General features: G+C 72.1%; 49 protein-coding genes (1 of these 49 cut by a window edge). 38 read left to right on the top strand and 11 right to left on the bottom strand.

The genetic code is table 11. The features are described 5' to 3' along the window. On the top strand, positions 1-200 hold a 200-nt coding region (locus F0U47_RS15615), incomplete at its 5' end, for a hypothetical protein (RefSeq protein WP_188111383.1). A gap of 28 nt (positions 201-228) precedes the next feature. Here F0U47_RS15615 and cofC read toward each other — a convergent pair. Further along, on the bottom strand, positions 229-894 hold the full coding sequence (gene cofC / locus F0U47_RS15610; RefSeq protein ID WP_149751398.1) for a 2-phospho-L-lactate guanylyltransferase: 666 nt from the start codon (positions 892-894) through the stop codon (positions 229-231). 74 nt (positions 895-968) lie between these two features. Between cofC and F0U47_RS15605 the strand changes: the two genes are divergently transcribed. Together F0U47_RS15605 and F0U47_RS15600 are read left to right on the top strand one after the other, a co-directional pair. Then, positions 969-1,724, top strand: coding sequence for a lysophospholipid acyltransferase family protein (locus tag F0U47_RS15605; protein WP_149751397.1), 756 nt, complete (start codon positions 969-971; stop codon positions 1,722-1,724). Then, positions 1,721-2,722 carry an NAD(P)H-dependent glycerol-3-phosphate dehydrogenase gene (locus F0U47_RS15600; RefSeq protein WP_149751396.1) on the top strand — a complete coding sequence of 334 codons (1,002 nt, stop codon included), beginning with the start codon at positions 1,721-1,723 and terminating at the stop codon, positions 2,720-2,722. Before F0U47_RS15605 ends, F0U47_RS15600 begins: the two co-directional genes overlap by 4 nt. Positions 2,723-2,731: 9 nt before the next feature. Here the strand turns inward: F0U47_RS15600 and F0U47_RS15595 are convergent, their stop codons facing one another. Continuing rightward, entirely contained in the window at positions 2,732-3,823 is a 1,092-nt protein-coding gene (locus F0U47_RS15595) for a trans-sulfuration enzyme family protein (RefSeq protein ID WP_149751395.1), read from the bottom strand. A 24-nt stretch (positions 3,824-3,847) separates the two neighbouring features. On the opposite strand from F0U47_RS15595, the gene F0U47_RS15590 reads away from it, so the two are divergent. Further along, entirely contained in the window at positions 3,848-4,972 is a 1,125-nt protein-coding gene (locus F0U47_RS15590) for a D-alanine--D-alanine ligase family protein (RefSeq protein WP_149751394.1), read from the top strand. A gap of 4 nt (positions 4,973-4,976) precedes the next feature. On the opposite strand, the gene F0U47_RS15585 is transcribed toward F0U47_RS15590, so the two are convergent. Next, a complete protein-coding gene (locus tag F0U47_RS15585) occupies positions 4,977-5,453 on the bottom strand; it encodes a DUF3515 family protein (RefSeq protein ID WP_149751393.1) in 477 nt (158 codons plus the stop codon). Between the two features lies 1 nt (position 5,454). Continuing rightward, the gene (locus F0U47_RS15580; RefSeq protein ID WP_118923769.1) at positions 5,455-5,691 is read right to left on the bottom strand and encodes an Lrp/AsnC family transcriptional regulator; all 237 of its coding nucleotides are present in this window, start codon (positions 5,689-5,691) and stop codon (positions 5,455-5,457) included. Positions 5,692-5,828: 137 nt separating this feature from the next. On the opposite strand from F0U47_RS15580, the gene F0U47_RS15575 reads away from it, so the two are divergent. After that, the gene (locus tag F0U47_RS15575; protein WP_149751413.1) at positions 5,829-6,776 is read left to right on the top strand and encodes a thiamine-phosphate kinase; all 948 of its coding nucleotides are present in this window, start codon (positions 5,829-5,831) and stop codon (positions 6,774-6,776) included. 77 nt (positions 6,777-6,853) lie between these two features. On the opposite strand, the gene rpmB is transcribed toward F0U47_RS15575, so the two are convergent. Further along, entirely contained in the window at positions 6,854-7,039 is a 186-nt protein-coding gene (gene rpmB / locus F0U47_RS15570; protein WP_149751392.1) for a 50S ribosomal protein L28, read from the bottom strand. Between the two features lie 124 nt (positions 7,040-7,163). Here rpmB and F0U47_RS15565 point away from each other — a divergent pair, with 124 nt between their 5' ends. From F0U47_RS15565 to F0U47_RS15510, 12 genes are all read left to right on the top strand, one after another. Then, positions 7,164-8,819: a DAK2 domain-containing protein gene (locus tag F0U47_RS15565; protein ID WP_149751391.1), complete on the top strand. Its 1,656-nt coding sequence runs from the start codon at positions 7,164-7,166 to the stop codon at positions 8,817-8,819. Between the two features lie 40 nt (positions 8,820-8,859). Continuing rightward, positions 8,860-11,100, top strand: a complete 2,241-nt coding sequence (locus F0U47_RS15560) for an ATP-dependent DNA helicase RecG (protein ID WP_149751390.1) — start codon at positions 8,860-8,862, stop codon at positions 11,098-11,100. Further along, entirely contained in the window at positions 11,097-11,681 is a 585-nt protein-coding gene (rsmD, locus tag F0U47_RS15555; protein ID WP_149751389.1) for a 16S rRNA (guanine(966)-N(2))-methyltransferase RsmD, read from the top strand. Before F0U47_RS15560 ends, rsmD begins: the two co-directional genes overlap by 4 nt. Positions 11,682-11,697: 16 nt before the next feature. After that, entirely contained in the window at positions 11,698-12,201 is a 504-nt protein-coding gene (gene coaD / locus F0U47_RS15550; protein ID WP_149751388.1) for a pantetheine-phosphate adenylyltransferase, read from the top strand. 87 nt (positions 12,202-12,288) lie between these two features. Beyond that, positions 12,289-12,849, top strand: coding sequence for a YceD family protein (locus F0U47_RS15545; RefSeq protein WP_149751387.1), 561 nt, complete (start codon positions 12,289-12,291; stop codon positions 12,847-12,849). A gap of 69 nt (positions 12,850-12,918) precedes the next feature. Continuing rightward, entirely contained in the window at positions 12,919-13,104 is a 186-nt protein-coding gene (gene rpmF, locus F0U47_RS15540) for a 50S ribosomal protein L32 (protein WP_149751386.1), read from the top strand. A gap of 23 nt (positions 13,105-13,127) precedes the next feature. Further along, entirely contained in the window at positions 13,128-13,844 is a 717-nt protein-coding gene (gene rnc / locus F0U47_RS15535; RefSeq protein ID WP_149751385.1) for a ribonuclease III, read from the top strand. A 10-nt stretch (positions 13,845-13,854) separates the two neighbouring features. Beyond that, on the top strand, positions 13,855-14,805 hold the full coding sequence (gene mutM / locus F0U47_RS15530) for a bifunctional DNA-formamidopyrimidine glycosylase/DNA-(apurinic or apyrimidinic site) lyase (protein WP_149751384.1): 951 nt from the start codon (positions 13,855-13,857) through the stop codon (positions 14,803-14,805). A 78-nt stretch (positions 14,806-14,883) separates the two neighbouring features. Next, complete coding sequence (locus tag F0U47_RS15525; protein WP_149751383.1) at positions 14,884-15,084, top strand: hypothetical protein; 201 nt, start codon at positions 14,884-14,886, stop codon at positions 15,082-15,084. Between the two features lie 77 nt (positions 15,085-15,161). Beyond that, the gene (locus tag F0U47_RS15520; RefSeq protein ID WP_149751382.1) at positions 15,162-16,415 is read left to right on the top strand and encodes an MFS transporter; all 1,254 of its coding nucleotides are present in this window, start codon (positions 15,162-15,164) and stop codon (positions 16,413-16,415) included. A gap of 101 nt (positions 16,416-16,516) precedes the next feature. Beyond that, complete coding sequence (smc, locus tag F0U47_RS15515; protein ID WP_149751381.1) at positions 16,517-20,086, top strand: chromosome segregation protein SMC; 3,570 nt, start codon at positions 16,517-16,519, stop codon at positions 20,084-20,086. Next, on the top strand, positions 20,086-20,556 hold the full coding sequence (locus F0U47_RS15510; RefSeq protein WP_149751380.1) for an acyl-CoA thioesterase: 471 nt from the start codon (positions 20,086-20,088) through the stop codon (positions 20,554-20,556). The genes smc and F0U47_RS15510 overlap by 1 nt, the downstream gene beginning before the upstream one ends. Here the strand turns inward: F0U47_RS15510 and F0U47_RS15505 are convergent. Then, positions 20,504-21,634 (bottom strand): hypothetical protein, encoded by a 1,131-nt coding sequence (locus tag F0U47_RS15505; RefSeq protein ID WP_149751379.1) that lies wholly within the window; start codon positions 21,632-21,634, stop codon positions 20,504-20,506. The genes F0U47_RS15510 and F0U47_RS15505 overlap by 53 nt on opposite strands. 197 nt (positions 21,635-21,831) lie before the next feature. Between F0U47_RS15505 and F0U47_RS15500 the strand changes: the two genes are divergently transcribed. Then, positions 21,832-23,475, top strand: a complete 1,644-nt coding sequence (locus F0U47_RS15500) for a TopoII/MutL transducer domain-containing protein (RefSeq protein WP_149751378.1) — start codon at positions 21,832-21,834, stop codon at positions 23,473-23,475. Here the strand turns inward: F0U47_RS15500 and F0U47_RS15495 are convergent. Together F0U47_RS15495 and F0U47_RS15490 are read right to left on the bottom strand one after the other, a co-directional pair. Continuing rightward, positions 23,454-24,542, bottom strand: a complete 1,089-nt coding sequence (locus F0U47_RS15495; protein ID WP_149751377.1) for a hypothetical protein — start codon at positions 24,540-24,542, stop codon at positions 23,454-23,456. The two genes, F0U47_RS15500 and F0U47_RS15495, sit on opposite strands and share 22 nt — an antisense overlap. Beyond that, entirely contained in the window at positions 24,539-25,627 is a 1,089-nt protein-coding gene (locus F0U47_RS15490) for a hypothetical protein (protein ID WP_149751376.1), read from the bottom strand. The genes F0U47_RS15495 and F0U47_RS15490 overlap by 4 nt, the downstream gene beginning before the upstream one ends. 193 nt (positions 25,628-25,820) lie before the next feature. Between F0U47_RS15490 and F0U47_RS15485 the strand changes: the two genes are divergently transcribed. Continuing rightward, positions 25,821-27,455 carry a DUF4185 domain-containing protein gene (locus tag F0U47_RS15485; RefSeq protein WP_149751375.1) on the top strand — a complete coding sequence of 545 codons (1,635 nt, stop codon included), beginning with the start codon at positions 25,821-25,823 and terminating at the stop codon, positions 27,453-27,455. A 12-nt stretch (positions 27,456-27,467) separates the two neighbouring features. Here F0U47_RS15485 and F0U47_RS15480 read toward each other — a convergent pair whose 3' ends face one another. Continuing rightward, positions 27,468-28,184 (bottom strand): sulfotransferase family protein, encoded by a 717-nt coding sequence (locus F0U47_RS15480; RefSeq protein WP_149751374.1) that lies wholly within the window; start codon positions 28,182-28,184, stop codon positions 27,468-27,470. A gap of 233 nt (positions 28,185-28,417) precedes the next feature. Here F0U47_RS15480 and F0U47_RS15475 point away from each other — a divergent pair, with 233 nt between their 5' ends. From F0U47_RS15475 to F0U47_RS15455, 5 genes are read left to right on the top strand one after another with little or no spacing between them, the layout of a single operon-like run. Continuing rightward, positions 28,418-29,356 carry an NAD-dependent epimerase/dehydratase family protein gene (locus tag F0U47_RS15475; protein ID WP_149751373.1) on the top strand — a complete coding sequence of 313 codons (939 nt, stop codon included), beginning with the start codon at positions 28,418-28,420 and terminating at the stop codon, positions 29,354-29,356. Further along, positions 29,356-30,678: a hypothetical protein gene (locus tag F0U47_RS15470; protein ID WP_149751372.1), complete on the top strand. Its 1,323-nt coding sequence runs from the start codon at positions 29,356-29,358 to the stop codon at positions 30,676-30,678. Before F0U47_RS15475 ends, F0U47_RS15470 begins: the two co-directional genes overlap by 1 nt. Next, positions 30,665-31,432: a glycosyltransferase family 2 protein gene (locus F0U47_RS15465; protein ID WP_149751371.1), complete on the top strand. Its 768-nt coding sequence runs from the start codon at positions 30,665-30,667 to the stop codon at positions 31,430-31,432. Before F0U47_RS15470 ends, F0U47_RS15465 begins: the two co-directional genes overlap by 14 nt. A gap of 26 nt (positions 31,433-31,458) precedes the next feature. Next, entirely contained in the window at positions 31,459-33,360 is a 1,902-nt protein-coding gene (locus F0U47_RS15460; RefSeq protein ID WP_149751370.1) for a glycosyltransferase family 4 protein, read from the top strand. After that, positions 33,357-34,013 carry a glycosyltransferase gene (locus F0U47_RS15455; RefSeq protein WP_149751369.1) on the top strand — a complete coding sequence of 219 codons (657 nt, stop codon included), beginning with the start codon at positions 33,357-33,359 and terminating at the stop codon, positions 34,011-34,013. Before F0U47_RS15460 ends, F0U47_RS15455 begins: the two co-directional genes overlap by 4 nt. A 30-nt stretch (positions 34,014-34,043) precedes the next feature. On the opposite strand, the gene F0U47_RS15450 is transcribed toward F0U47_RS15455, so the two are convergent. Continuing rightward, positions 34,044-36,065, bottom strand: a complete 2,022-nt coding sequence (locus F0U47_RS15450; protein ID WP_149751368.1) for a phosphoadenylyl-sulfate reductase — start codon at positions 36,063-36,065, stop codon at positions 34,044-34,046. A 113-nt stretch (positions 36,066-36,178) separates the two neighbouring features. Here F0U47_RS15450 and F0U47_RS15445 point away from each other — a divergent pair, with 113 nt between their 5' ends. The 7 genes from F0U47_RS15445 (at position 36,179) to F0U47_RS15415 (ending at position 43,893) form a co-directional block, all read left to right on the top strand. Then, the gene (locus F0U47_RS15445; RefSeq protein ID WP_149751367.1) at positions 36,179-37,603 is read left to right on the top strand and encodes a hypothetical protein; all 1,425 of its coding nucleotides are present in this window, start codon (positions 36,179-36,181) and stop codon (positions 37,601-37,603) included. Then, positions 37,596-38,336: a glycosyltransferase family A protein gene (locus tag F0U47_RS15440; RefSeq protein WP_149751366.1), complete on the top strand. Its 741-nt coding sequence runs from the start codon at positions 37,596-37,598 to the stop codon at positions 38,334-38,336. The genes F0U47_RS15445 and F0U47_RS15440 overlap by 8 nt, the downstream gene beginning before the upstream one ends. A 69-nt stretch (positions 38,337-38,405) precedes the next feature. Next, positions 38,406-38,663, top strand: coding sequence for a hypothetical protein (locus tag F0U47_RS15435; RefSeq protein WP_149751365.1), 258 nt, complete (start codon positions 38,406-38,408; stop codon positions 38,661-38,663). Between the two features lie 12 nt (positions 38,664-38,675). Further along, entirely contained in the window at positions 38,676-39,824 is a 1,149-nt protein-coding gene (ftsY, locus tag F0U47_RS15430) for a signal recognition particle-docking protein FtsY (RefSeq protein WP_223162796.1), read from the top strand. Between the two features lie 134 nt (positions 39,825-39,958). Beyond that, on the top strand, positions 39,959-41,293 hold the full coding sequence (locus F0U47_RS15425) for an ammonium transporter (protein WP_246159652.1): 1,335 nt from the start codon (positions 39,959-39,961) through the stop codon (positions 41,291-41,293). Beyond that, a complete protein-coding gene (locus F0U47_RS15420) occupies positions 41,290-41,628 on the top strand; it encodes a P-II family nitrogen regulator (protein ID WP_149751363.1) in 339 nt (112 codons plus the stop codon). The genes F0U47_RS15425 and F0U47_RS15420 overlap by 4 nt, the downstream gene beginning before the upstream one ends. A gap of 15 nt (positions 41,629-41,643) precedes the next feature. Further along, positions 41,644-43,893: a [protein-PII] uridylyltransferase gene (locus F0U47_RS15415; RefSeq protein ID WP_149751362.1), complete on the top strand. Its 2,250-nt coding sequence runs from the start codon at positions 41,644-41,646 to the stop codon at positions 43,891-43,893. Here the strand turns inward: F0U47_RS15415 and F0U47_RS15410 are convergent. Continuing rightward, a complete protein-coding gene (locus F0U47_RS15410) occupies positions 43,853-44,155 on the bottom strand; it encodes a hypothetical protein (protein ID WP_149751361.1) in 303 nt (100 codons plus the stop codon). The genes F0U47_RS15415 and F0U47_RS15410 overlap by 41 nt on opposite strands. Before the next feature lie 102 nt (positions 44,156-44,257). Here F0U47_RS15410 and ffh point away from each other — a divergent pair, with 102 nt between their 5' ends. The 7 genes from ffh to trmD all read left to right on the top strand — a co-directional run. Next, positions 44,258-45,856: a signal recognition particle protein gene (gene ffh, locus F0U47_RS15405; protein ID WP_149751360.1), complete on the top strand. Its 1,599-nt coding sequence runs from the start codon at positions 44,258-44,260 to the stop codon at positions 45,854-45,856. Positions 45,857-45,863: 7 nt separating this feature from the next. Then, positions 45,864-46,232, top strand: coding sequence for a hypothetical protein (locus F0U47_RS15400; protein WP_149751359.1), 369 nt, complete (start codon positions 45,864-45,866; stop codon positions 46,230-46,232). Between the two features lie 24 nt (positions 46,233-46,256). Continuing rightward, positions 46,257-47,336 (top strand): amidohydrolase family protein, encoded by a 1,080-nt coding sequence (locus F0U47_RS15395; protein WP_188111382.1) that lies wholly within the window; start codon positions 46,257-46,259, stop codon positions 47,334-47,336. A 187-nt stretch (positions 47,337-47,523) separates the two neighbouring features. Further along, positions 47,524-48,066 carry a 30S ribosomal protein S16 gene (gene rpsP / locus F0U47_RS15390; RefSeq protein WP_149751358.1) on the top strand — a complete coding sequence of 181 codons (543 nt, stop codon included), beginning with the start codon at positions 47,524-47,526 and terminating at the stop codon, positions 48,064-48,066. Between the two features lie 4 nt (positions 48,067-48,070). Then, entirely contained in the window at positions 48,071-48,319 is a 249-nt protein-coding gene (locus F0U47_RS15385; protein WP_149751357.1) for an RNA-binding protein, read from the top strand. Positions 48,320-48,392: 73 nt separating this feature from the next. Beyond that, the gene (gene rimM, locus F0U47_RS15380) at positions 48,393-48,959 is read left to right on the top strand and encodes a ribosome maturation factor RimM (RefSeq protein WP_246159651.1); all 567 of its coding nucleotides are present in this window, start codon (positions 48,393-48,395) and stop codon (positions 48,957-48,959) included. Then, a protein-coding gene (trmD, locus tag F0U47_RS15375) for a tRNA (guanosine(37)-N1)-methyltransferase TrmD (RefSeq protein ID WP_149751356.1) crosses the window boundary here: on the top strand, positions 48,956-49,816 show its 5' portion. Its footprint extends 318 nt past the window's final position; only the first 861 of its 1,179 coding nucleotides appear in the window; its start codon is at positions 48,956-48,958; its stop codon lies beyond the right edge, outside the window. The genes rimM and trmD overlap by 4 nt, the downstream gene beginning before the upstream one ends.

Here is a 49,816-nt window from a genome sequence, read left to right as displayed (position 1 = left end):
CGGCCAAGAAGACCAGCACCGCGAAGAAGGCGCCGGCCAAGAAGACCAGCACGGCCAAGAAGGCGCCGGCCAAGAAGACCAGCACGGCCAAGAAGGCGCCGGCCAAGAAGACCAGCACGGCCAAGAAGGCGCCGGCCAAGAAGACCAGTACCGCGAAGAAGTCGCCGGCCAAGAAGACCAGCACGGCCAAGAAGTCCTGACCTTCAGATCAGCCGCGACGGGCCGCCCTCACGACGAGGGCGGCCCTTCGCTGTCCCGGGCCTCGGCGACGGGCAGGGCCCCGAGCGCTGCTCGCGTGGCCGGCCCGACCCCGAGCGCGATCGCCGCCCGCAGGCTGGCGAGGTCGTCGACGTCCTGCCGCAGTCCGGGCAGGTCGCCCGGGACGGCAGCCGCGCCAGCGGCGGCGTGTGCCGCCGCGGAGTCGGCGCCGAAGCGCGGGTCGAAGTCGTCGTACGACGACGCGTAGAGGGTGGTCCCGGTGCCCGCGGCATCAGCGACGTACGACGTCCGGCCGGCCGCGATCGTCAGTGCTGCCGCGAGGTCCTCCGGGCGGAGGGCGGGGAGGTCGGCGCAGAGCGCCACGGGTCGGAGTCCGGGCCAGCGCCGTCGCGCCTCGGCGACTGCCTGCACGAGGGCGGGGTTGAGGCCGTGGCTGCCGTCGGGGCAGCAGTCGGCGCCCAGGCTGCTCAGCGTCGTGGCGAACCGGGCGTCGTCGGTGGTGACGAGCACGCGGGCGACTCCCGGCGTCGCGAGGCAGGCGGCGACGGTGTCGGTGGCGAAGGCGGTGGCCAGCGAGACCCGCTGGCCGGCCGGCACCCCGACCAGTCGCGTCTTGCCGATGCCGGGCGGCTTCACGGGGACGACGACCACGTGCTGCGTCCGGTACGTGCCCACGGGTCGATCCTGTCAGGTGGGCGTGCCGGTGTCCTACCGGGTGGCGGACGTCACGGGCCGGTAGCCTGCGTCCCGTGAGGGTGCGCAAGGTGCAGGAGAAGCGCAATTGGGCCATCGGGTTGGCAGTCGTGATCATCAAGCCGACGCTGATCGCGACGACCAAGCGCGAGTGGATGGGCGGGGAGACGAACCTTCCTGCCGACCAGGGCTGCGTCGTCGTGCTCAACCACGTCTCCCACATCGACCCGATCACTGCCGCGCTGCTCGTCTACGACCACGGGCGGATCCCGCGCTACCTCGCGAAGGACGGGCTCTTCCGCAACAAGGCGCTCGGGTTCTTCCTGCGCCAGGCGGGTCAGATCCCGGTCCACCGGGAGACCCCCGGTGCCGTCGGTGCCTACGAGTCCGCGGTGGCCGCCGTCCGCCGGGGAGCGGCCGTGATCATCTACCCGGAGGCGACGATCACCCGCGACCCCGACATGTGGCCGATGCGCGGGAAGTCCGGGGCCGCCAGGATCGCCCTGGAGACGGGATGTCCGGTGATCCCGGTCGGCCAGTGGGGCGCGCAGGACATCCTGCCGCCGTACACGAAGAAGCCGCACCTCTTCCCGCGCAAGAAGATCACCGCCCGCATCGGTGAGCCCGTGGACCTGGCCGACCTCGCCGCCCAGCAACCCCGCACCGCGGCTGTGATCAACGAGGCGACCGACCGGATCATGGCGGCGATCACCCACCAGCTCGAGCTGGTCCGCGGCGAGAAGGCGCCGGCGGAGCGCTACGACATGCGGATCCACGGTGACCGCTTCAAGGACCGGAAGAAGGCTTCATGAGCAAGGTGGCGGTACTCGGAGCGGGCTCGTGGGGCACCGCGTTCTCGATGGTGCTGGCCGACGGCGGCAACGACGTCGCGATCTGGGCGCGTCGCGAGGAGGTCGCCGCGTCGATCAACGAGCGGCGCGAGAACAGCGACTACCTGCCGGGGCTGGAGCTGCCGCGGTCGGTCTCCGCGACGCACGACCCCGAGCGGGCGCTGGCGGGCGCGGACGTCGTCGTGCTGGCGGTCCCGTCGCAGTCGCTGCGGACCAACCTGCCGATGTTCCTGCCCTACCTCGAGCCCGACGCCGTGCTGGTGTCGCTGATGAAGGGCATCGAGCTCGGCACGCTGGAGCGGATGAGCGAGGTCATCCGGGAGGTCGCCGACGTCGACCCCGGCCGGATCGCCGTCGTCAGCGGACCCAACCTCGCCAAGGAGATCGCCCGCCGCGAGCCCGCGGCGTCCGTCGTCGCGTGCGAGGACGAGAGCGTCGCCACGATGCTGCAGAAGCGGTGTCACTCCCCGGCGTTCCGCCCCTACACGAGCGTCGACGTGCTGGGCTGCGAGCTGGGCGGCGCCTACAAGAACGTCGTCGCGCTCTGCGTCGGGATGGCCGTCGGGCTGGGCTTCGGCGACAACACCACCGCGTCGCTGATCACCCGCGGGCTCGCCGAGACCGCGCGCCTCGCGATGCGGCTCGGCGCCAACCCGCTCACCCTCATGGGTCTCGCCGGGCTCGGCGACCTGGTCGCCACCTGCTCGTCCCCGCTGTCGCGCAACCGGACCTTCGGCGAGAAGCTGGGTCACGGGATGACGGTCGAGGAGGTCTACGCCTCCACCCGCCAGGTGGCGGAGGGCGCGAAGTCCTGCTCGTCGATCCGTGCCCTCGCCGAGAAGGCCGGCATCGACGCCCCCATCGCCGAGCACGTCGACGAGGTCGTCGCCGGCCGGATGACGACCGCCGAGATGATGGAGGCCTTCATCTCGCGTGACCCCAAGGCCGAGATCGAGTGAGAGGCCGCGTCACGCCGGCGGCGTGATGCCCTCCAGCGCCTGGGCCAGGTCGTCCCACAGGTCCTCGACGTCCTCGATGCCGACCGACAGGCGCACCAGGCCCTCCGGGATCGTCGCCGCCTCTGCCTTCCAGCGCCGACGCCGCTCCAGGGTGGACTCGACGCTGCCGAGCGAGGTGGCGTGGACCCAGAGCCGGACGTCGTGGGCGAGCACGTCCGCGGCGTCGGCGCCGCCCGCGACGACCGCGGCGACGATCGCGCCGAAGCCCGGGTAGCGGACCTCCTCGATCGCCGGGTGCTCCCCGAGCCGTCGAACGAGCTCGGCGGCGTTGGCCTGCGCCCGATCGAGACGGACGTGCAGGGTGCGGAGACCACGGAGCGCGAGCCAGGTCTCGAACGGCCCGGGGATCGCGCCTACCAGGTCGCGCCGGCCCTTCAGCGCCGCGTACACCTCGTCGTCCGCAGTGACGAGCGCGCCGAGCTGCACGTCGCTGTGGCCGGCGAGGTACTTCGTCGCCGAGTGCAGGACGATGTCGGCGCCGACCGACAGCGGCTGCTGGAGCAGGGGGGTGGCGAACGTGTTGTCGACGACGACCCGAACCCCGAGCTCGTGGGCAGCCGCCACCAGGGCGGGGATGTCGGCGACCTCGAGCGCCGGGTTGGTCGGCGACTCGATCCACAGCAGCGCGCAGTCCTCGTCGGCGTTCATCGCGGCCACGACGGCGTCCGTGTCGGCGATGTCGACCAGGGTGCCGTGCAGCCGCTCCCGTGACTCGAGGTCGGCGAGCGCCATGACCGTGCCGCTGTAGGCATGGCGGGGCGCGACCACCCCGCCACCCAGGCCGACCAGGTCGAGCACGGTCGTCGCGGCGGCCATCCCGGACGCGAACGCCAGTGCCCGACCGCCCTCGAGATTCCCGAGCACGTCCTCGAACGCCGACCACGTCGGGTTGCCGTAGCGCCCGTACTCCAGGTCGCCGGTCGCGACGTACGTCGACGCCATCGTGATCGGCGTGTTGAGCGGCGCATCGGGTTCGCGGGCGGGCCGTCCCGCCGTCACCGTGATCGTCGCCGGGCGGAGGTCCTGAGCAGGTTCGGACATGGGACAACGGTAGGGTCGGGTGCGATGAACGAGCCCACCGGTCGCCGTATCCGACTCGCCGTCGTCTTCGGCGGCCGCTCCTCGGAGCACGCCATCTCCTGCGTCACCGCGGGCAGCGTGCTCAAGGCGCTCGATCGCGATCGGTACGACGTGATCCCCATCGGCATCGCGCCCGACGGCCGTTGGGTCCTCGAGACCGACGACCCCGACCGGCACGCGATCACCGGCCCCGACCACCTCCCCGGCGTCGACGCCGGCCGCGCCCCGGTGACGCTGACCCGTACCGGCAGCGGAGCGGGCCTCGTGGTGAGCGACCCCGCGTCGCCGCCGCAGGAGCTCGGTGACGTCGACGTGGTCTTCCCGCTGCTCCACGGTCCGTGGGGCGAGGACGGCACCATCCAGGGGATGCTCGAGATGGCCGGGGTGAGGTACGTCGGCGCCGGCGTGCTCGCGTCCGCCGTCAGCATGGACAAGGCCTACATGAAGGTGGTGCTCGCCGCCGCCGGGCTGCCGGTGCTGCCGTGGACCACGGTCACGGCCCGGGAGTGGGCGAAGGACGCCGCGGCCGTGCGGGCGCGGGTCGCGGAGCTCGGCTACCCCGCCTTCGTGAAGCCCGCCCGCGGAGGGTCGAGCATCGGCATCGCCAAGGCGCACGACGAGGGCGAGCTGGACGCCGCGATCGACGGCGCGCTCCTGCACGACCCGAAGGTCCTCATCGAGGTGTCGGCCGAGGGCGCACGCGAGGTCGAGTGCGGCGTCCTCGAGGCGCTCGACGGCGGCGTCGAGACGACCGTCCCGGCCGAGATCCGGATCACCGGGGACCACGAGTTCTACGACTTCGAGGCGAAGTACCTCCCCGACGAGGCCACCGAGCTCGACGTCCCCGCCGACATCCCGGAGGAGGCCGCTCGCGAGCTGCGCTCACTGGCCGCCCGGGCGTTCGTGGCGGTCGGGTGCGAGGGGCTCGCGCGGGTCGACTTCTTCCTGATGCCGGACGGGTCGCTCATCCTCAACGAGCTCAACACCATGCCCGGCTTCACGCCGCTCTCGATGTTCCCCCGGATGTGGGCCGCGACGGGGCTCGACTATCCCGCGCTCGTCGACCGGCTGATCGCGCTCGCGATGCAGCGCGACACCGGCCTGCGCTGACGACCTAGAGGTCGCAGGTCGCGGTCTCGCGGAGGTGCTCCTTCACGAGGTCCGCCAGCACGGCCATGATTCCGCCCTCGTTGCCGCGGTAGTCGGCGGGCATCTGCACCTGCACGCGGGGGCGGTGCCAGGCGGCCGTGATGACCAGGTCGAGGCTCAGGTCGTCGTACTGCTCGGGCGGGATGTACCACGGCACGTCGTTGGCCACCTCGCACTGGGCGCCCGGGCCGAATCCGCCGGGCGCGCCGGCGCCGCAGGTGACCACGATCGGCGGGTCGCCGTAGGCCGCTGCCGGGGCGTCCTCCGGCTCGACCTCGACCTGCTCCTCGTCCGCGAGGGTGGTGGGGAGGTCGTCGATGAAGGCGCTGCAGGCTGATGCGTCATCGGCCGACAGGTCGGGCACGTCGACTTCGACCGGTCCGCAGGCGACCAGCAGGGGCGCTGCGGCCAGCCAGACGGCGTACGTCGCCCGAGGGGTCAACTCAGATGTGGACGACCGGGCAGGTCAGCGTGCGGGTGATGCCGTCGAGGTTCTGCACCTTGGAGACGACCAGCTTCCCGAGCTCGTCGACGTTGCGGGCCTCGGCGCGCACGATCACGTCGTACGGGCCGGTGACGTCCTCGGCGAGGGTGACGCCCTTGACCTCGGCGATCGCCTTGGCGACCTCGGCGGCCTTGCCGACGTCGGTCTGGATCAGGATGTAGGCCTGCACCACCATTGGTTGCACTCCTAGGGGCTTGAGGTCGACGGACGGCCCAACCTACCGCGAGGACGCGGCTACCGTCTCTTCGGCGAGGCACGCGATCTGATGGGATGGGGTCCGTGCCCGACGCCCTCCCCGCCCCTGATGCCACGATGGCCGACCTCGGCGAGTTCGGCCTCATCGACCACGTCGCCCGGATCGTGCAGCAGGTGGCGCCGGGGGAGGACGTGCTCGTCGGGCCGGGCGACGACGCCGCGGTGCTGCGGGTCCGCAAGGGCCACGTCGTGGTCTCGACCGACCTGATGGTCGAGGGACGGCACTTCCGGAAGGACTGGGCCGACCCGGTCGACGTCGGCCACCGCGCGGCGGCGCAGAACCTCTCCGACATCAACGCCATGGGCGGACGCGCGACCTGGCTGACGGTCGGGTTCGCCGCGCCGCCGACGCTGCCCGCCCGCTGGGCGACCGACTTCGTCCGGGGGTTCGCGGAGGAGTGCGCGTCGGTCGGCGCCGGGGTCGTCGGCGGCGACGTGACGAGCGCCGACAAGATCACGATCGCGGTCACCGTGCTGGGACGCTGCACGGTGTCGCCGGTCCTGCGGTCGGGGGCGCAGCCCGGTGACGTCGTCGCGCTGTGCGGGCGGCAGGGCTGGGCCGCCGGCGGGCTCGCCGTGCTGGGGCGCGGGTTCCGATCGCCGCGGGTGCTGGTCGACGCCTACCGGCGGCCGCAGCCGCCGTACGACGCGGGCCAGGTCGCCGCCGAGGCCGGGGCGACCTCGATGATCGACGTCTCCGACGGGCTGCTCGCCGACGCGGCCCATGTCGCCGACGCCAGCGGTGTCGCCATCGACATCGCGTCGGCGACGCTGGAGGTCCCCGAGCCGCTCGTCGCGGTCGGCAGCGCCACCGGCGCCGACCCGCTGACGTTCGTGCTCGGGGGAGGGGACGACCACTCGCTGCTCGCGACCTTCCCCGCGGGTGCCGCCCTCCCCGAGGGCTGGGTGCGGATCGGCGTCGTCACCGACCCCGGGCCCGACGGCCCTGCGGTGACGGTCGACGGCACGTCGTACGACGGCCCCACCGGCTGGACCCATTTCTGAGCTGGATGGCGCGAGCGTCGTCCAAAAAAGAGAACGGCCGCCACGTCAGGTGGCGGCCGATCCGGAGGAGCGGGAGGTCAGCGGGTGACCTTGCCCGCCTTCAGGCAGCCGGTGCAGACGTTGAGCCGCTTCGGGGTGCCGTTGACCTTGGCACGCACGCGCTGGATGTTCGGGTTGAAACGGCGCTTGGTGATCTTGCGCGACCACGGCCGGTTGTTGCCGAAGGCCGGCTTCTTCGCGCAGATGTCGCAGACGGCAGCCACGGTTGACTCCTACGGATCGGATTGACTCAAGTTCGGGGGTGGCCCCCTGAGAGGGCAACCGGATCAGATTAGCCGACGGTGGGCATGAGCCAGAAATCCTGGGACCCACACTAGATTGACCCCCATGGCTGGCGGCATCGAGCTCGACACCGTGCTGCGGTTCGTCGACATCGCCGTCGACGCGTTGTCGGAGGCGCGCGAGGAGATCGACGCGCTGAACGTGTACCCCGTCCCCGACGGCGACACCGGCACGAACATGTACCTCACGATCGCCGCCGCGCGGGACGCGATCCGCGAGGTCCCGGGCGCCCCGAAGCGGGCCGCGCTTTCCGCGTTCTCCCGGGGCGCGCTGCTCGGTGCCCGCGGCAACTCCGGAGTGATCCTCAGCGAGATGATGGGGGCGATCGCACGCCGGATCTCCTCGGCGAGCAAAGACGAGCGCAACGCCGAGGTGATGGCGCAGGCGCTGCGGCAGGCGACCGAGGCGAGCTACGCCGCCGTGGGGGAGCCGGTCGAGGGCACGATGCTGACCGTCGCCCGCGCCGCGGCCGACGCCGCCGCCGAGGCGGTCAAGGACCCGGCCGCGCGCACCCACGACGTCCTCAAGGCAGCGGCCGCTGCTGCGCGGGTCGCGCTCGGCCACACGCCCGAGCAGCTCGACGTGCTCGCGCGGGCGGGCGTCGTCGACGCCGGCGGCCGGGGGATCTGCGTCATCCTCGACGCGGCCGAGACCGTCCTCACCGGCAAGCGCCCGGTCCCCGTGACCCAGCCCCTCGGGCAGCACGTCATCCCGGTGCCCCAGCTGGCCCCAGCCGGTGCCGGCGACCTCAGCAGCGACGGCCCGGCCTACGAGGTGATGTACCTCCTCGACACCCAGGACGGCGAGATCCCGCCGCTTCGCGCGCGGCTCGGCGAGCTCGGCGACTCGGTGGTGGTCGTCGGCGGCGACGGGCTCTGGAACGTGCACGCCCACGTCGACGACGTCGGGGCGGCGATCGAGGCCGGGCTCGCGATCGGGCGGCCGCACCGGATCCGCGTCACGCACTTCGCGGAGCAGATCGCCGCGGCCGCCGGCGAGCCGGTCGCCGCACCGCGTGCCCACGCTCCCGTCGGCCGCACCGTGATCGCCGTCGCCGCCGGCCCCGGCCTCGCCCAGCTCTTCTCCGACGCCGGCGCGCTCGTGGTCGAGGGCGGCCCGGGCCGCCGGCCGTCGACGGGCCAGCTGCTCGACGCGATCGCCGGCAGCGGCGCCCAGGAGATCGTCGTCCTCCCCAACGACCCCGACTCGGTGCGTGCGGCCCGCGTCGCCGCGAGCACGGCGGAGTCCGACGGGGTCGGGCAGGGACTGCGGATCTCGGTGATCCCGACCGAGGCGCAGGTCCAGGGCCTGGCGGCGATCGCGGTCCACGAGCCCGGGCGGACCTTCGACCAGGACGTCACCGAGATGACCGCCACCGCGCGCCACGTGAAGCATGGCGCCGTCACGGTCGCCGTGAAGGAGGCGATGACCTCGGCCGGTCCGTGCACCCCCGGCGACGTCCTCGGCGTCATCCACGGCGACTTCGTCGAGATCGGCGACGACCTCGGTGAGGTCGCGATCGCCGTGCTCGACCGGCTGCTGGCGGCTGGCGGTGAGCTGGTCACCCTCGTCCGCGGCGCCGAGTCCCCGGAGGTGGCTGACCGCGCGGTGGCGTGGGTCGAGGAGCACCACCCCCATGTCGACACCGTGGTGTACGACGGTGGCCAGGAGCGCTACCCGCTCCTGATGTCCGTCGAGTGACCGTGTGTTCCAAGAGGTTCGAAGAGAAGGGCGCCCGGGCTTGACCACCCTCGACTCACCGATCGCCGCGGTGCTCGGCAAGGTGACGCCCGCGAAGCGCAAGAAGCTCGAGGAGACGCTCGGCCTGCGCACGGTGGGCGACCTGCTGCGCCACTTCCCCCGGCGCTACCTCGAGACCGGCACCCTCACGAAGGTGCACGACCTCAAGATCGGGCAGCTCCTCTGCGTCGTCGGCGAGATCGTGGAGTGCAAGGAGCACACCTACAAGGACCGCCGCACGGGACGCCCTGCCTACCGCGTCGAGGCCGTGCTCAGCACCGACGGCCCGCAGCTGCGGATGACGTTCTTCGCCAAGAACAAGGGGACGGCCGAGTGGCACGCCCGGAGGGTGGCGGTCGGACGGCGCGGCGTGTTCCTCGGCCGGGCCGACCGGTTCCGCAACGACTGGCAGCTGGTGAACCCGGCGATGACGATCTTCGGCGTCGCCGACCCTGATGACGGCGACGAGAGCATCGTCGACCAGATCGGCGGGCTCTACCCGATCTACCCGCTCACCAAGGGCATCGAGACGTGGGACATCAGCCGCGCCGTCCGCGCCGCGCGCGGCCAGGTCGCCGACATCCCGGAGCTCCTCCCGGACGCGGTCCGGGAGGAGTACGACGTGCTCGACGTGCTCACGGCGTACGACTGGATCCACACTCCCGACCGCCGCGACCAGGTCGACCGCGCGCAGCACCGGTTCCGGTTCGAGGAGGCACTCGTCACCCAGCTCGTCCTGGCCCGGCGGCGGCGCGCGTTCCGGGAGCTCGGCGCGACCGCCCGCACCGGCGGCGACGGCGCGCTCCAGGTGGCGTTCGACGACCGGCTGCCCTTCACGCTGACCGAGGGCCAGCGGGAGGTGGGGGAGCAGATCGCGGACGACCTCGCGCAGCCCCATCCGATGAACCGCCTGCTCCAGGGCGAGGTCGGCTCCGGCAAGACGCTCGTCGCCCTGCGGGCGATGCTCCGGGTGGTCGACTCCGGCGGCCAGGCCGCGCTGCTGGCGCCGACCGAGGTGCTCGCCCAGCAGCACCACCGCTCGATCGTCACGATGCTCGGCGACCTCGCCCAGGGCGGCACGATCTTCGGCGCCGCCGAGGGCACCCGGGTCGAGCTGCTGACCGGCTCGATGACCAAGACCCAGCGCGCGGAGCCGCTGCTGCGGGCGGCCAGCGGCGAGTCCGGGATCGTCATCGGCACCCACGCCCTGCTGCAGGAGCACGTGCAGTTCGCCGACCTCGGGCTGGTGGTGGTCGACGAGCAGCACCGGTTCGGCGTCGAGCAGCGGGCGGCGCTGGTCGGCAAGGCCCAGGTGCCTCCCCACCTGTTGGTGATGACGGCGACCCCGATCCCGCGCACGGTCGCGATGACGGTGTTCGGTGACCTCGAGGTGTCGACTCTCCGCGAGCTCCCCGCCGGCCGCGCCCCGATCCAGACCAACGTGGTGCCGCTCGCCGAGCAGCCCACGTGGATCCAACGGGTCTGGGCGCGGGTGCGCGAGGAGGTCGAGAAGGGCCACCAGGTCTACGTCGTCTGCCCGCGGATCGCCGGCGACGATGCCGAGGCGGACCAGCCCGAGGTGCGCGACGTCGACGACGAGGGCGACCCCCTCCCGACCGAGACCCGGTCGCTGGCGGCGGTCGACGACGTCGTTGAGATGCTCGCCTCCGGCCCGCTCGCCGGGCTGCGGGTGGCACGCCTCCACGGCAAGCTGCCGGCTGACGAGAAGGACGCGACCATGCGGGCGTTCGCCGGCCACGAGATCGACGTGCTGGTGTCGACGACCGTCATCGAGGTCGGCGTCGACGTGGCCAACGCGACGACCATGGTGATCCTCGACGCCGACCGGTTCGGGGTCTCCCAGCTCCACCAGCTCCGCGGCCGGGTCGGACGCGGTGGCCTGCCGGGGCTGTGCCTGCTGGTCACCAACGTCGAGGACCCGTTGACCCCGGCCCGCGAGCGGCTCGACGCCGTCGCGAGCACGACCGACGGGTTCGTCCTGAGCCGGGTGGACCTCGAGCAGCGGCGCGAGGGTGACGTCCTCGGCGCGTCCCAGGCCGGTCGCCGCTCCAGCCTCGAGAACCTCCGCGTCCTGCGCGACGAGGACACCATCGTGGCGGCGCGCGAGGCGGCCGAGAGGCTGCTCGAGCGCGACCCGGCGCTGGCCGACTCCCCGTTGCTCGCCGACGCCGTGGCCGACCTCGAGCGCTCCCAGCAGGGCGACTTCGTGGACAAGTCATGACGCGCATCATCGGCGGGGACTTCGGCGGTCGCCGGATCGAGACCCCGAAGGGCGACGGCACCCGCCCGACCAGCGACCGGGTGCGAGAGGCACTGTTCTCGACCCTCGAGGCGCACTTCGGCGTCCTGGACCGGATCGGCGTCCTCGACCTGTACGCCGGCTCCGGCGCGATCGGCCTCGAGGCGTCGTCGCGCGGGGCGTCGTACGTCATCGCGGTGGAGGCCGACCGGTCCACGGCGCAGCTGATCGAGCGCAACGCCACGACCCTGGGGTCCATCGTCGAGGTGGTCGCCCAGCCCGTGGCGACGTTCCTCGCGCAGCCGGCGTGGGCCGAGGTCGACCTGGTGTTCCTCGACCCGCCGTACCCGCTGAGCGAGCCCGACCTGGCGGAGGCGCTGGGTCTGCTCGTCGTCCACCGCTGGCTGGCCGAGGACGCGCTGGTGGTCGTGGAACGCGGCTCCCGGAGCCCGGCCCCGACCTGGCCGGAGGGCGTGGTGCCGCTTCCCGGGAAGAAGGCGAGGAAGAAATACGGAGAGACCACGCTCTGGTACGCGGCGGCTGGCGAGCGCCCCCTCTCGTAGCCACTACGGTGGCGGCATGCGTCGTGCTGTCTGCCCCGGCTCGTTCGACCCGGTGACCAACGGTCACCTCGACATCTTCGGCCGTGCGTCGGCCCTCTTCGACGAGGTCGTCGTGGCCGTCGGGGTCAACAAGTCGAAGGCCAAGTCGTCCAGCCGGCTGTTCAGCTCCGACGAACGGCTCGACATGATCGCCGACGCCGTCTCCCCGTGGCCGAACGTCCGGGTCCAGGGGTTCACCGGCCTGGTCACCGACTTCTGCCGTGAGATCGACGCCCAGGCGATCGTGAAGGGCCTGCGCGGCTCCGGCGACTACGACTACGAGCTGCAGATGGCGCAGATGAACGCCCACCTCACCGACGTGGAGACGGTGTTCCTGATGACCGACCCGAGCATGTCGTTCGTCTCCTCCAGCCTGGTCAAGGAGGTCGCGTCGTTCGGCGGTGACGTCTCGGGGCTGGTGCCCGAGGCCGTCTTCGAGCGGCTCACCGCGCGGCTCGCCGAGCGGCAGGCGGGTGCCTGAGGGTCGCGCCCGCCGTCAGATTTGGTCGGGCTCCGTGCCGACCGTTACGCTTCTCGCTGATCTGTTGTGTCCGGACCGGGAGTGCCCATGACCAGCCTGGACCCGAGAGCGCCGCTCGTGCTCGATACTCGCGAGCTCGGCCGCCGCCCGGGGTCCCAGCGGGAAATGACGCTCACGGCCCCGGCCCCGGCAGATCTGGGCATCGAAGTCCTCTCTGTCCCCGAAGGTTCGCCGGTCGAGCTCGACCTGCGGATCGAGGCGGTCATGGAGGGAGTCCTGGTCACCGGCACGGCGAAGGCCGTGGTCGAGGGCGAGTGCGCGCGGTGCCTGGAGCCGATCCACGAGGACATCGAGGTGACGTTCCAGGAGCTGTTCGTGTACGACGACACTCGGCACGGTGAGCGGGGTGACTCCGAGGAGGACGACGAGACCAGCAGACTCGAGGACGACCTGGTCGACCTCGAGCCGCTCCTGCGGGACGCGGTGGTGCTCGCACTGCCGTTCCAGCCGCTGTGCCAGCCGGATTGTCCCGGGTTGTGCCCCGAGTGCGGGGCCCGCCTGGCCGATGACCCGGACCACACACACGACGCGGCCGTGGATCCCCGCTGGTCGGCGCTGGCCGAGCTCAAGAACGACGACCTGAACTAAGCCCACAAGACACGGCGAACCGTCCGGCCTCCACAAGGGGGCCGGTCGGACACACACGAGGAGAAGACAGTGGCTGTTCCGAAGCGGAAGATGTCGCGCAGCAACACGCGGCACCGTCGCTCGCAGTGGAAGGCTGTCGCCCCCACGCTGGTGACCTGCGCCAACCCGGCCTGCGGTGCGAAGCACCTCCCGCACCGTGCGTGCGGCACGTGCGGCCAGTACGGCGCCAAGGCCGACCGCCGCCAGGTCCTCTGATCCAGCTCGCCTGACCCAGGCACCTGGCCATCAGCGCCTACGACGACCTCCGTCGTGCGCTCGGGGATCCTGAGCTCGACCCCGAGCTGCTCGACCGCGCCCTGACGCACCGGTCGTACGCCTACGAGAACGGCGGCCTGCCGACCAACGAGCGCCTGGAGTTCCTGGGCGACTCGGTGCTCGGCGTCGTCGTCACCGAGACGCTCTACCGAGCCCACCCGGACCTCTCCGAGGGCCGGCTGGCCAAGCTCCGGGCGGCTGTCGTCAACGCCCGCGCGCTGGCCGAGGTGGCCCGCAAGATCGGCCTCGGGCAGTACATCAAGCTCGGCCGCGGTGAGGAGACCACCGGCGGCCGCGAGAAGGCCTCGATCCTGTCCGACACGGTCGAGGCCGTGATCGGCGCTGTGCACCTCAGCGCCGGCATGGAGACCTCCGCGCAGGTCGTCCACCTGCTCTTCGACCCGCTCCTCGAGGCCGCCTCCGCCATGGGCGCCGGGCTCGACTGGAAGACGTCGCTCCAGGAGCTCGCGGCCGAGCACAGCCTCGGCGTGCCTGAGTACGTCATCCAGGACGACGGCCCCGACCACGCCAAGACGTTCACCGCCCAGGTCCGGGTCGCCGACAAGCTCTACGGCAACGGCACCGGCCGCTCCAAGAAGGAAGCCGAGCAGGGCGCCGCCGAGACCGCCTACGGCGAGATCTTCACCGCGGTGTCCACGCCCGCCGACGCCACCGACTGACGGGCGCCGCGTGCCCGAGCTGCCCGAGGTCGAGGTCGTCCGCGCCGGCCTGGAGCGCCACGTTCTGGGCGCCCGGATCGACGCGGTCGAGGTGCTCCACCCGCGCCCCGTCCGGCGCGACCCCCGCGGCCCCGCGGGGTTCGCCGCCGTGCTGACCGGCCGCCGGGTCGGGGCCGCCCGCCGCCGCGGCAAGTACTTCTGGCTCCCGCTCGACAGCGGCGACGCCCTCCTCGGCCACCTCGGGATGAGCGGCCAGATGCTGGTGCAGCGGGCCGGCGCGCCCGACGAGCGGCACCTGCGGGTGCGGTTCGTGCTTGAGGGGGGAGGGTTGTCCGCTGTTTCCGCGGGTTGTCCGCCTCTGCAACAGCCGACAACCCGTGGAATACCCGGTCGACCGGGTATTCCACGCCCCGCCGAGCTCCGCTTCGTCGACCAGCGCATGTTCGGCGGCCTCCTGGTGTCGGCCGGGGGAGCCGAGCTCCCGCCGGAGATCGCTCACATCGCCCGTGACCCGCTCGACCCGGAGTTCGACGACGAGACGTTCGTCGTACGGGTCCGGAGGCGGGAGGCCGGCATCAAGCGGCTGCTCCTCGACCAGGGGCTGGTCTCCGGTGTCGGCAACATCTACGCCGACGAGGCGCTGTGGCGGGCGCGGCTCCACGGCGACCGACCCGGCCACCGGCTGCGGCGCGGCCAGGTCGTCGAGCTCCTGGGGCACGTCCGCGACGTGCTGACCGAGGCCCTCGGACAGGGCGGCACGTCCTTCGACGCGCTCTACGTCAACGTCAACGGCGAGTCCGGCTACTTCGACCGCAGCCTGTCGGCATACGGCCAGGAGGGCGTGCCCTGCGGGCGCTGCGGTACGCCGATCCGCCGGGTCGCTTTCATGAACCGGTCCTCCTTCTTCTGCCCCCGCTGCCAGCCCGTTCCGCGGCTCCCGAAGACGGTCCGCCGGGTTTGACCCGAGCGCCCGGAAGTGGGACTCTTGGAGACGGCCCGGGAACCGGGTCCACGCGTTTCCCACCGGAAGGCTCACTTCATGGCCAAGGCGCTGATCGGGCACCTGAACAGCGACCTCCGCGACCCCCGACTCGCCGTCGAGAATGCTCGGCTGCGCAACCGGGTGGCCGAGCTGGAGTCCCTCGTCCTCCGTCTCAGCGAGGAGAACGACAAGTTGATGTCGGCCCGGGCGGCCGAGATCCTCACCGGCGACACGGCGCAGGAGATGCAGCCGGCCTGAGTCCGGCTCGTTCTCTCTCCGCCGTCGGCGGAAATCGATGGCGCCCTGACACCGCCACGGACTAGCGTCCCCGTCTCGTGGGACGCATCCTCGACGCAGTCGTCCCGGCTCGGCTCGGTCCGAGGTTCCGGTGGATGCTGGCGTCCAGCTGGATGTCGAACCTCGGCGACGGCATCGCCGTCGCAGCCGGCCCGCTCCTCGTCGCCTCGCTGACCGACGACCCGCGGCTGATCGCGATGGCGGCGGTCGCGCAGTGGACCCCGCCCTTCCTCTTCGGGCTGCTCGCCGGGGCGCTGGCCGACCGGCTCGACCGCCGCCTGATGGTGCTGACCGGCGACATCGGGCGCGCGGTGGTGCTCGTCGGGCTGGTCGCTCTCATCGCCACCGACCGCGTCGACATCGGGGTCCTGCTGGCGGCGCTGTTCGTCATCGCCACCCTGGAGACCTTCGCCGACGGCGCGCACACGACGGTGCTGCCGATGATCGTGCCGCGGTCCGATCTCGGCGTCGCCAACGCGCGGTTCCAGTTCGGCTTCATGGGCATCAACCGTCTCGCCGGGCCGCCCATCGGCGCGGCGCTCTTCACCGCCGGCGTCGTGTGGCCGTTCGTCGCCCAGCTGGTGTGCATGGCGTTCGGCGCGCTGCTCTTCGCCCGGATCCTGTTGCCGCCGGTCGAGCGGTCCCGCGAGGGCACCCACGTCCTCCAGGACATCGTCGAGGGCTTCCGGTGGTCGATGCGGCACCCGGCGATGCGCGCCCTCAACCTCCAGATCGTCACCTTCAACGTGACGTACGGCGCCGCGTTCGCGGTCCTCGTCTACTACGCGCAGGAGCGGCTCGGGCTCGGGCCCGGAGGCTACGGCGCGCTGCTGACCGCGACCGCGGTCGGCGGCGTGATCGGCGCGGCGTCGTACGGCTGGCTGGAGCGCCATGTGGCGATCCGCAACATCATGCGGTGGGGTCTCCTGCTCGAGACGCTCACCCATCTCACCCTGGCCTGGACGTCGTCCGCGGTCGTCGCCGGCGGCATCCTGCTGCTCTTCGGCATCCACGAGTCGTACTGGGGCGCCACCGCGAGCAGCGTCCGCCAGCGGGCGGTGCCCGACGAGCTGCAGGGGCGGGTGGCGAGCGTCTACGTGATCTTCATGATGGGCGGCGTCGTGGCCGGGTCCGCGCTCGGCGGTCTCATCGCGAAGCAGTGGGGCGTCACGGCGCCGTACTGGTTCGGCTTCGTCGGCTCCGGGCTGATCCTGGCCTGCCTGTGGGGGGAGCTCGGCCGGATCGCCCACGCCGACGAGGAGATCCGCAGGTCGGCGGAGGCGGACCGGTAGGCTGAGGACCGCCGAGCTTCCCCCGCGACGGCGCGCACCGGGTCACCTGACAGGATCCGATGCGCCGCGTTGGCCGTGACCGTCCGATCAAGGGAGCCTGGGTGTACCTGAAGAGCCTGACCCTCAAGGGGTTCAAGTCCTTCGCATCGGCGACCACGCTGCGGTTGGAGCCGGGCATCACCTGCATCGTCGGGCCCAACGGCTCCGGCAAGTCCAACGTCGTCGACGCCCTCGCCTGGGTGATGGGCGAGCAAGGCGCCAAGAGCCTGCGCGGCGGCAAGATGGAGGACGTCATCTTCGCCGGTACGTCGGGCCGCCCGCCCCTCGGCCGCGCCGAGGTGATGCTGACGATCGACAACTCCGACGGCGCGCTCCCGATCGACTACTCCGAGGTGACGATCAGCCGGACGATGTTCCGGACCGGCGGCTCGGAGTACGCCATCAACGGGACCCCCTGCCGGCTGCTCGACGTGCAGGAGCTGCTGAGCGACTCCGGCATCGGCCGCGAGATGCACGTCATCGTCGGCCAGGGCCAGCTCGACACGATCCTGCACGCCACCCCGGAGGACCGGCGCGGGTTCATCGAGGAGGCCGCCGGCGTCCTCAAGCACCGCAAGCGCAAGGAGAAGGCGCTCCGCAAGCTCGACTCGACCGACGGCAACCTGACCCGCCTCAACGACCTGCTGAGCGAGATCCGCCGGCAGCTCAAGCCGCTGGGCCGGCAGGCCGAGGTCGCCCGCCGGGCCGCCAGCGTGCAGGCCGACGTCCGCGACGCCAAGGCGCGGATCCTCGCCGACGACCTGGTCGCAGCCCGCACCGCCCTCGAGCAGGAGCTGGCCGACGAGAGCGTCCTGGTCGCCCGCCGCGAGGAGGTCGAGCAGGAGACCGCCATCACCCGCGAGCGCGAGGCCGCCCTGGAGGAGGCCCTGCGGGAGGACCTGCCGGCGCTCTCGGCGGCGCAGGAGACGCTCTCCTCCCTCGGCGCGCTCCGGGAGCGGCTCCGCGGCACCCAGAGCCTGGCCGTCGAGCGGGTCCGCAACGCCGCCGGCGTGCAGGAGGCCGAGACCGAGCAGGGGAGGGACCCCGACGAGCTCGACGCCGAGGCGGACCGGCTGGCCGAGCAGGAGGCCGAGATCCTCGCCCTGGTGGCCGAGCAGCAGGCAGCCCTCGAGCAGGCGGTGGACGCTCGCAAGGCCGCCGAGGACGCCGCCGCCCACGAGGAGCGCCGGGTCGCCGGCCTGCTCCGCGCTGCCGCGGACCGTCGCGAGGGTCTTGCGCGCCTCCACGGCCAGGTCAACGCGCTGCGCTCCCGCGCGACCGCGGCCGAGGAGGAGATGGGCCGCCTCCAGGCCGCCCGCGCGGACGCCCTCACCCGCGCCGAGCGCGCCCACCACGACTTCACCGCCCTCGAGACGAGGGTCGCCGGCCTCGACGCCGGTGAGGAGGGCCTGGACGCCGAGCACGAGGCCGCGGTCGCGGCGCTCGAGGACATCGACGAGCGGCTCGCCAAGACCCGCGAGGAGGCCCAGCAGGCCGATCGCGACAAGTCCGCGCTCGGTGCCCGCAAGGAGGCGCTCGAGCTCGGCCTGGCCCGCAAGGACGGCGCGGGCGCCCTGCTCGCCGCCTCCGACACGCTGTCCGGGCTGCTCGGCTCGGTCGCCGCGCTGGTGAGCGTGCGGTCCGGCTACGAGGCCGCCGTCGCCAGTGCCCTCGGCGCTGCCGCCGACGCGGTCGCGGTGACCGACGCCGACGCCGCTGTGGCCGCCATCAGCCACCTCAAGTCCGAAGACCTCGGCCGCGCCGGCCTGCTGCTCGGCGGAGGCGCGGTCGACCGGGACGGCTGGCCGGCACTGCCCGGCGGCACGTCGTACGCCGTCGACGTCGTCGACTGCCCGACCGAGGTCCGCGGAGCGTTGACCCGTCTGCTCCACAAGACGGTCGTCGTCGACGACCTCGCCGCGGCCCGCAGCCTGGTCGCCGACCTCCCGGACCTGGTCGCGGTCACCCGCGACGGCGACCTGCTCGGCTCCCACTTCGCTGCCGGCGGCTCCCACGAGCAGCAGAGCCTGATCGAGATCCAGGCTGCCGTCGACGAGGCGACCGCGTCCCTCGCCGAGGCGGTCGCCGCCAGCGAGCGGCTCGGGTTCGACCTGGCGCGGCTCGAGGCCGAGCGCGAGGAGGCGAAGCGGCGCGCCGACGTCGCCCTGGCCAAGCTGCACGAGTCCGATGCCACCCTGGCCGCGGTGGCCGAGGAGCTGGGCCAGCACGGCTCGGCCGCCCGGTCGGCGCGGGCGGAGGCGGAGCGGCTCGCCGAGGCGATCGCCCAGGCCGAGGCTGCCCGCACGCAGGCAGCGGCGGGCATCGCGGAGCTGGAGGAGCGGCTGGCGTCGGCCGAGGACACCGGCGACGAGGAGCCCGACACCGCCGAGCAGGAGCGGCTCGTCCAGGCGGCACGCGGCGCCCGCCAGACCGAGATGGAGGCGCGGCTCGCGCTGCGCACCTCCGAGGAGCGCGGGCGCGCGCTCCACGGGCGGGTCGACCAGATCCGCAGGGCCGCCGAGGCGGAGCGCCAGGCACGGGCCCGCGCGGCCGAGCGACGCGAGCGGCTGCTGCGGGAGGGCCGGGCCGGACGGGCCGTCGCCACGGCGGTGTCCTACGTGCTCGGCCGGCTCGAGGTCTCCATCGACCGGGGGATGCGCGCGCGCCAGGAGGTCGAGGAGTCCCGTCGCGGCCGCGAGCAGGAGCTGATGGCCGTGCGCGGCCGGTTGCGCGAGCTCGGCCGCGAGCACGACGAGCTGGTCAGCTCGGTCCACCGCGACGAGATGGCCCGCGCGCAGCAGCGGATGCGGATCGACCAGATCGAGGCGAAGGCGCTCGACGAGCTCGGCATCGAGGCCGACGTACTGGTCGCCGAGTACGGCCCCGACCAGCCCGTGCCGGTGTGGGAGGTCCCCGCCGAGGGGGAGACCCTCGAGGAGGCCGCCGAGGCCGCGCAGCGCACCGTGCCCTTCGTGCGGGACGAGCAGGTGAAGCGGCTGCGCTCGGCCGAGCGGGCGCTGACCATGCTCGGCAAGGTCAACCCGCTGGCGCTCGAGGAGTTCACCGCGATGGAGGAGCGCCACAAGTTCCTCACCGAGCAGCTCGAGGACCTCAAGGCCACGCGCAAGGACCTCCTCGACATCGTCAAGGACGTCGACGCCCGGGTCGAGCAGGTCTTCACCCAGGCCTACGCCGACGTCAGCAAGGCGTTCGACCAGACCTTCTCGCGCCTCTTCCCGGGCGGCGAGGGCCGGCTGGTGCTCACCGACCCGTCGAACATGCTGACGACCGGCGTCGAGGTCGAGGCCCGGCCTCCGGGCAAGAAGGTCAAGCGGCTGTCGCTGCTGTCCGGCGGCGAGCGGTCGCTGGTCGCGGTCGCGTTCCTCGTCGCCCTGTTCAAGGCACGCCCCTCGCCCTTCTACATCCTCGACGAGGTCGAGGCAGCTCTCGATGACGTCAACCTCGGGCGGCTGCTGGAGATCTACGAGGAGCTGCGCGAGAACTCCCAGCTCCTGGTGATCACCCACCAGAAGCGCACGATGGAGGTCGGCGACGCGCTCTACGGCGTCACGATGCGCGGCGACGGCGTCTCGACCGTCATCAGCCAGCGGCTCCGCCAAGAGTCCGCCTGATGGCCTCGACAGGCTCGACCAGCAACAAGGAGCGGCCGCCGCGGTCGTCGTACGTCGCCTGGGACAGCGCCACCCTGCGCTGGGCCGACATCGACGTCTACGGCCACATGAACAACGCCCGCTACTTCGAGCTCATCGACACGGTCGTCAACGACCAGCTGGCGGCCGCCGTCGGCACCGACATCCGGGAGCTGCCGGCCATCGGTGTGGTCGCCGAGGTGTCCTGCCGCTACTTCAGCGAGGTCACCTACCCGGGCTCGCTCGACCTCGGCATCTACGTCGAGCGGCTGGGCTCCTCGTCGATCGTCTACCGGGTCGGCATCTTCCAGGGCGACGCGGACGGCGACGGTGCGCTCGCCGCGGCCGAGGGCCGCTTCGTCCACGTGTACGTCGACAACACCGATCCCGCACGACCGGTCACCGCTCTGCCCGCCGTCGTGCGAAGTGCCGTCGAGCCGCTCGTTCGCTGACCTTCCGCCTGCGGCGCGCCTCCCGCTTCGCGATCCGCCGGATGGCGGCGTGCTGGGCCTCCGGGATGTCCAGCAGCTCGAAGTAGTGGTCCAGGCGCGCAGGGTCGAGGCGCTGCTCCGTGGTGGTGTCGCCCGACTTCCGGTCGGCCCGGAACAGCTCACCGGTCTCGCCGAAGAACTCGCGAGCGACCCTCCGGTTGGGCTCGGCCCAGGTGGCCATGAACCGGTCCAGCTCCGGCCCCGGCAGCGTCAGCACGGGTCCGGTGGGCACTTCGCGCAGCTTGACGACGTGGTGGTGGTTGCCGAAGAGGCCGGGTCGCTCGCCCTCGTGCTCGACCCGGTAGATGTTGAGGATCCGCAGCATCTCGATGGCCTCGGCACCGAGGCTCTCGTTGCGCACCTCGGTGTGTGACAGCGCCGACTCGTCGGCCGCGATGCCCGCCGCGTCGAGGAAGTCGCACACCAGCGAGCCGTCGACCATCCGGTCGCGCTCGAAGCGGCGCACGACGAAGTCGTCGGGAGCGAGGTCCTGCCAGCTCGTGAGACGCAGGTGGTAGTCGTAGGTGCCGACCCAGTCCTGCTTCATCCAGGTCGTGAGCGGCGTGGTCTCGCCCATCTTGACCACCTGCTGGTAGCGGCTGACCAGGTGGTCGTCCTGCCGGCGGAGGTAGACCACGAGTCGCACCCGTCCGCCGAGGCGGTCGGCGAACCGCCGCATCCGGCGGATCGTCCGGTCACCGGCGCTGAACAGGCCCTCGTCGGAGAAGACGACCCCGGACGCGCCGGCTCCGGCGATCTCGCGGTCGAGGCGCCGGCGGAACTCCCGCCGGAACGCGGCGGGGTCCTCGTAGTCGCCGGTGAGCCAGTCCGCGTGGCGCACCAGCTCGTCGTCCGGCCGCACGTACAGCCCGAGGCGGGTGTGCCGGACCTTGCCCGGCGTCCGCGGGTAGAGCAGGCCGGCGCCGCGGAGCACCTCGGGGTTGCGTCGCAGGACGCGCTGGATGGTGCTGGTCCCGGTCTTCCCGGACCCGATGTGGAGGACCATGTCGACCGGTTCGGCTCGCTCGGGCTCGCCCAATAGCTCCTCCTCGTCACGGTGCCGCGACAGGCTAACGCAGGGCGCCCCGCGATCGACGACCCGCCGAGCTGCTGAGGAGGCGCCGCCGGTCCTCCCGTCGCCTGCGAACGTGCGCGAACCGGTGGAACGGTTGCACCTCGGCTCGTAGGATCGATCTCTCGCACGCATGTTCTTCCAGCCGGGAAGGCTCCCACCGAATGTTGTCGCACCCTGTCCTTCGTCGTGCCCAGGGCGCCGGGCGGCGCTGGATCGCGTTCGCCACGCTGACGGCGTGCGTGGTCACCACCTGGGCGGTGGTGGGGGCCACCCCGTCCGACGCAGGGCGCCGCTCCGCGACGGCTGCCGGGGCGACCTCACCGCTGGTCGGGTTCACGGTGCAGGTCGGGCCGGAGGAGCGGGTCTTCGGGCCCACCGGGCTGACCGACTTCCCGTACTTCTCCGAGCGCGGCCCGTCCGGCAGGCTGTTCGGCTTCATCAGCAACAACGACTCCTACCGAGTCTCGACCCGCAACAACCGGAGGATCCGCGATCCCAAGATGATCCTCGAGCGCGGCCGGCCCGGTGCGTTCGACAAGTGCGGCGCCTGGCTGATCGGCTCGGTCTTCAAGAAGACCCGGCGCCGCTGGGTCGGCCTCTACCACGCCGAGGCCGCCGGCAAGGGCGACAACAACTGGTGCATCTACCGGGACCAGAGCACCGTCTCGTCCGTCGGTCGCGCGGTCTCCAACGACGGTGGCAGGACCTGGCGCAAGACCGGGCAGGTGGTGACCCAGGACCGGCGCCTCGACGGCCCGAAGACGGAGGATGCCTCGCTGGGCCGCCTCATGCGGTACGGCGACTACCTCTACCTGTTCTACGGCGGGAGCGTCTACCGCCAGGGGACCCAGCGCCGCCTCCTGGTCGCGCGCTCGCGGGTCTCCGAGCTGGGCAAGCGCGGCACGTGGCGGAAGTGGCACTGCTACCGGCCGTCCCGGCTCGCCGAGAGGACCTGCGGGTTCGGCGGCCGGGGCAACGCCGGCCTCGGTGGCAAGGCGGCGCCGATCGAGCTGATCGACCCCATGGCGCGGGTGATCGTGCCGAACACCTACCTCCACCACAGCATCGCCCTCGCGGCGACGGGCACGCGCGGCTTCCGGCTGTGGGTCTCCAACACCCACGACGCGAACCCTCCCCTCGATCCCGCCGACCCGCAGAGCACCGATCGGGCGTGGGCAGGCTCGATCCAGATCTACCCACCGGTGTCCCGACCGGACGACCCGCTGGTGGACACCTGGGACCGCACGAGGCGCGCCAAGCAGCTCTACGCCTACCCCTCGATCCTGTCGGCCAGGGGAAGCTCCAACACGTCCGGGCAGGTGTTCTACATCTACTACGTCAAGCTGTTCCCGGGTGACGACTTCCCCCAGCGCCACCTCATGCGCCGCCGGGTCACCCTCACCAAGGACGACCCCTCCCGCCTGCACCGGGTCGCGCTCACGACGTACTTCAGGAAGAAGGACGGACGGCGGCGTACGACGACCGAGGTCCCTGTCAGCAAGTCCTTCCGGGCTCAGTCCACCAACGGGTACCTGCTCAGCAACGGCGAGCTCCACGACGGCTGGATCGACGTCTTCGAGTGCGTGAAGAACGGCGACTACCGGCTCCGCACCCGCCGGTGCCGGTCCGCAGAGAGCAAGTACCGCCGGGTGGGCTGGATCTCGCCGACCGAGACCGGTCACGCCACGGTGCCGATCTTCCGCTGCTTCAACCAGCGGTCGAGGAACCACTTCGCGTCGACCGATCCCCAGTGCCTCGGGTTCGAGCGGGAAGCGCGCCTGGGCTACGGACTGCCGTCGGTCTGACCTCGGGCCGCCTCGCGCTCGGCGATGCGGCGGATCGCGCCGTGCTGCTGCTCCGGGATCTCCATCAACGCGAGGTAGTGGTCGAGACGCGCCGGGTCGAGGACCTGGTCGGTCGTGGTGCCCTCCGTCCTGCGGGGCGCGTGGAAGAGCTCGCCCGAGGGGTCTCCGAGGTGCTCGACGGCCACCCGCCGGTTCGACTCCTCCCACTGCTGCATGAACCGGTCGAGGTCGGGCTCCGGCAGCGTGACCTGCGGGCCCGACTCAGTGCCCCGGAGCCGCTTGACGTGGTCGCGGTTGGAGATCTGCCAGGTGGGGAGACCCTGGTTCTCCCGCCGGTGGAGGTTGAGGATGCGCAGCATCTCCACCGCCTCCACGCCGAGGCTCTCGTTGCGCAGCTCGACCGGGCGGAGGTCGGCGAGCCGGACGTCCATCCCGGTCGCGTCGAGGAAGTCCTGCTCGAGCGACCCCTGGGAGAACCGCGCCCGCTCGAACGGCCGGACCACGATCTCCCTCGGGCCCAGCGCGCCCTGCCAGTTCCTCAGCAGAGCCGCGAAGTCGTACATGCTGCTGAAGTCCCGCAGCGCCCACGCGGCCAGCGGGAGCACCTCGCCGACCTTGACCGCCTGCTGGTAGCGGCTCACGAGGTGGTCGTCCTGCCGCCGGAGGTAGACGACCACCCGCACGGGGCCTCCCAGGGCGTCGATCAGGCCCCGCAGCCGGGTGATCGAGTCCGGCGCCATCCGGGCGAGCGACTCGTCGGAGAGCACGACCCGGGCCGGTGCCCACGTCGCGACCTCCCGGACCAGCCGGCGCCGGAGCCGCCTCCGGAAGACGTCAGGTGCGGGGTACCCGCCGCGCAGCCAGTCGCGCGACTCGAGGAGCGCATGGTCCGGCCGGGCGTAGAGCCCGAGACCGGCGTGGCGGACCGGGCCGGGTGCACGGGGGTAGAGGATGCCCCGGCCTGCGAGCTCCCGGCGGTTGCGGCGGAGCAGCTGCTGGAGCGACGTGGTCCCGGTCTTGTCAGAGCCGATGTGAAGGACCACCTCGGGAGGTGCGGAAGCGCTCATCTGCCGGACGACCTCGCGGCGAACGACTGAGCCTCACGGGCGGCGATGCTGCGGAGGTCCTCCCGCACCGCCTCCGGCAGCCCGCACAGGTCGGCGAAGTGGTCGACCCTGGCCGGGTCGAGCACCTGGAGGTGGGTCGTGGTGCGGGTCCTGCGGGGGGCGGGGAAGAGCTCGGGCTCGCCGAAGTGCTCCCGGGCGACGCGCTCGTTCGGCTCCTGCCAGCGCGCCATGAACGACTCCAGCTGCGCCGGTGGGAGCGTGAGGGTGGGTCCGTCGCTGTGGCCGGCCAGCGCGCTGGTGAGGTGCCGGTGGTCCATGACGCCCGGCGACTCACCGTGCCGTTCGACCTCGTAGAGATTGAACACGCGGAGGAACTCGACGGTCTCCGCGTCGAGGCTCTCGTTGCTCCTGGCCGTGACGGACGGAGTGATCCCGGAGACCTTCGCGGCGGCGAGGAAGTCGGCCTCGAGCGACCCGCCGCGGAACGCCGACGGCTCGAACCGCCGCACTGCGAACGTGCTCGGGAAGACCACGTCGCGCCAGTCAGCCAGCCGGCGGGCGTAGTCGTAGATCCGGGTCCGGTCGCCCGCGGCCCACTCGGTGAGGCGCCGCGTCTCACCGATCTTGACCTGCTGCTGGTAGAGGCTCAACAGGTGGTCGTCCTGCCGGCGGAGGTAGACGACCGGCCTGACGCGGGCACCGACGCTGTCAGTGAACCGGCGGAGACGCTCCAGCGCGTCGCGACCGAGGTTGAAGAGGGCCTCGTCCGAGATCAGGACGCAGGGCAGGCCGGCCTCCGCGATCTCTGCGCGGAGCAGCCGGTGGACGCGTCGTCGGAAGCGCTCGGGTGACTGTGGCCGCATGCGGCTCCACGCAGGCTGCTTCGCGAGCTCCGCGTCGCCCCGGAAGGACAGGCCGAACTTCGTGTGCCGCTCCTGACCGGGGCTGACCGGGTACAGGACCCCCTGCCGGGCGAGCTCGGCGCGGTGCTGTCGCAGCATCCGCTGGATGGTCGTGGTGCCCGTCTTGCCCGGACCGAGGTGGAGGACCAGATCGACCGGTACGACGCTCCCGGGCTCTCCCACAATCCGCCTCCTGATGCAGTGCCGCGACAGGCTAGCGCAGCGCCCCCGGGCCCCGGGTCCCCGCCAAGACTTAACTCGGGCGAGTTGTGCATTCGCCGGTGGCGGCGCAAAACCTTGCGTAGTATCCACCCTGGCCGCCGGGAGAGCGGCCGCTCGAAGTTGGGGGAGGTCTCGTCGAATGGGGCGTACGCCGGTGCTTGATCGTGGCCGAAACGTCAGCCGCCGCTGGACCGCCCTCGTGGCGATGCTGGCGTGCACCGCCACGGCGGGGGCCGTCATCGGCGCCACGCCCTCCGACGCGGACACCGCCGGCCGTGCGGCCGCGACTGCTGTGCCGACCGCCGGGCCTCTGGACAACCACACGGTCGAGGTCGGTCCCGAGGAGCGGATCTTCGGGCCCAGCGGCCTCACCGACTTCCCGTTCTTCTCCGAGCGCACCGCGTCCGGGAAGCTGCTCGGCTTCATCAGCAACAACGACTCCTACAGCGTGACCTCGAAGCGGAACAACGCGAAGCTCGTCCGCCCCCGGGTCATCCTCCGGCGCGGCCGGGCGGGCAGCTTCGACAAGTGCGGCGCGTGGCTCATCGGCTCGATCCACAAGCGGGGCAGCCGCTGGATGGCGCTCTACCACGCCGAGGCCGCCGGTCGGGGCGACAACAACCGCTGCATCTATCGCGACCAGAGCACCGTCTCCTCGGTCGGCCGTGCGGTCTCCCACGACTCCGGCCGGACCTGGCAGAAGACCGGACAGGTCCTCACCCAGGACAGCGATATGACCGGGCCGAAGTCCGAGGACCTGGCGATGGGCCGACTGGTCCAGTACGGCGAGTTCCTGTACTTCTTCTACGCCGCCAGTGACTCCAACACCAACACCACCCGTGGGCTCCACGTCGCGCGCTCGCACGTCGACGACCTGGGTGCGCGCGGCACGTGGAGGAAGTGGCACTGCTACAAGCCGTCCGTGCTTGCCGACACCCAGTGCGACTTCGGCGGCACCGGCAACGAGGGCCTCGGCGGCAACTCGAACCCGATGCGGAACATCAACCCGATGGCCCGCGGGATCATCCCCAACTCCTACCTCAACCGCAACGTAGCGCTGCACGCGTCGGGCAGCTCGGGCCATCGCCTGTACGTGTCCAACGGCATCGCGAGCAACCCGCCGCTCGACGGCAGTGACCCCACGAGCGGCACCACGGCGTGGACGAGCGCCGAGCCGATCTACCCGCCGGTGTCGAACAGCAGCGACCGGCTGGTGGACAACTGGGACCGGACGACCCGGACGAAGCAGCTCTACGCCTACCCCTCGATCGTGTCGGTGACGGGCAACTCGTCCACCTCGGGCCAGGTGTTCTACATCTACTACGTCAAGCTCTTCCCGGGCGGCGACTTCACGGACCGCTACCTCATGCGGCGGAAGGTGACCATCACCTCGGGTGCCGGGGTGAACCGGGTCGCGCTGACGACCTACTTCCGGCGGAGTGACGGTCGGCGCCGCACGTCGACCGAGCGCCCGATGGAGAGCGCATTCAAGGCGGCGGGCGGCGAGGGCTTCCTCGCCGGCGAGTCGGTCAGCGGCTACAGCCAGGTGTTCGAGTGCAAGAAGCGCAAGGACTACCTGCTGCGGGCCGTCGCCTGTGGTGGCCGCGAGCGGCCGGTGCGCCGGGTCGGTTGGATCTCTCCCGACCCCGACCCTGCCACCGAGGCGACCGTGCCGATCTACCGCTGCTTCAACCGGGCGAAGCGCAACCACTTCGCGTCGGACTCGCGCTCCTGCGACGGCAAGGGCCGTCGTGAGGTGCGACTCGGCTACGGGTTGCCGCCGGCCTGAGCCAGAGCCGGCTCAGTAGCCGAAGATCTCGAAGTCCTGCGCGTAGATCGCGCGGACCCGCTCCTCGAGGTCCGGTCGGTCGGCGAGGATGCTGTCGGTGCTCTTCTTGGCGACGTTGCGGACCTCGATCGGCACCGGCGGAAGGTCGGCGGCCTTCCGGATGATCTCGAGGTCGGCGTCGAAGGTCTCGATCCGTCCGATGTGGTCGTAGGAGACCAGCGGCATCATCAGGTTGACGTGCTGGGGCCGCCAGTGCGGGTCCATCTCGCCGATCGGGTCCTGGCGCTCGATCCCGGTCACGAACTCGTCGAGGCTGACCGCGCGCTCGGGGTCCGGCTCCTGTCCGAGCGCCGTCTGGATCTGCGTCCGCCAGCGCTTGGAGCTGACGATCTTGTCCAGGTAGGCGGACTGGAAGCGCCGCAGCGGGTCGCGAACGAAGGAGAACCGGTAGGCGTCGCCCGAGATCATCCGCGCGATCCTCCGCCGACCGACGTCGGGCACCTTGGGCAGCCGGTTGTCGGTGTGGACGTTGCCCGGGCTGAAGTCGTGCTCCCCGGTGTGCAGGCGGTCCAGCCACAGCAGCACCGTGGAGCAACCGGCCTTGGGGTTCTTGACGTAGACGATGCCGTGGTCAGGCAGGGCGTGCACGTGGTTCCCGAGCACCCGGTGGGGGAAGTAGGTCAGCATCTCCCGCCAGGTGACTGCTGGTCTACCCGGATCGGCGTCCACGTCGGCTCCTCGTTCCCACTGGCGGTCAGGCGCCCGCAGGATAGCCGAAGGGCACGCCGCGGAGGCGGGCCGGCCACGGTCCGCGCCTGCAGCCGGGAGCACTCATCCGAGAGGATGAATGGCACCGGAACTTTACTGAAACCTAACGTCGGGGCAGTCTCGGTCGTTAGCGTGAGGCACGGCGCCGATTGTTAAGGTGTCCCGCTGCCTTGCTGACAGAAGGGATTCGGAAAATGAAGCGCGTGCTCATCACCGGGGGCGCCGGCTTCATCGGTGTCCATCTCGCCGATCACCTGGTGAGCCTGGGTGGCTACGAGGTCACCGTGCTCGACAACGAGTCGCTCGGTCACCGCGACAACCTCGACCCCGACCGGGTGCGGTTCGTCGCCGGCGACCTGCGCAGCCGCACCGACGTCCGCAGCGCGCTGGACGGCCAGGACACGGTCGTGCACCTCGCGGCGGACACCCGCGTCATCGACAGCATCCTGGACCCTGCCCACAACTTCGAGAACAACGTCATCGGCACCTTCAACCTGCTGGAGGAGTGCCGCGAGCGCGGGATCGGACGCGTCGTCGCCGCGTCGACCGGTGGCGCGATCGTCGGCGACGTCCCGCCGCCCGTGCACGAGCGCATGGCGGCGCAGCCGACGTCGCCGTACGGCGCCTCGAAGCTGATGCTCGAGGGCTACCTGAGTGCCTACTCGGCGGCCTACGGCATCTCCGGCTGCTCGCTGCGCTTCTCGAACGTCTACGGACCGCGCTCGTTCCACAAGGGCTCGGTGGTCGCCCACTTCGTCAAGCGGATCCTGGCCGACGAGCCGCTGGTGGTCTACGGCGACGGCAGCCAGGCCCGTGACTTCCTCTACGTCGGCGACCTGGTCGAGGGGGTCCGGGTCGCGATCGACGGGGACGCCGTCGGCGCGTTCCAGCTCGGCAGCGGCAAGCCGACCACGATCAACGAGCTGCTCGGGCTGCTGCGCGACGCCACGGGACGGGAGCTCGACGTCCGATACGAGGACTTCCGGGCCGGCGAGGTGCGCTACACCTGGTGCGAGATCGACAAGGCCCGGGAGGGCCTCGGGTTCGACCCGGTCGTGTCGCTCGACGAGGGCCTCCGTCGTACCTGGGAATGGTTCCTCCGCAGCGGCGCCGGCAACGGCAAGGCCAGGTAGTGACCGACGCCGCCTCTGGTCGCCTCCGACGCCGGCTGCGGCGCCGGAACGACCGTCACGGCGCTCACCAGGCCACCTGGCAGAACGGCGCGACGATGGCGGCGCCGCAGACCCCGATCGACGGGCCCGAGGCGCCGTCGGTGCTCCCGTCGAACCTCGGCCCGGAGTTCGACGCACGGGTAGCGGAGGCACTGCGCCGCCAGCTCCCGGCCGGCATCGATCCCGACTACGACCTGGTCCGCGACAACTTCGACGTCGCGCACTACCTGCTGCAGGCACCGGCCGTCCTGGCGAACCCGGAGATCGACCCGGTCCGCCACTTCCTCCGGCAGGGGCGGGCCGCGAAGCTCACGCCGGACCCCAACTTCTCCACCGACTCCTACCTCAAGCGGCACCCGGAGCGGCGGGACGACGAGCGCAACCCCTACGCGACCTGGCTCGCCGAGGGCCGGGCCGCCGGTGAGATCGCTGAGCCGGTCATGGGCATCGAGAAGCTCGCCAAGGTGCTCGGCACGACCGCGGACGAGGTCGCGGAGCAGCTGGCCGAGCGCCGGTCCGACGTGCATCGCCGGCTGCACCACGGGAAGCTCGGCGAGATGTTCGCCAAGGCGGCCGAGGTCGAGCCGCTCGTGGGCGACCTGTGGCCGGAGATCGCCCGGCCGCGGATGATGCCCATCCCCTGGCTGGTCGTCGCCGACCAGCTCGGCGCGCTCCACGCCAGCCAGGAGGCGGTCGGCTTCGCCCGGGCGCGGGTCGTCCTCGTCGTCGATGATCCGGCAGACGGGCTGGTCAGGCGGCTGCTCGACGGCCTCACCGCCCTGCTCGCGCCGCACGACGTCGTCGTCGTCACCACCGCCTCCGGCAGTGTCCCCGAGGGCGTGACGCCGGCCGGCGTCCGCCGGGTCGACTTCGCCGAGACGGCCCACGGCCTCGGGCCGATGATGACCCAGCAGGTCCTGGTCGAGCTGCTCCGCTCGCTCTGCGCCGACGCGATCGTGGGCGTCGACTCGCGGTTGTTCCTGGAGTCGCTGACGCCGTACGGCCGCGCCCTGAGCGCGTCGGAGCGCGTGTTCCTGGGCTTCGCCGGCCTGCGCCGCACCGTCCTCGGTCACGAGGCCGGTCCCTCGGCGCGCTACTTCTACCGCCACGTCGAGCTGGTCGAGGGCGTGCTCGTGGAGCAGCCGGCGACGGCCGCGCGGCTCGTCGACGACTACCGGCTGCCCGACGACATCGCGGCCAAGGTACGCGCGGTCGGCGACGACGGCACCCTGGCCGAGACGGTGCGCGAGCTGCTGCGGGAGGCGCCGGATGGGGACGCCTGACCTCTCGGTGATCGCCACCGCCCACAGCGAGACCGTGGTGTGCGGTCCGACCATGCGATCGGCCGACCTCGCGGTCGACGCCGCCCGTGCCCGCGGCTACGTCGTCGAGACCATCGTGGCGCTCGATGGCGCCACCGAGGCGACCCGCGCGTACTTCGAGCAGCCGCGGTTCGGTCACTGGGTCCGGTGGGAGTTCGCCGAGGGCGACCTCGGCCGGGTCCGCAACGCCGCCGTCGCCCGGTCGGGCGGTCGCTACGTCGCGTTCCTCGACGCCGACGACCTCTACAGCGAGAACTGGCTGGCCGAGGGCGTCGCCGCTCTCGACGCCGCCGCGGCGGAAGGACGCCGGGTGATCGCGCACCCCGAGCTCAACGTGATGTTCGACGGCGGCAACTCGGTGCTGGTGCACATCGACCAGGCGTCGCCGCTCTTCACGCCGTACTTCGCCTACCTGCGCAACTACCACGACTCGCTCTGCATGACGCCGCGCGAGGCGCACCTCACGATCCCCTACGTCTCGCGGGACATCCCGAACGGGCTGTCGTTCCAGGACTGGCAGTTCTCCATCGAGACGATGGCTGCCGGGTGGGAGCACATCCTGGTCAGGGACACCATCATCTTCAAGCGCCGCCGCGACACCTCGCTCGGGCAGGAGAGCAGCAACCGCCGCTCGATCGTCCGCAAGCTGCCCGCCATGGCCATCGACCGCGTCCAGGACCTCGCCCGGCTGGGGAAGGCGTCCGAGCGGGCGTGAGGGCGATGAGGCAGTGGGCGTCTCGGGTGCGTCCGACGGCCGGTGCTGACGGCCCCGACGTCGAGGAGACGCAGGGTCTCGCGTCCTCGGTCTTCGAGCGGCTGCGCTGGTGCGCGCACCCGCGCTTCTACCTCGCCCAGCTCGACGAGGGGGAGCGGGGCCGGCTCGGTGACGAGCCGGGCGTCGAGGCGGTGGTGAAGCACTACCTCGAGGTCGGTGCCCCCCGAGGCCTCCGCGTCAGCGCGCTGTTCAACCCCGACTGGTACGCCGACCGGCTGGCCGAGATCGGGCTGGCGGTGCCGGACGGCGAGGTGCCGTTCCTGCACTGGCTGCGCACCGGCTGGGACCGGCGGGTGGTCCCGACCCCGCTGTTCGACCCCGACTGGTACCTCGAGCACCACCCGGTCCTGGAGTCCCACCCGCGCTGGATCCTGCACCACTACCTCACCCGGGGGTGCTACCAGCCGCAGTGGGTGCCGAGCCCTGCCGGGCGGCATCACGGCGGAGCGGCCGACGACGGCGCGGCCCGCCGCCAGGACCCGCTGTTCCTCCCCGAGCTGCTGCACCGAGCGGTCGACCACGACCTCACCCGCACGAGCTGGCTGGAGGAGGGCGTCCGTGCCGTCCTCGACCGGCGGCGCCGGCTGGACGACCCCGCGCTGCGCACGCAGATCGACATCGCCGCCGACCTCGAGCCCGGCCTCCACTCGCCGCTGCGCGTCGAGCTGCCGACGGTCGCGCCGCCGTACGCCCACCCCGGCACGCGGATGGCCGAGGCGGCGACAGCCGCCCACTCAGCGCTGGGTGTCGACCAGGTCGATACCGTCGTGCTCGTGCCGCACTGCCGGATGAGTGGCGCGGCCCGGGTGGCCGGCCTCTTCACCGACGCAGCGCGCGTCGCCGGCGGGCCGGACAGCGTCGCGGTCGTCTCCACGGACCTGCCGGTCTTCGAGCGACCGAGCCTGTTCCCCGACGACGTGCGGGTGCTCGACCTGACCCGCCACGTGGCCGGCATGGCCCAGCCGGCCCGCCGCGACGTGCTCCACGACCTCCTGCAGGCCCTGCGACCGGCCCGGGTGGTCCTGATCAACAGCCTGCTGGGCTGGCAGCTCGTGGGGGAGAGGGGCGAGGACGTCGCGGGCTTCGCCGACGTCGGTGCCTACCTGTTCACCTGGGAGATCGACGAGCACGGGCATCGCTACGGCTACCCGGTCGGACCGTTCCAGCAGGGCCTCCCGCACCTCTCGTGGGTGCTGTTCGACAGCGATCGGATGCGGGCGGAGCTCGTGGACCGCTACCTGATGCCGGCCGCCGCCCGGGACCGGATGATCTTCCTGCGCAACCCGATCGCGGACTTCTCGGTCGACGTCGGCGGCGTCCTCGAACGGCGTCGTGCCGCCGGGCTGCCGGTCCGCGTCCTCTGGGCCGGCAGGTTCGACCGGCAGAAGCGGTTCGACCTGGTCGTCGACATCGCGCGGCTCCGCCCCGATCTCGAGATCTGCGCGTGGGGGAAGCCGGTCCTCGAGGACATCGACCTCGACCCCGACGACCTCCCGCCGAACATCCGCCTGATGGGGGTGTACGACGGCTTCGACCAGCTGCCGCTCGACGAGGTCGACTTCCTGCTCTACACCTCGGGCTGGGACGGGATCCCCAACGTCGTGCTGGAGGGGGCGCAGAGCGGGCTGCCCATCGTCGCGAGCGCGGTCGGCGGCGTGCCGGAGGTGGTGACGCCCGAGACCGGCTATCCCGTCGCCGAGGTGGACGACCCGGCGGCCTACGTCGCGGCGATCGAGGCGCTCCTCGCCGACCCGGCGGCCGCGGCCGCGCGCGCCGCGGAGCTCCGCAGGCAGGTCCACCAGCTGTTCGACGCCGACGACTACCGCAGCCGGATCGCGAAGCTCCTCGCGGAAGGCCCGATGTCGTGAGCGCGCCCGACATCTCGGCGATCCTGGTGGCCGGCGACGAGGGGCCGCGGATCGGGATCTCGCTGCACAGCCTGGTCGACGCCGCGACCGCGGCCCGCAGCGCCGGGCTCACGGTCGAGGCGACGGTCGTGCTGGCCGCCGCGACGCCGGGCACCCGCGCGGCGCTGGTGGAGGCGGAGGAGCACGGCGTGCGGGTCGAGGCCCTGGACGCGACCGACCCGGGCGCCGCACGCAACCAGGCAGCGGCTGCCGCGGCGGGGGAGCACCTCGCGTTCCTCGACGGCGGTGCCGTCTGGACGCAGAACTGGCTGGTCGCGGCACACGCGCTCTGCGCAGGGGGCGGAGCCCGGGTGATCGCGCACCCGGAGATCCACTGGTTCTACGAGGTGGGACGCGAGCTCTACTTCCCGCCGGACCAGGACGATCCCGGGTTCGACCCTGCGGCCCTCCGGTTCGGCAACTGCTGGGACGCGCAGGCGCTGGCGGCCACCGCGGTCTACCGGGAGGTGCCCTTCGCCGAACTGGGGGCGGACGCAGAGCCGGGCGAGCTCGACTGGCACTGGAGCAGGGCGACCGTCGAGGCCGGCTACCGCCACCGGGTCGTCCCGGAGACGGTCAACTTCCGCCGGCGCCGCCCGCGGACGCTGCGCTGACCTGCGGCCTGACGCCTCGACCGGGCTGGGTCAGCCGGCGCCGACGCCCGCCTTCGCCGCGGCCGCCTCCGGGCTCCACACCGAGACGCACGGGATCTTCTCCCGGTCGCAGCGGTCGGCGTACTTCTTGGTGATCTCGGCGACCTCCTCCATCAGGCCCTCGCTGAGGGTGATCGGAGTCAGGCCGAGGTGCAGGAAGCGGTCGTTGGCCACGTGGAGGTCGTTCTCGTCGGCCTCGTTGCGCGGGTTCGGCAGCAGCGCGATCTCGACGCCGGTGCGGTCGGAGATCATCTTCGCCAGGTCCCGGACCCGGTGGGTCTCGGTCATCTGGTTGAAGACCGACACCCGGTCACCCTTGGCCGGCGGGTTCTCGATCGCCAGCTGGATGCACTTGACCGTGTCCTGGATGTGGATGAACGCCCGGGTCTGGCCGCCGGTGCCGTGGACGGTCAGCGGGTAGCCGATGGCTGCCTGCATGAGGAACCGGTTGAGCACCGTGCCGTAGTCGCCGTCGTAGTCGAACCGGTTGATCAGCCGCTCGTCGAGGCGGGTCTCCTTGGTCTGGGTGCCCCAGACGATGCCCTGGTGGAGGTCCGTCGCCCGGACGTGGTCGTTCTTCGCGTAGTAGGCGAAGAGCAGCTGGTCCTGGGTCTTCGTCATGTGGTAGATCGACCCCGGGTTGGCGGGGTACAGGATCTCCTGGTCGACCAGCCCGCTCTCGCCGGCGTCGACCTTGACCTGGAGGTAGCCCTCGGGGATCTTCATGCCGGCCGTGCCGTAGCCGTAGACGCCCATCGTGCCGAGGTGCACGACGTGGATGTCGAGGCCCGACTCCACGACCGCGGCCAGCAGGTTGTTGGTCGCGTTGAGGTTGTTGCTGACGGTGTAGCGCTTGTGACGGCTCGACTTCATGGAGTACGGCGCAGCGCGCTGCTCCGCGAAGTGCACGACCGCCTCGGGGCGCCAGTCCTCGAGCAGGTCCAGCAGCCGCTGGTAGTTCACGGCGACGTCGATGTCGTGGAACGCGATGTCCTTGCCGGACACCTGCTTCCACGCGCGGAGACGCTCACCCATCGGACGGATCGGCGTGAGGGAGGAGACCTCGAGCTCGATGTCGATCTTGCGGCGCGACAGGTTGTCGACGATCGCCACCTCGTAGCCCTGGGCCGAGAGGTGCAATGCCGTCGGCCAACCGCAGAAGCCGTCCCCCCCAAGGATCAGTACCCGCATTGCGTCTCCTCCGTCGTTCGTTGCTTCCTGCTGGGCGGCGACAGGATCACCGTCGTGCTGCCCCGGGGCGCGACCATTCTGCGTCACGGCGGGTTCGTTGTCCGGCAATGGGGGTGCTGTGGCGCGCTCGAAGCGGCCGGTGACCGGGTTGAGGTGGATGCCGCACTCCTTGATCGAGTCGACCTCCCACCACCAGCGTCCCGCCCGGGTGTCCTCGCCGGGGCTGATCGCGCGGGTGCACGGGGCGCAGCCGATGCTCGTGTAGCCACGGTCGTAGAGCTCGTTGTAGGGGACGGCGTGATCGCTGATGTAGGACCAGACCTGGTCGGTCGTCCAGTCGAGCATCGGGTGGAACTTCTGCAGGCCGTTGGTGGCGTCCCAGGTCGAGACCTCGAGGTCGCGACGGGTCGCGCTGTGCTCGCGCCGCAGGCCGGCGAGCCACGCCCGCTTGCCGGCGAGCGCGCGTTGCAGCGGGGCGACCTTGCGGACCGCGCAGCAGCCCTCTCGCAGCTCCACGCTCCCGTAGAAGCCGTTCTGCCCGTGCTCGCTCGTCCACGCGAGCACCTCGTCCGGGTCGGGGGAGAGCATCCTGACGATCGGGCCGTACCGCCGGTGGACGCTGTGGGCGAGCGCGTGCGTCTCCTCCGGCAGCCGCCCGGTGTCGACGCTGACGACCTCGATGGCGAGCCCGTGGCGGGCGATGAGGTCGGTCATCACCATGGCCTCGGGACCGAAGGCGTTGGCCAGGACGGCGGGTGACCAGTCACGCTCGATCGCCCGCAGGAGAGCGAGCGTCTCGTCGAGAGCGTCGCTGTAGTCCAAGGCGCGTTGCCCCCAGGGGAGAGAGTGAGGTCGCTGTCGCTCGTCCGGGAGCGGCTCAGGCGGTCGATGCTAGCATCGCGGCGCCGTCGACCACCGCAGAGGGAGGCCTTCCGATGAGGTCGATCCGGCTCCGCCGGCGCCCTGGGCAGGGGGTCGTTCCGCCGCCCGTCCGGCTTGGCGACGACGCCGACGGGCACGACGACTCCGCCGCGAGCGACCTGACGCTCCCGCGCGACCTGCTGCCGGCCGACCAGCGTGCCCGTGCCGACCGGCCGGCGCTCGCGCGGCGGCTGCGGGCGATGGCCCACCCGCGCTTCTACGCCGCACAGGTCGGCGAGCCGTCCCTGGCCGACGACCTCGACGGCGCGATCGCGCACTTCCTCGACTCGGGACTGCGCGACGGCGCCCGGATCAGCGGCCTCTTCAACCCGCCGGTCTACCGCGAACGGGCTCGCCGGCGCGGCCTCGAGCTCGCCGACGACGAGGACCCGTTCCTCCACTTCCTGTCGGTCGGCTGGGACGAGCGGGTGGTCCCGACGGTCCTGTTCGACGAGGCGTTCTACCTCGGGCGCCACCCCGACCTGGCCAACGGCCCGGAGTGGGGGTTCGCCCAGTACGTCCGGGCGGGCTGCTACGCCCCCGGCCGCTCGCCCACGCCGTTCGGGCCCAACTACGGCGGCGTCCCCGCCCCGGACGCGCGGGAGCGTCAGGACCCGCCGCTGGTGACCGGCCTCCTGCACCGCGCCGCCGACTACGACCTGACCTGCACGAGCTGGCTCGAGGAGGGCGTGACGGCAGGGATCGCCAAGCTCGCGAAGCTGGGCTCCGACCGGATGCGCGACCTCGTCGCGAGGGCCGCGGCCATCGAGCCGCTCATCGCGGCGACTCCCCGCGAGCGCTGGGTGAGCTGGCCCCCGCACACCCACCCGATGATGCTGCCGACCGCCCGGGCGGAGGACGTCCGCCGCGGGCTCGGCCTGGTGCGCGCCGACACGGTCGTCGTGGTGCCCGGCGGGTCGGCGGCCGGCCCGGGGCTGAGCGCCGCCGTGGCCGGGCTGCGCGACCGGGGCCCCGGCGGGACCACGCTCGTCGTGACGACCGACGGCCCGGCCCGGCCCGACCTCGGGGTGGAAGCGACCGGCGTCGACCTGAGCGTGCCGTGGACGGGCTTCACCGAGCACCGCCGGCTGCTGGGGCTGCTCGACCTGGTGCGCGGCGTCCGGCCGCGCCGGCTGGTCGTGTCCGGGAGCGAGCTCGGGTGGCGGTTGCTGTCGTCGTACGGCACGACGCTGCAGCACGAGATGTCCCTGGCGGCGGTGCTGGGCGGGGGCGATCCCGACGCGGCCTCGTTCGAGGACTTCCAGGGCTGCTTCGACCGGCTCGACTGGGTGGTCACCGAGAGCGACGCGCTCCGCGACGACCTCGCGGCGCGCTACCTGCTGCCGGCGGCCGCACGCGCGCGGGTGCTGGGCCCGAGCGACGTCGCCGCAGGCTGCCTGAAGGCGCTCGTCGACCGGGAGGAGGAGCGCGATGGCTGACGTCGCCGCGATCCTCACCGCGCACGCCGAGGGCGTGATGGCGGGTCTGTCGTTCCGCAGCCTGCTCGATGCCGTCGCCGTGGCGCGCGCCGAGGGGCTCGAGGTGGAGGCCCTGGTCGTCCTCGACAACCCGACCGACGCCACCCGCGCGGCGTTCGCCGAGGCTGACCAGCACGGCGCCACCGTCGCCGAGGTGTCGTACGCCGACCAGGGGAAGGTCCGCAACGCCGCGGTGGGCCTGACGTCCGCCCAGCACGTGGCGTTCCTCGACGGCGACGACCTCTGGAGCGAGAACTGGCTCGCCGATGCGCATCGTCTCTGCGCGGGCGGTGACGACAGGGACCGGGTCATCGGCCACCCCGAGCTCAACTGGTTCTTCGAGAACCAGCAGAACCTCTACTTCCTGCCCGACCAGACGGACCCCGCGTTCGATCCCGCGCTGCTGCGGATCGCCAACCCGTGGGACGCGCTGTGCCTCGCGCCGCGCTCGGCGTACGTCGACCACCCGTTCGCCCCTCGGGCCGTCGCCGACGGCTACGCCTACGAGGACTGGCACTGGATGCTCGAGACGTTCCTCGCCGGCTACGTCCACCGCGTGGTGCCGGAGACGATCCACTTCAAGCGCCGGCGCGAGGGATCGCAGTACGTCCAGGCCCGCGCCCGCAACGTGCTCACCCGACCCAGCGAGCTCCTGGACTACGCCTGGTGGCGCGAGCGCGACGCGCGCATGTGACCGAGACGACGCAGGGACTCGCCCGCTGCGGATGCGGCGTTCGACCCCGCGCGGGGTAGCGTCGGTGCCGTGGCTTCCGGTCTACGGAGGCCACTCGTGCTGTCCGTCTACCTGATCTCGGAGGAGCCGAACGCCGTGGTCTTCATCGTCGTCGCCATGCTGGTCACCCTGCTCGTCGCCGGACTGGTCGTGCTCTACGTCGCCTACCCGCACCGCGGAGAGACGATGCCCGCAGCACCGTGGCTCGGCGAGGCGCTCGGCAAGGCGGCCGAGGCCGCACCGGTGCTCGGCGAGCACGAGGCCGACCTGCTTCGCCAGCGCACCTGACCTCTTGCGAGGATGAGCCTCATGGAGTGGCTCTACCTCGTCATCGCGCTCGCGGTCCTCGCCGTCCTCGCCGTCGCCGGCGGGATCGGCCTGGTCGTCGGCCGCGGCCGCAGGGCACGCCCGGTCGAGCCGCCGCGTACGACGCCCGGGGACGTCCTCGCGCCGCCGGAGGCTCCCGACACGACCGTCGCCGAGCCCGAGGCCGAGCGCGAGCACGCGGTCGTCGTACCCACCCTCGAGCGGCCCGAGCGCCCCGCCTCCCGGCTGGTCCGCCTCCGGCAGCGGCTCGCCGGGTCCGGCACCCTGGGCCGTGGGCTGCTCGGCCTGCTGAGCCGCGACAAGCTCGACGAGGACACCTGGGAGGCGATCGAGGACCTGCTCCTCGGGGCCGACATCGGGGTCCAGCCCACCCAGGAGCTGGTCGAGCGGCTGCGCACCCGGCTGCGCGTCGAGGGTGACGCGGGCACCGACGTACGCACCGTGCTCCGCGAGGAGCTGATCAACCTCGTCGACCCCACGATGGACCGCTCGCTCCACGTCAGCGGCGCCGACGGCGAGCCCGGTGTCGTCCTCGTGGTCGGCGTCAACGGGACCGGGAAGACCACGACGGTCGGCAAGCTCGCCCGGATCCTCGTCGCGGAGGACCGGTCCGTGCTCCTCGCCGCCGCCGACACCTTCCGAGCGGCCGCGGCCGACCAGCTCGGCACGTGGGGGGAGCGGGTCGGCGTCGAGGTCGTCCGCGGGCCGGAGGGCGGCGACCCCGCCAGCGTCGCGTTCGAGGCCGTCAAGGAGGGGGTGGACCGCGGTGTGGACACCGTCGTGGTCGACACCGCCGGCCGGCTCCAGAACAAGCAGGGCCTGATGGACGAGCTCGGCAAGGTGAAGCGGGTCATCGAGAAGCAGGCTCCGGTCACCGAGGTGCTGCTGGTCCTCGATGCCACCACCGGCCAGAACGGGCTGATCCAGGCCAAGGTCTTCTCCGAGGTCGTCGACGTCACCGGCATCGCCCTGACCAAGCTCGACGGCTCCGCCAAGGGCGGCATCGTCGTCGCCGTACAGCGTCAGCTCGGGGTGCCCGTGAAGCTGGTCGGCCTGGGGGAGGGCCGCGACGACCTCGCGCCGTTCGACGCTGCGGCGTTCGTGGACGCACTGCTGGGCTGAGGTCCGGTTGCGAAACATTCTCGTAACACCCGCGCCGAACTCGTTGCACGCCTGAAACAACGAGCGGACGGCGGTGAAACGTCGTCCCACGAGGGTGGGGCCGTCCCCCGACGACGTGCTCTGCTGGAGGTTCTGTGGACGGCTACTACACCTGGATGCTGGTGTCGGCCTCGCTCGTGCTGCTGATGACGGCGCCCGGACTGGCCTTGTTCTACGGCGGCATGAGCCGGAACAAGTCGGTGCTGAACATGATGATGATGTCCTTCACCGCCCTCGGCGTGGTCGGCATCGTCTACGCGCTGTGGGGCTGGTCGATGTCCTACAGCACGACGTTCGCCACCGCCGACGGCGAGACGGGCAAGGAGTTCGGCAAGCTCTTCTCCGACCCGTTCAAGCAGTTCGGGCTGGAGACGACCGACCCTGCCAACTACGTGTTCGTCGCCTTCCAGCTCACCTTCGCGGTCATCACCGCGGCGCTGATCAGCGGTGCCGTCGCCGATCGGCTCAAGTTCTCCGCGTGGCTGGTGTTCCTGCCGATCTGGGTCACCCTCTCCTACTTCCCGCTCGCCCACATGGTGTGGGGCGGCGGGTTCCTCAGCGGCGTCGAGGGAGGCCTCGCCGACCTGCTGTTCTCGGGTGACGGCGCGGCGGCGGTCGCCCCGATCGACTACGCCGGCGGCACCGTGGTCCACATCAACGCCGGCGTGGCGGGCCTCGTGCTCGCGCTCCTGGTCGGCCGGCGCCTCGGCTTCGGCAAGGAGCCGATGAAGCCGCACAACCTGACCCTCACGATGATCGGCGCCGGCCTGCTGTGGTTCGGCTGGTTCGGCTTCAACGTCGGCTCGATCGTCAACCTCGACGCCTACGAGACCGAGACCGGCCTGGTGTGGCTCAACACCACGCTGGCCACCTGCGCCGCGATGATGGGCTGGCTGCTCGTCGAGAAGTTCCGCGACGGCAAGGGCACGTCCCTGGGCGCCGCGTCCGGCGTCGTCGCGGGCCTGGTCGCGATCACCCCGGCGTGCGGCAACCTCGTGCCGTGGAGCGCGATGGTCCTCGGCCTGGTGGCCGGCGGGCTCTGTGCGCTGGCCGTCGGCCTGAAGTACACGCTCGGGTACGACGACTCGCTCGACGTCGTCGGCGTCCACCTCGTCGGCGGCCTGGTCGGCACGGTCGGCGTGGGCTTCCTCGCGTCCAACGACCTCGGCCTGCTGACCGGCGGCGACGGGAGGCAGCTGCTCGTCCAGGTGGTCGTCGCGCTCTTCGCGATGCTCTGGTCGGCGGTCGCCACCCTGGTCGTGGGCCTGGCCATCAAGATCACCCTCGGCCTCCGCCTCGACCCCGAGGACGAGACCGACGGGATCGACTTCGTCGAGCACGGCGAGTCCGCCTACGATCTCAGCACCGGCGGCGGCGCCCGGCGCACGTCGGTCCTCACGTCCACCGCTTCGGAAGGAGCAAATGCATGAAGCTCGTCACCGCGGTCATCAAGCCGCACAAGTGGGAGGACGTCCGGGAGGCGCTGGAGACCTTCGGGGTCACCGGCATGACCGTCAGCGAGGTCAGCGGCTACGGTCGGCAGAAGGGCCACACCGAGGTCTACCGCGGCGCCGAGTACGACATCGCGCTCGTCCCCAAGATCCGGATCGAGATCGTCGTCGACGACGGCGACGCCGAGGACATCGTCGGGATCATCACCAAGACGGCCCAGACCGGCCGGATCGGTGACGGCAAGGTCTGGGTGAGCCCGATCGAGACCGTGATCCGGGTCCGCACCGGCGACAAGGACTCGGCTGCGCTGTGATGTCGCGGTCACCCGATGACCGCCGCTGAGAGAGCCGACCGCACCGCCGCGGCCGACGCTCTCTGCTCCGAGGCGTACGACGCTGCGGGAGGGCCGGACACCGGCGTCGCACTGGTGGCGGTCGGCGGCTACGGCAGGGGCGAGCTGGCGCCGTACTCCGACCTGGACGTGGTGCTCGTCGCCGACGACGGCGTCGACGTTGGGGAGCTGGGCCAGCTGCTCTGGTACCCGATCTGGGACTCGGGCGAGAAGCTCGACCACTCGGTCCGGTCGCTGAGCGAGATGCTCGCCGCTGCCGCGGCGGACGTGCGGGTCGCGTCGGGGCTGCTCGACGTCCGGCACGTGGCCGGGGACCCGAGCCTCACCCTCCGGCTGCGGACCACGGTGCTCGCGCAGTGGCGTCGCGACGCGCGGCAGCGCCTGCCGGAGCTCCACGAGCTCGTCCGCAGCCGGCACCGGCTGGTCGGCGAGCTCGCGCACCTCTCGGTCCCGGACCTGAAGGAGGCGGAGGGCGGCCTCCGCGACGCCACGGTGCTCAAGAGCCTGATGGCGACCTGGCTCGTCGACATCCCGGCCTCCGACCTCGAGCGCACCCGGCTGCACCTGCTCGACGTCCGCGACGTCCTCCACGCCGCGGCCGGCCGGGCGACCGACCGCATCGCGCCCGAGCACTGGCCGGCGCTGGCCGAGGCCCTCGGGCTCCGCGACGACCGGGCAGCGCAGCGGCAGGTCCGCGAGGTGGGCCGGCGGCTCACCCACCTCTCCCGCCTGGTGTGGCGCCGCGCGGAGGACGCCGTACGTCGCACGCCTGCCGGCCGCCCGCGGCGCCCCGAGCTCGAGCGGCTCGCCCCCGGTGTCGCCCTGTCGAACGGCGAGGTCGTCCTCGACCGCGGCGCCCGCCCCGCCTCCGACCCGGTGCTGCTGCTCCGCGCCGCGGCCGAGGCCGCCCGCCGCAACGCCGTCCTCGCCCCGCCCACCGCTGCCCGGTTGGTGCGGGAATGCCCGCCGCTGCCGGACCCGTGGCCGGAGGAGGCGCGCCAGCAGCTGGTCCGCCTGCTCGCCGCGGGCCCCGGCCTGCTCCCGGTGTGGGAGACCCTGGAGGAGACCGGTGCGCTGGCCGGGATCCTGCCCGAGTGGGAGCGGATCCGGCTGCTGCCGCACGCGTCGGTCATCCACCGGTTCACGGTCGACCGGCACGTCGTCGAGACCTGCATCGAGGCCTCCGCGCTCATCCGGGACGTCTCGCGGCCCGACGTGCTGGTGGTCGCCGCGCTGCTGCACGACATCGGCAAGGGAGGGACGGTAGAGCACTGCGTTGCGGGGGAGCCGCTCGCCCGCGCCATCGCGACCCGGATGGGGTTCGAGCGGGCCGCCGTGGACCTGATCGCCCAGCTCGTGCGCTGGCACCTGCTCCTGCCCACGACGGCCACCACGCGCGACCCCGACGACCCCGCGACGATCGAGCTGCTCACCGAGCACGTCGAGACCCCTGAGGCGCTCGCGCTCCTGACCGCGCTGACCGAGGCGGACGCGAAGGCGACGTCGAGCAAGGCGTGGTCGTCGTGGCGGGCGGGCCTCATCCGCGACCTGTCGCGGCGGGCGCACGCCGCCCTCGAGCGCGGGAGCGTGCCGGCGGCCCTTCCGGTCGAGGAGATCGACATCCCGGCCGCCGCCCGCGAGGGCTCCGTCGCGATCACCGTCGAGCTGGTCGACGACGGTGCACGGGTGACGACGGTGTCGCCGGACCGGGTCGGCCTGCTGGCCGACTGCGCGGCGACGTTCGCGCTGCAGCGGCTCCAGGTGCGCGCGGCGCGGATCTGGTCGCAGGGGGAGTACGGCGTCTCGATGTGGGACGTGGCGGACGACCACCTCGACGCCGGCCGGCTGCGGACGGTGTTCGACGGGATCGCGGCCCGGCGGGTCGACCCGGCCACGCGCCTGGCACCCCGCCCCAACGGCTCCGGGCCGGACCTGGCGCCGACGGTCGTCGTCCGTCCCGAGGCCAGCGACCAGGCGACCGTGATCGAGGTCCGTGCAGCGGACCGGCTCGGCGTCGTGTACCTGGTCAGCGCGGCCCTCGCCGACCTCGGGATGTCGGTGCGGTCGGCGCACATCTCGACCCTGGGTCCCCAGGCGGTGGACGTGTTCTACCTCCAGGAGCCCGACGGCTCGGCGCTGTCCGACGAACGCGCGGCGGCGGCTGCTGCCGGGATCCGGGAGCGGCTCAGTCCTCCGGCGGAGGGGTCGGGGCCTGCGGACGCCTGACGCGCGCCCGCATCGCGACGTGGTCGATCTGGATCGCCCGGTCGTCGCCCTCGGGGGACGGGACCACCTGGGTCTCGTTGTCCTTGGACTTCAGGTCGCGATCCGCGCGGGAACGGGCCGGGTCGAAGACGTCGACGAAGACGCCCATCCCGTCGGCGACGCCCGCACCTGACCCGGTCGGGTTGCGGAGCATCCGGTGCCCGGCCCAGACCACGAGGAGCAGCAGCAGCGCTCCCGCGGCACCGAACACGACGTACATCACCTGTTCAGCGTATGCCTCCGCAGGTCAGGCTCACCCATCGCCGATAGAGTTGGGTCGTCCGTGTGCTCGTCCGCCCTGATCGCCCGTCCTTGAGGAACCCCCTTGTTCGCCACCTTGTCCGACCGCCTTGCCGAGACTTTCAAGAACCTCCGTGGCAAGGGCCGGCTGTCCGAGGCCGACATCGACGCGACCGCTCGCGAGATCCGGATCGCCCTGCTCGAGGCGGATGTCGCGCTCCCGGTGGTCAAGGAGTTCGTGGCCGCGGTCAAGGAGCGCGCGCGGGGCGAGGAGGTCAGCCAGGCGCTGAACCCGGCCCAGCAGGTCGTCAAGATCGTCAACGACGAGCTCGTCACCATCCTCGGCGGGGAGACGCGGCGGCTCCGCTACGCCAAGTCCGGCCCGACCGTGATCATGCTGGCCGGCCTCCAGGGCGCCGGCAAGACGACGCTCGCCGCCAAGCTCGCGCTGTGGCTCAAGGAGCAGGGCAAGTCCCCGCTGCTGGTCGCGGCCGACCTCCAGCGGCCCAACGCGGTCCAGCAGCTGCAGGTCAACGGCGACAAGGTCGGCGTCCCGGTCTTCGCGCCCGAGCCCGGCAACGGCGTCGGTGACCCGGTCGGGGTCGCCCGCGCGTCCCTCGAGGAGGCCAAGCGCAAGCTGTACGACGTCGTCGTGGTCGACACCGCCGGCCGCCTCGGCGTCGACGCCGACATGATGGCCCAGGCCGCCGCCATCCGCGACGCGGTGGAGCCCGACGAGGTGCTGTTCGTCGTCGACGCCATGATCGGCCAGGACGCGCTCACGACGGCCCAGGCGTTCCTCGACGGGGTCGGCTACGACGGCGTCGTCCTCACCAAGCTCGACGGCGACGCCCGCGGTGGGGCCGCGCTGTCGATCCGCCAGGTCACCGGCAAGCCGGTCATGTTCGCCTCCTCCGGCGAGAAGATGACCGACTTCGACGTCTTCCACCCCGACCGGATGGCCTCGCGCATCCTCGACATGGGTGACGTCCTCACCCTGATCGAGCAGGCCGAGAAGGCGTTCGACCAGGACCAGGCGCTCAAGGCCGCGCAGAAGCTGACCGGCCAGGGTGGTGAGTTCACCCTCGACGACTTCCTCGAGCAGATGCAGCAGATCAAGAAGCTCGGCTCGATGACCAAGATCCTCAAGATGCTCCCCGGCGCTGGTCAGATCCGGGAGCAGCTCGAGAACTTCGACGAGCGCGAGATCGACCGGGTCGAGGCGGTCATCCGCTCGATGACCCCCGCCGAGCGCGAGAACCCGAAGATCATCGACGGGTCGCGCCGCGCCCGGATCGCGAAGGGCTCCGGCCGCACGGTCGCCGACGTGAACAGCCTCGTGGACCGGTTCTTCGAGGCGCGCAAGATGATGATGCAGATGGCCAAGGGCGGCGGCTTCGGCGGTGTGCCGGGGATGCCCGGGATGCCTGGGATGCCGGGCATGGGCGGGCCCGGAGGCGGCAAGCGCGCGAAGGCCAAGCAGGCCCAGAAGTCGAAGGCCAAGGGTGGCCAGCGGAAGTCGGGCAACCCGGCCAAGGCGGCCCAGCAGGCCGCGGCCGCGAAGGAGCGGGCCGCCCAGCAGGCCGCCAACCCGTTCGGCCTGCCGAACGGCGAGGAGGTCGACTACGAGGCGGCCGCTGCCAAGCTCGACCTCCCGAAGGACTTCACGAAGTTCCTCAAATGAGCCGCTGATGGGCACCGTCCTCATCGTCGACGCCGCCAACGTCGTCGGCGCCCGCCCGGACGGGTGGTGGAAGGACCGTCCCGGCGCTGCGCGACGGCTGCACGAGCAGCTGCTCGTCGCGGACGTGCCGCACGACCAGGTCGTGCTCGTGCTGGAGGGCGGTGCGAAGTCCGGCGTACGCCCCGGACGCGACGCGCACGTCCGCACCGTCCACGCCCCGAAGGACGGCGACGCCACGATCGTCGCCGAGGCCCGGGCCGCCGCCGAGCGCGGCGACCGGGTCACCGTCGTCACCGCCGACCGCGCCCTCGACGCGCGGGTGGCCGGGGTCGGCGCCACCACCCTGCGCCCCACCTGGCTCCTCGACCTGCTCTGAGCAGGGTTCGGTAGGTTTCGGAAGGTGACGACCTCGGCGCTGCGGTTCTCCGGTCCGGTGCTCCCCGACGGTGAGGTGCGCGACCTGTACGTCGTCGACGGCCTGGTCACCTACGAGCGGCAGCCGGGCGCCGACACGGCCGCGGAGGGCTGGATCGTGCCGGGGCTGGTCGACGCCCACAACCACCTCGGGCTCGAGGACGGCGGAGCGGTCAGTGACGAGGAGACCGAGCAGCAGGCGATCGCCGATCGCGAGAACGGCGTGCTGCTGCTCCGCGACTGCGGCTCGCCCGCCGACACCCGGTGGGTGCAGGAGCGGGAGGACCTGCCGCGCCTGATCCGCGCCGGCAAGCACATCGCCCGCACCCGTCGCTACCTGCGGGGCTACGGCGTCGAGGTCGAGCCGGACGACCTGGCCGACACCGTGGCCGAGCAGGCGGCGGTCGGCGACGGCTGGGTGAAGCTGGTCGGCGACTGGATCTCCCGCGACGAGGGCGACCTCGCGCCGTCCTTCACCGACGACGCGGTCGCCGCCGCGATCGGCACCGCGCACGCGCTCGGCGCCCGGGTCACCGCCCACTGCTTCGGGACGGCGTCGCTCTCGCCCCTGCTCGACGCGGGCATCGACTGCGTCGAGCACGGCACCGGCCTCGAGGAGCGGCACATCGAGCAGATGGTCGCGGGCGGCGTCGCCCTGGTGCCGACCGTGCTGCAGACAGGCAAGTTCCCCGAGTTCGCCGAGGCCGGGCGCGACAAGTTCCCGTCGTACGCCACCACGATGGAGACGCTGCACGGTCGCCGCCGCGACGTCCTGATGGCGGCGTACGACGCCGGTGTCGACCTCTACGTCGGCAGCGACGGTGGCGGGAGCAGCCGCCACGGCTGCCTGCACGAGGAGATCCTGGCGATGGCCGAGATGGGGCTGCCTCCGTCGTACGTCCTCGGCGCGGCCTCGTGGCGCGCCCGCGCCTGGCTCGGCCGGAACCCCGGCCTCGACGAGGGAGACCCCGCGGACTTCGTGGTCTACCCGCGCAACCCGGTCGAGGACCTCACGGTGCTCGCCGAGCCGTCGTACGTCGTGCTCCGCGGCCGGCTGAACCGGTAGCCGGATCGGCCGACCCCGGCGCGATTGGTGGGGGGGCGGGAGTGTCTGGCAGACTTGGGGGCTGAGTTCTGTGTCGTCCGGACCCTCTCAACCGGTCGGCGCAGCGCCCTCGATCGGACTCTCCCGGTGTTCCCCACCTGGTCGGAGCCGACCACCCACCACAAGTTCTCAAGGAGACACCACAAACGTGGCCGTCAAGATCCGTTTGAAGCGCCTGGGCAAGGTCCGGGTGCCGCAGTACCGCATCGTCATCGTCGACTCGCGCAAGAAGCGTGACGGCAGGGTGATCGAGGAGATCGGCAAGTACCACCCCAAGGAGGACCCGTCGTACATCGACGTCGCCTCCGAGCGGGCGCAGTACTGGCTCGGTGTCGGCGCTCAGCCGTCCGAGGCCGTCGAGGCGATCCTCAAGGTGACCGGCGACTGGCAGAAGTTCAAGGGCGAGCCCGGCGCCGAGGGCACCCTGCAGGTCAAGGAGCCCAAGCGCGACAAGCTCGAGATCTTCAACGAGGCCCTCAAGGAGGCCGCCAACGAGCCCAAGGGCGCCGCGGTGACCTCCAAGAAGAAGTCCGAGAAGGCTGACAAGGCCGAGAAGGTCGAGGAGCCCGCCGCCGAGGAGACCAAGGCGGAGGAGCCTGCCGCCGAGACCAAGGCCGAGGTGCCCACCGCCGAGGAGGCGCCGGCCGCCGACGCCGGGTCGACGGACGCCGAGCCGACCGAGAAGGCCTGAGCCGATGCTCGCCGACGCGCTGGAGCACCTCGTCCGCGGTGTGGTCGACCACCCCGACGACGTCGTGGTGCGCGACAAGCAGCTGCGCCGCGGCTCGGTGCTCGAGGTCCGGGTGCACCCCGACGACCTCGGCAAGGTGATCGGTCGCAGTGGCCGTACGGCGACCGCGTTCCGCACCGTCATCTCGGCGCTCGCCGGCAACGACGGCACCCGGATCGACTTCGTCGACGTCGACCGGCCCGGCCGCCGCTGAGGCCTGAACGACCAGCACGATGACGGGCGCTGCCATGATGGCGGCGCCCGTCATCGCATTTCGGAGGGAACGAGTGGAGACCATCGAGGTCGTGGTCGGCCGGATCGGCAAGCCGCACGGCATCCGGGGCGAGCTGACCGTCGACGTCCGCACCGACGAGCCGCAGCGCCGGTTCTGGCCGGGTGCGCGGCTGCTCGCGGAGGCGCCCCGGGGCTCGGCGTTCACCCACGCCACGCTCACCGTGAGGCGCGCCCGCTGGCACCAGTCGGCGCTGCTGCTGGCCTTCGACGAGATACCCGACCGCAACGCCGCCGAGGGCGCCCGCGGCGTGGTCCTGCGGGCGGCCGTGCCGGCCGACGAGACCCCTGACGACCCCGAGGAGTTCTACGACCACCAGCTCGAGGGCCTCGCGGCGTACGACGTCGACGGCACCCCGCTCGGCGAGGTCACCGGCCTCCTGCACGGTGCCCAGGACCTGCTGCAGATCCGCACCACCGACGGGCGCGACGCGCTGGTGCCCTTCGTCACGGCGCTGGTGCCCGAGGTCGACGTGCCGGGTGGGCGGATCGTCATCGCCGACCGGCCGGGCCTCGTGCAGCCGCTTCCCGAGGAGCCCGAGGACCCCGAGGAGCCAGCGTGAGGCTCGACTACCTCACGATCTTCCCCGACTACCTCGCCCCGCTGCGGCTGTCGCTGCCCGGGAAGGCGGTCGAGAGCGGCCTCCTCGAGCTGCACGTGCACGACCTGCGGACCTGGACCCACGACCGGCACCGCACGGTGGACGACACGCCATACGGCGGTGGTGCGGGCATGGTCATGAAGCCCGAGCCGTGGGGTGAGGCGTTCGCCGCGCTCGAGGTCGCCCCGACCGACACGATCGTCTTCACCACCCCGTCGGGGCAGCCGTTCGACCAGCGGCTGGCCGAGGAGCTCTCGGGCCGCGATCGACTGGTCTTCGCGTGCGGACGCTACGAGGGCATCGACCAGCGGGTGGTCGAGCACGCACGCGACATCGCCGAGGTGCGCGAGATCAGCCTGGGCGACTACGTGCTCAACGGGGGAGAGGTCGCAGCCCTCGCGATCACCGAGGCCGTCGTCCGGCTGCTGCCGGGCTTCATGGGCAACGCGGAGTCGCTGGTGGAGGAGTCCCACGCCGACAGCACCGGCGGCCTGCTGGAGTACCCCGTCTACACCAAGCCCCCGGTCTGGCAGGGCCGCGAGGTGCCCGCCGTGCTGCGGTCCGGCGACCACGGCGCGGTCGCCCGCTGGCGGCACGAGCAGGCGCGGCGTCGTACGGCGGAGCGCCGGCCCGACCTGCTGGCCCCGTCGGCCCTCGACGACGGCACTCCCATCGAGCGCGCCGTCCCGGCCGACGCAGGCGAGCTGCTGACCCTGCAACGGGCCTGCTGGATGCAGGAGGCCGAGGCCAACCCCGGCGCCTACATCCCTGCCCTCCACGAGTCGCTCGAAGACGTGCAGGCGTGGCTGCGCGAGTGG

This window comes from Nocardioides antri (genome assembly GCF_008373765.1).
Taxonomy (GTDB): Bacteria; Actinomycetota; Actinomycetes; order Propionibacteriales; family Nocardioidaceae; genus Nocardioides; species Nocardioides antri.
Note: the sequence above shows the minus strand (reverse complement) of the source record. Positions and strands in the feature narration are given on the sequence as shown.

What these genes read in the sequence shown, in the direction of transcription:
- rsmD (WP_149751389.1), top strand. Translation starts at nt 11,097, where the DNA reads ATGACGCGCATCATCGGCGGGGACTTCGGCGGTCGCCGGATCGAGACC.
- F0U47_RS15465 (WP_149751371.1), top strand. Translation starts at nt 30,665, where the DNA reads ATGGGGACGCCTGACCTCTCGGTGATCGCCACCGCCCACAGCGAGACC.
- F0U47_RS15440 (WP_149751366.1), top strand. Translation starts at nt 37,596, where the DNA reads ATGGCTGACGTCGCCGCGATCCTCACCGCGCACGCCGAGGGCGTGATG.
- F0U47_RS15475 (WP_149751373.1), top strand. Translation starts at nt 28,418, where the DNA reads ATGAAGCGCGTGCTCATCACCGGGGGCGCCGGCTTCATCGGTGTCCAT.
- F0U47_RS15495 (WP_149751377.1), bottom strand. Translation starts at nt 24,542, where the DNA reads ATGAGCGCTTCCGCACCTCCCGAGGTGGTCCTTCACATCGGCTCTGAC.
- F0U47_RS15580 (WP_118923769.1), bottom strand. Translation starts at nt 5,691, where the DNA reads ATGGTGGTGCAGGCCTACATCCTGATCCAGACCGACGTCGGCAAGGCC.
- F0U47_RS15445 (WP_149751367.1), top strand. Translation starts at nt 36,179, where the DNA reads ATGAGGTCGATCCGGCTCCGCCGGCGCCCTGGGCAGGGGGTCGTTCCG.
- F0U47_RS15565 (WP_149751391.1), top strand. Translation starts at nt 7,164, where the DNA reads ATGGCTGGCGGCATCGAGCTCGACACCGTGCTGCGGTTCGTCGACATC.
- F0U47_RS15545 (WP_149751387.1), top strand. Translation starts at nt 12,289, where the DNA reads ATGACCAGCCTGGACCCGAGAGCGCCGCTCGTGCTCGATACTCGCGAG.
- F0U47_RS15385 (WP_149751357.1), top strand. Translation starts at nt 48,071, where the DNA reads ATGCTCGCCGACGCGCTGGAGCACCTCGTCCGCGGTGTGGTCGACCAC.
- F0U47_RS15500 (WP_149751378.1), top strand. Translation starts at nt 21,832, where the DNA reads ATGTTGTCGCACCCTGTCCTTCGTCGTGCCCAGGGCGCCGGGCGGCGC.
- F0U47_RS15420 (WP_149751363.1), top strand. Translation starts at nt 41,290, where the DNA reads ATGAAGCTCGTCACCGCGGTCATCAAGCCGCACAAGTGGGAGGACGTC.
- F0U47_RS15590 (WP_149751394.1), top strand. Translation starts at nt 3,848, where the DNA reads ATGAACGAGCCCACCGGTCGCCGTATCCGACTCGCCGTCGTCTTCGGC.
- coaD (WP_149751388.1), top strand. Translation starts at nt 11,698, where the DNA reads ATGCGTCGTGCTGTCTGCCCCGGCTCGTTCGACCCGGTGACCAACGGT.
- F0U47_RS15525 (WP_149751383.1), top strand. Translation starts at nt 14,884, where the DNA reads ATGGCCAAGGCGCTGATCGGGCACCTGAACAGCGACCTCCGCGACCCC.
- F0U47_RS15595 (WP_149751395.1), bottom strand. Translation starts at nt 3,823, where the DNA reads ATGTCCGAACCTGCTCAGGACCTCCGCCCGGCGACGATCACGGTGACG.
- F0U47_RS15575 (WP_149751413.1), top strand. Translation starts at nt 5,829, where the DNA reads ATGGCCGACCTCGGCGAGTTCGGCCTCATCGACCACGTCGCCCGGATC.
- F0U47_RS15400 (WP_149751359.1), top strand. Translation starts at nt 45,864, where the DNA reads ATGGGCACCGTCCTCATCGTCGACGCCGCCAACGTCGTCGGCGCCCGC.
- ftsY (WP_223162796.1), top strand. Translation starts at nt 38,676, where the DNA reads ATGAGCCTCATGGAGTGGCTCTACCTCGTCATCGCGCTCGCGGTCCTC.
- F0U47_RS15415 (WP_149751362.1), top strand. Translation starts at nt 41,644, where the DNA reads ATGACCGCCGCTGAGAGAGCCGACCGCACCGCCGCGGCCGACGCTCTC.
- F0U47_RS15510 (WP_149751380.1), top strand. Translation starts at nt 20,086, where the DNA reads ATGGCCTCGACAGGCTCGACCAGCAACAAGGAGCGGCCGCCGCGGTCG.
- F0U47_RS15600 (WP_149751396.1), top strand. Translation starts at nt 1,721, where the DNA reads ATGAGCAAGGTGGCGGTACTCGGAGCGGGCTCGTGGGGCACCGCGTTC.